Genomic DNA, 57,671 nt, shown 5'->3' with positions numbered 1-57,671 from the left:
TGCATTGGACGCCACTGATAGATTTCATCTTCTGGCTCCGACTCATCTTCATCATTTTGATCTGGCGACACCTGCACTTGCTGTGCTCGCTGCGCAATACGCTCTAGCGCGGATGCAGGAGTAGCAGATGTCGCGTCAGACTTTTTTCCGTCCGCACCTTTGTTTTGTACTTCTTGACGCTTAGAGCGCAACTGATGACGCAACCCCGCCAACGCAGGCATAGTGGTTTGGCTTTGAGCATCTGTATTAGGCGCCGCTGTATCGATAGATGAATTCACCACTCTGGTATCGTCTCGCGCAAGAGTCGAAGTGGCTCTTTCCATCACAGGCTCAGGTATTGCCTGCGATTGTGCCATGACATTTGGCATCATCGATGGCTGTCTTTGAGCCGGTTGCGACCCAGCGGGCGACATCGGTTGCTCCTGTGTGGCAGGAGCTACTTGAGGTGCCGAATGCGCCATCGTCGATGGCATCTCAACTTGTGTATTCGGCAGCGTGATCGCATTAACCAGAGATACACTTGATGGACGAAACGCCATCATACGCAGCATCAGCATTTCAATGCCAATTCGCGCGGTGGGTGACAGCGGCAAATCTTGCCGACCTTTCAACGCAATTTGGTAATAAAGCTGTACATCTTGCGGGGCTAATAGTTTAGCCAACGACTCAATTCTTGCTGCCTCTGGCACTGATTTATCCAAAGTAGCAGGTAATGCCTGATACATGGCAATACGATGCAATTGGGTAGAAAGCTGTTGCAAGAGGCCATCCCACTCCACGCCATTTTGCGCCAGAGTATCAATACACTCCATCACCGCTTGCGGAGTTTGTTGGCTGATGGCTTGCAGCAGATGCAGCGCATGGTCAGTATCTAGCGTACCCAGCATGTGCGCGACGATGTCACTTTTTACTACACCATTGCCCAACGCAATCGCTTGATCTGTCAAACTCAGTGCATCACGCATACTGCCGTCAGCCGCGTGCGCTAACAGATTCAGCGCTTTGCTGTCGCTGGTGATCTGCTCGGCGTGCAGCACTTTATCCAGTTGCTGCTGAATGTTTTCCACATTGATCGGTTTGAGATGGAACTGCAAACAGCGCGACAAAATGGTGACGGGCAGTTTTTGCGGATCAGTCGTCGCCAGCAGAAACTTCACATACTCAGGCGGCTCTTCAAGCGTTTTGAGCAGCGCATTGAAGCTGTGGCGCGAGAGCATGTGCACTTCGTCGATCAGGTAAACTTTGAAGCGTCCACGCGCAGGTTTGTACTGCACGTTATCGAGCAGTTCACGCGTGTCTTCCACTTTGGTGCGCGATGCCGCATCGATCTCAAGCAGATCAACAAAGCGTCCTTGGTCGATTTCTTTACAGGTTGCGCACTCACCACAAGGAGTGGCGGTAATCCCCGTTTCGCAGTTGAGCCCTTTCGCAAACAGACGACCTATAGTGGTCTTCCCCACACCTCGGGTTCCACTAAACAGATACGCATGGTGCAAACGATTTTGCGCCAATGCGTTCTCTAAAGCGGTTAAAACATGGGTTTGTCCAACCACTTCGCTAAACCGTGTCGGACGCCATTTGCGTGCTAAAGCAAGATAACTCATTCCAATATCCGTTGTCGGTTAGTGACCTTCAAATTCACAGATGCTGTAAACCTGCAAGCCTAACCCTTCAAGGCGCTTATCACCACCAATTTCTGGCAGATTGATGACGAAGGCAGCGTGCTCTACCTCACCACCTAGTTGACGGATGAGTTTAGTAGTCGCTTCAATCGTACCGCCTGTTGCGAGTAAGTCGTCAACCACCAACACTTTGTCACCGGTTTTGATCGCATCCACATGAATTTCCAGCGTATCAGTGCCGTATTCCAACTCGTAAGATTGAGCAACAGTTTGACGTGGCAGCTTACCCGGCTTACGCACAGGCACAAAACCTACGCCCAGTTCTAATGCCAGCGGCGCACCAAACAGGAAGCCACGCGCTTCTGTACCAACGACCTTGGTAAAACCCATGTCTTTGTACTTATCCACCAGAAGTTGAATCGTCGCTTGATACGCTTTGGCATCTTCTAGCAAGCTGGTGACATCACGAAACAGAATGCCTTTTTTGGGATAGTCTGGAATGCTTTTGATGCTGGATTTGATCAGATAAAGAGTTTCAGTTGTCATAGTTACTTTAGCTTCAGTTGCTTAATCACCTAAGGTGATTACAGAACAATTCCGGCGCAGGCGATAGCGCGGTATAACCTGCACTGAAAAAACAAAGCCCACTCGAAGAGTGGGCACACTTCCCGCTAATGCTAGTGATTTTCTTGTTGCTTAGCAACCAACTCATGGGTTGGCAGATGGACAAACCAAGTGATCAGAAGCACAAGCCAGATAAACAACCCAACTTTCAACCACAAGAGAGGCACCATCCAAATCGAAAAGGTAAAGCTCAGTAAGATAAAAACGGTGGCGCGTTTTTTCACCGCTTTACTGACCGCACGGTGTTGTTGCCAATTTTGGATAATCGGCCCAAACGTTTCATGCTGATTCAACCAATGGTGGAAACGTGGGCTACCGCGTAAAAAGCAGGCACTAGCGAGTAGGATAAAAGGCGTTGTCGGTAAGAGGGGGAGAAATATGCCCAGTATCCCTAGGCATAGACTCGTCATTCCAATGAAACTGAATAAGAAACGTTGTAGGGATGAACGCATTAAAAGGTGGCGTAACCGTTAAGCACGCGGATCCAAGTTAATGTTGCTGGCAGTGTAGGGATCAGTAAAACCGCGACCACGCCTAGGAAATAATAGATATTAAAAGGTTCTTTAAACTCATGATTTGCCATTGTAATCTTCTCTTTTGGGTGACTTTACATTGGGCCGCTCTACGGCAGCCTCGTTTGTTTTATGCGCTCAGAACTATAACGAAACCTCGCTGCCACAAACACTGACAATATATAAGGTTATTAGCAACTCGATCTAAAGTTCCAACCACACTCACAATTTAGACAGTAAAATCACACCTCACAACCCTGATAGAGATCTAAAGTAAAACTATAAGCGCTCGGCTGGCTCAACGTGATTTGGCAAGCTGAACGAATCGGCAAATCTTTGGTAATAAAATTGCGTAGACTATTGTCACCAAGCTGAACGCCAGAAGTGACACGATGTTGCACATACCCATTTGACCATTGGCAGTTTAGCCCTGCGGGCAAGAGAGATAATGTTCCACCCGCAACGTCGGCAACCCCAAACAATGCGGAGACTTTACCAATACAGTCAGAGCAACAAATCCCCCGCTCAATAATCTCAGCCAAGTCTTTCAATTCAACACTAAAATTACGCAAATTACGCACATAATCATGGAATAAGGCTCGGACTAACAATGTCGATGCGGCCCCACAATCTTCATGGCTTGCCGCATCCACTAAATAGAACACAAACTGCCCATTCATCAGCCAAGCATAATCAAACACCAGTGGCATCAGTTCAGCAGACTGTAACAACCGATAGCTGCACTTCCACCCCCCTAATTGTGAATCCTTTTCAGGTAAGAGTGCATTGAGTAATTCTCTTGCTGCATTAGGGTTGTCTTTTAAATATTGTAAGTGCCAATGCAACTCTTGTTCTTCGGGAATGCCTCCCTGACTATCGGCACCATACCAACAGCTGACAAAATCACGCTGATGCTCATCATTAGCCAATATATTCTCAATAGAACTGGTTAAATGGTCATGGTTAGTGATCGGCTTGGGCAGAAAGTCTTTAATCCCAAAGCGTAATGCCTTAGCAACATCCGCCATTTCTTCGGTTGCAGAAACCACAATCAAAGGTAGGGAGGGATAAGCTAAGCTCACTTCTTCCACAAACTCAATGCCATTCAGTACCGGCATTGATAAGTCACACAGAATCAAATCTGGCTTGCTTTCACGTAACTTGCGCAAACCATCAAGGCCATTTTCAGCCTCTAAGACTTGGTAGCCGTCTTGCTGAAGATAACCTTTCGTCATACGTCGGAAAACAGGGTCATCATCGACGAGCAAAATCAGTTTTTCTGCTACTCGCTGATCTTCTACTTCACTGGTATCCGGGATGTGAGATTTATACATAAACGTCGACCTCACTGATAAACATCAGCGTACAAGTTATCGCTAACTTGCCACGGAAAAATGGATTATTGACTCGTTAAAAAATAGCTCTGAAATAGACTTTACACAAACCATGGTGCCCAAAAATCGTTCTGTCACTAGATGTATGGTTTTCAGCAAATCATCATACAAGTTGACATCACTCAAAATTTAACAGCTTATATATGTATAAATTAGCCATAGTTGCAACATAATGTGTCAGAAACGATGAAACTAGATGACCTAAACCTCTTTCGACTGGTTGTCGAAAATGGAAGCTATACCTCAACTTCAAAAAAAACCATGATTCCGGTGGCCACCATCACTCGGCGTATCCAAGCTTTAGAGGACTCGCTGAATCTTAGGTTACTCAATCGTCACGCACGTAAACTGACGCTAACCGAGGCGGGTGAACGCTTTTATAAAGACTGCTCTCCTCTCCTGGAGCGCCTCGCTTCAATGACGGAAGAGATCACCGATGAATGCCGCGGAGCTTCAGGTCGAATTCGGATCTCAGCGCCATCAAACCTCACCAAACGTATGATGATGCCGATGTTCAACGCGTTTATGGAGAAATACCCCGACATCCATATCGAACTGATGATGAGCAATCAAGCTGATGATCTCGACCCCACCGAATGGGATGTGATTTTCCGCGTTGGGCCACAACGCGATTCAAGCCTGATTGCACGTAAGATTGGAGAAGTGAAAGATATTTTGGTGGCAAGCCCAAACTACTTGGCCAATCACCCGCAACCCACTCACGCAGAAGAGTTGCACCAACATCAACTGCTCAAGGGGTATCCGCTACTTAAATGGCAACTGACTAACAGCCAAGGGGAAACCATCGTCAACACGGATCGGGGCCGTTTTCAAGCCAGTGCGTTGAATGTGGTGCGCAGTGCATGTTCAGAGGGATTAGGCATCACCCTGATGCCGGATGTGATGTTGCGTGAATTCTTGAGTGACGGAAGCTTAGTCCAAGTACTTTCAGACTGGAGCTCTAACCCGCGCGACATCTACATGTTGTATAACCACAAAGATCATCAACCAGAAAAAGTACGCCTGTTTATTGATTTTGTGATTGGCTACCACCTGCAATAAACACTCGTCTTTTTATAAAGCATTTCAATAGAAAAAGGGCTTCGCGCCCTTTTTCTTACTATCAGAATCTCATCTTTAGAGATACTCAACGTACTTGCTGAGTTCACGCTCAGGGACTTTTGTTGCCGAGATTCCTGGAGTGCCAAGGTAAAGAAAACCAACAATCTGGTCTTCACCTTGCACATTGAATGCACTACGGACTACCGGATGGAACATCCAACTCCCAGAACGCCAAATACCCTGAAAACCCTGTGCTACCGCGGCCATTTGCATCGCTTGCACTGCACAACCTGCCGATAAATGCTGTTCAAAAGCTGGGATTTTTTCACTATGCGTCACCTTGGCAATCACCGTGATCACCATAGGCGCTCGAAATGGAGCATTCTTGGCTTTATTAATCACCGCGTCATCACTGCCATTAGCGATTTCGGCTTGCTCTAAAACAGCCGCCAGTTTCGCAAGTCCATCACCGTGAGCCACCACAAAACGCCACGGAGTGAGTGCACCGTGATCGGGGGCACGCAAACCAGCACGTAAGATATTCTCTAACGCTTCACCTTGTGGAGCTGGCGCATCCAGTTTCGCGATTGAACGACGGTTGAGCAATAAATCGAGCGCTTCCATTTTGAATTCCTTGTTAGTTCTTGATTTTATGTTTCATCCTAGCACACATTTTTGAGAATAACTCGCAATAAGAAAGAGGCACTTGGCCTCTTTCTCAATCATGATGATATCTCGAACTTAGGGGTAAAACTTTTCGCCTAAGCCCGCTCTGGTTAACAAACCATCGCACGGAGCAAACCGTTCACCGTATTTCTCGGTATGCTGATTCATCAATTCCACCACTTTGGTCAAACCAAGCGTGTCCATATAACGGAAAGGCCCACCTAAGAATGGAGGGAAGCCAATACCGAAAATCGCGCCCATGTCCCCATCTCGTGCACTACGGATAATGCCTTCATCAAGACAACGTACCGCTTCGTTGAGCATTGGTAGCAGGCAACGCATCGCAATCGCTTTGTCATTGAGCTTTGATTCAGGCGTTAACTTGAGTAGCTTATAAACCGATTTATCAACGTCTTTTTTCTTGCTGCCTTTGTAGATATAAAAACCTTTACCGCTTTTACGCCCTTTACGGTTGTCTTTGAGCAAGACATCAAACACATCCGGGCCTTGGAATCGAGGTCCAAGTTCATTAACCAGAATCGGCATAATCTTCGCGCCAATATCGACCCCAACTTCATCGAGTAAAGTGATGGGGCCGACAGGGAAGCCAAAATCGAGCAAAGCGGTATCGAGATTCTCAATCGGTTCACCGGTCATCAACACTTGCGCAGCTTCATTCATATAGGGAGCAAGGATTCTGTTCACGTAAAAACCGGCACAATCTTTCACCACGATCGGTGTTTTGCCCTGCTTACGGGCAAGAGCAACCACGGTTGCAATAGTTTCATCTGACGTTTTAGCATGCGGGATCACTTCCACCAGCGGCATTTTTTCTACTGGGCTGAAGTAATGTAAACCCACAATATTTTCTGGGCGCTGCGCTTGGCTAGCGATCTGATGGATCGGCAGCGAGGACGTATTGGTCGCAAAAATCGTTGTCGACTTGGCATTCGCTTCAATATCCGCCACCATTTGTTGCTTAAGCTTGAGATCCTCAAACACTGCTTCGATCACCACATCACAGCGATCAAATCCAACAAAACCGGTACCACCAGAAAGTTGCGACATCTGAGCTTGCAACTGTGCCTTGCTCAAAATTTTACGTTGTCTTTGTTTATCAAACAGCTTGTAGTTGTAATTGAGCGCATTCAGCACTCCATCGTTGGCCACATCTTTGATTCGTACTGGCACTTTGGCTTTTGCCACAGAGACATGGCTAATGCCCGCTCCCATCAAGCCACCACCCAAAACACCTACCGCTTTAATCGCTGCAGGTTTCGCGTCCGCACCGAGATCTTTTTTCATCTCTGTCGTGGCAAAGAAAATCGAACGAAGCGCTTTCGATTCTCGCGTCATCACCAGTTCAGCAAACCGCTTCGCTTCATACTCCAAGCCCGCGTGCATCCCTTTTTCAAGGCCGTATTGAATCACCTCTAAAATGGCTTGTGCTGCTGGGTAGTTACCGCGTGTTTTCTGCTGCGTTTTCTTGGCGGCCTGAGCAAAAATCAACTTACGCCCAAAGCCTGTATTGGCAAGCAGTTTTTCTTTGATCGGTAGCGCGGCTTGTACCCGCTTTTTGTGCCCTTTTTCTTCCAACACACGTTTTGCGACATCAAGCAACACAGAATGCGGAACACACGCATCCACAATGCCAAGTTTTTTGGCTTTTTTCGCACGCAGTTGTTTACCCGTCAGGATCAAATCAAGCGCAGGAAGCAGACCAATCAAGCGTGGCAAGCGCTGCGTACCACCTGAACCCGGCAGCAAACCCAGCATCACTTCCGGTAAACCAAGACGAGTGGCGTCATCTTCCGTACAGACTCGATAATCACACGCCAGCGCCAATTCTAAACCACCACCAAGACAGGGTCCGTGAATCGCAGCAACCACGGGGAAAGGTAGATCCGCAAGCTGTTGGAACATCTGCTGACCTTGCGAAGCCAACGCTTGTGCTTCGTGGACAGATTGACAAGCTTCCAACATACGCACATCCGCGCCCGCTATGAAGTTATCCGGCTTAAGAGAGTGGATAATCAGGCCTTTTACTTGCCCTTTCTTTTCATTGAGTGCGGTAAACACCGCTTGCATCTCTTCCGCAAACGCCGCTTGCAAAGTGTTCATTTTCTCGCCGGGGACATCAATCGCTAGCCATGCGTAGTGCTGCTCATCAAACGAGAGTTGAAACGCTTTTTTGTTGTCCATTATTCCACCTCCAGAATCATTGCAGCGCCCAAACCACCTGCTGCACAAGCAGTGTTTAAGCCTAAACCCCCGCCACGGCGTTTCAATTCACGTAACGTTTGAGTGATCATCCGCGCGCCCGTTGCTGCAAATGGATGCCCATACGCTAACGATCCGCCAAGAACATTAAATTTGCTCATATCCACTTCGCCAATGGCTTGCGCACGACCAAGTTGTTCTTGAGCAAATTTATCGCTCGCGAACATCTTCAAGTTCGCCAAGGTTTGCGCCGCAAACGCTTCGTGCATATCAATCAAGGTTAAATCGTTGAGCGTTATCCCTGCACGATCCAGAGCAATCGGAGTGGCATACGATGGCCCCATCAACATATCTTTTTCTACGCCAATCGCCGCAAACGCATAAGAACGAATGTAACCCATGATTTCTAGGCCAAGTTCCTTCGCTTTACCTTCACGCATCAACATGATCGCTGCAGCGCCATCCGTCAGTGGGGTTGAGTTTGCTGCGGTCACGGAGCCGTATTGACGATCAAACGCCGGACGCAACTTGGCATAGCTCTCCAATTTGGAATCAAGACGAATGTTATTGTCGGTATCAATCCACTTTTTATAAGGCTCAGGGAAAGCGGTCATCACTTCATCGCGAATTTTCCCTTCTGCCCATGCCTGAGCAGCTAAAGTATGTGAACGATGCGCTAACGCATCTTGCTCGGCGCGAGAAATGGCATAGCTTTTGGCCATCTGCTCAGCCGTTTGCCCCATGGAAAGCCCAGTAGAATATTCAGCCACCGCGGGAGGAACGGGCATCAAATCTTTGAAAGAGAGGTGACTCAGCAACTTGAGCTTCTGCCCCATCGTTTTGGCTTTGCTCAAGGCTAAGAGTGAGGAAGCGAGCTTTTTGGAAACACCGATCGGTAAAACAGAAGAAGAGTCAGCCCCGCCCGCAATACCAATATCAATCGTTCCCGCCATGATGCTTTCTGCAACATTGACCGCTGCTTGAAAACTGGTTGCACAGGCACGAGTTACGCTGTAGGCGTCCGTGTGAATCGACATACCGGTACCCAACACAATTTCCCGAGCAATATTAGGCGCTTCCGGCATTTGAACCACTTGACCAAATACCACTTGTTCAATCAATTTTGGATCAATGGCCGTGCGTGCCATCATTTCCTGTACCACCATTTTGCCGAGGTCAACCGCCGGCACTTGACCAAACTCGGTACTTTGACGGGCGAAAGGCGTACGTAGCCCCGCCACAATCGCCACTCGTTCTCCAGAACGAGTCCTGACTTCCTGCTTGCCCATGATTTCTCCTTCGAATAAGAGGTCTGACCTGAAGCATTGTAACGAGAATGTTAAACAAATCAAACGAGCGTTTAAATAATCGTGATTTAAACAATCCTTTCTAAAGAAAAATACAGGAGAAACGCAGGATTCGGGATTTTTTGCAAAAAAAAACCACACAGAACTGTGTGGTCGGAATGGGTAAAGCAATTAACTTACGCCAATTGAAAAATCAGTTTCCTGATTAGGAGAAAGTAAAGTCAGCCTTCAAAAGGAAGTGTCATCTTTGCTCAACAATGTCAGTCAAAATGACTAACGAGATGACAGGAGTTACTATAACGGCTTCAGAGTAAGAGATTTTGAATTAGATCAAGTTTAATGTGATTTATTGAACTCAACTCATTGAACATCTGTTCAACACTACTCGTAGAGACCTATTTACCTTTATGATGGCCAAGTACATCACTAAAATCTATTTAACTTGCACGACGCATACAGGGAGTCCTTGGTGTCGATATTGAATCTGTTTGGAAAGAAAGTTTCCCAACGTCCGGTCAATAGTGACATGGACAGACAAAGAAAATACGAAGCTCTAGTGCGAGCTTATCATCGCGATCTTTACCGATACGCCTATTGGTTATGTAAAGATCGCTCGATTGCCGAAGACTTGGTGCAAGAAACCTGCTTAAGAGCGTGGAAATCGCTCGATAGTTTGCTAGATGAAAAAGCAGCCAAAGCGTGGCTCATCACTATTTTACGCAGAGAAAATGCTCGTCGTTTTGAGCGTAAACAGTTTGACTTAGTGGATATTGATGAACACGACTATGACGCGAAATACACCGATGATGAATACCACCAAAATGAGTGGCTACAGAATCAAATTTTAAAACTGGATGTGGAATATCGAGAACCCCTCTTTTTACAAGTCGTCGGGGGATTCAGCGGGGAAGAGATCGCCGATATTCTCTCATTGAATAAAAATACCGTAATGACCCGTTTGTTTAGAGCACGCAACCAACTAAAAGAGATGATGGATGGTTCAGAACACTACCCGGAGCAGCAAAATGGATGAATTAGAATTTCGCCGCAAAGTCATGTCTGACCCTAAACAACGGGACAAAGAGCTGCTTGAGATGATCGCCACCAACGAATCGAGTGCTAAATATGTCGATGATGTACTGCAACTCGATAAACAAATAGCACAGGCCTTCAAAATCGATGTTCCCGATGATTTGGCTGATAAAATTTTATTCCAGCAAAGTACTTTGCTTGAAGATGAGAAGGTGATCCGTCCGCAATTTGTACGTAAAGCGATGGCGATTGCAGCATCCATTGCCTTTACCGCGGGATTATTAGTTGGCCAGGTCCAGTGGGGAAATATTTTAGTTTCTCCCGCACAAGCCAGTTTGTCAGAAATGGCCGTACAGCATGTGATTCATGAAGAGGGCTTTGTCAATCGACTGGATGAACAGGCAGACATGAGCCAAATCAACGCCAAAATGCAACCTTTTGCTTATAAAATGGATGGGAGTTTTCCCTATCACGTCTACTATCTGAACCATTGTGGTTTTGGTAAAGAAAATGCGGTGCATATGGTGTTTCAAGGCGAAAAAGGCAAAGTTACTCTGTTCTTTACCCCTATCGTTAGCAAACAGGCATTGGCATTTAAGCAAGACGGTATGTCTGGCATTGTCGAACCAATAGGAGAAGCCAGTTTGATTCTTGTTGGTGAACAAGGTGAAAATGTCTCTGCTATTGCACAAAAATTAATGCCAATGATTCAGTCATCTATCTAAATTTTACATACTAGGCCAACCATACACCAAGTATGACAAATGCCTAAAATAGAGCGAAAACTCTAACTTTTGGAGTTTTCGCCTAAATTCCTGCCAAATAGCCATCATTTCAGCAATTTTATCGTTAAATTAGACAATGGTCGGATTTCTATCTCCTATACTAGCGACTAGGATCAGCCACCACTGAGCAATTGCTCAAAAAAAGCAACGGCTCATACAACGCCCATCAGAGGCGAAACCAAAAAGGAAAAAGTCTAATGAACAACATGCGTCTGTTTAAAAAATCTCTGCTTGCCGCAACGGTAACGCTAGCCACACAACAAGCGTTTGCAGCGGGTTTCCAGCTTAACGCACAATCTGCGACTGGTCTTGGTCGCGCATTTGCGGGTGATGCCGTTATCGCTGATAACGCATCGGTAATGGCTCGTAACCCTGCAGCGATGGCACTGTTTGATGAAACAGCTTTATCGCTAGGTTTTGAAACCATTACTACGATGATCGATGTTAAAGATGCGAAATACTGCGGTACATATTGTCAGCTTAAACTGCAACCTGAAAAAGACGCCAACTTTGACGATGCAGGGAGCACTTCTATCGCACCAAATATTCACCTAATCGTACCAATTGATGAAAAGTTTGCGGTTGGTTTCAACGCCTATACTAACTTTGGCACTAAGACTGAATTTGAAGATAGTTATGTGGCTAGCGAGTTTGGTGGTTTAACAGATGTTAAAAGTGCCAACTTTGGTGTTGCGGGTTCATACCGCATTAATAGCCAAGTCAGTGTCGGTGCCGGCCTTGATCTTATCTATGGACAAGGAACCATGAAGCGCACTGCGAGTACAAGCGTTCTCGGAGTTGGTGGAAAAGACCTTGTAAACGTTGATGGTGCAGATGGTTGGGCGTTAGGCTTTAACCTAGGGGCTGTCTACGAGATGGATGAAAACAACCGTTTTGGCGCGGCATACCATTACAGCCCTGAATTCAAAGCAAAAGATGATAAAGGCCAAGAGATCACACTACCACTGCCTGATATTTTTGAATTCTCTGGCTACCATAAAATAGAAGATTCAAAATTTGCGGTTCACTATAGCGTACAGTGGATCGGTTGGAATTCGTTCGACCAAATCGAATTCCGTAATCTGCAAGGCTCACCACTGGGCTCAAGCTACGACAAACCCTATAAATGGCAAGATGGTTGGCATTACGCAATCGGTGGTACTTACTTCCTAAACAATGATTGGACACTACGTGCTGGCTACATGTATGACACTAGCGCACAAGATTCGCTAACGTCAATCTCTGTACCGGATTCAGATCGCCAGTGGGTATCAGCTGGTTTCACTTACCACATTGACCAAAAATCAAATATCGACTTTGGTTTTACCTATCTGATGGGTGATGACGTTTCAGTAACAGAAGCAACTCCAAACCCAACAGGCACTACTCCTAAGTACCTATCATCTTTGACAGGCACAACCCACGCAGACGCAATCCTGCTTGGCTTACAATACAGCCGTACGTTTTAATTAAAACATAGGTCATATTGCATCATTAAGGGGCTGATAATTCAGCCCCTTTCTTTTTATACCAACCAAAAATCGCCGATAACAGCGTACACACGTGCGTTCAAATCACCAAGTAAACCTACATTTGTACGCTGAATTTTAAGTAACAGCAAAGTTAAAGTTAGTCGTAAATATCAAAAAAATAACAATAAGCAGTATAAAACTTCAAATAGACCGCACTGAATGATTTGAAGTTTTAAAGCAATTGCTCTAGCCGTAGACTTGCCGCAACAAAAACCAGCAAATTTCAGCGAACAATCCCAATGAAAACTAATAAGACTCTCCTCTCCTGTGCAGTGGCTTTCGGTTTAGCCAGTGTTTCTACTTTTACTCAAGCAGCAGGTTTTCAGCTTGCTGAATATTCAGCAACGGGCCTTGGCCGTGCTTACGCAGGTGAAGCGGCTATCGCAGACAATGCCAGCGCACAATGGCGCAACCCTGCAATGCTGACTTATTTAGAGGGAACTCAAGTCTCCATCGGCGCCATTTATGTCAACCCTAATGTCGATGTGAATGGTACTGTTCAGCACACCTATCTAGGGCAAAGCCAAGCATCTGCAAAAGATTTTGCTCACGATGCGGTCGTTCCTAATCTTTACCTCACTCACCCATTGAGCGAACAAATCGTATTAGGCTTTGCCCTTGGCACTAACTACGGTATGGAAACCGATCTGGGTACTGACTTTGCTGGCTCTCACTTTGGTAACCAAGCCAGCGTGATCAGTAAAGAAGCAAACCTAAATATTGCGTACCAAATTCTGCCTCAGCTGAGCATTGGCGGCGGTATTCGCTACGTAATGGGTGAAGGTCATTTTGGTGCTACCGCTCCTGCGAAAAATATCGTTGGGATTCATCCTGTCACTCATCAGCCGATTTCAGTGCCTCAAGGTACAACCTTGAAATATATGGAAGGTGAAGATAACTCTTGGGGTTGGCAAGTAGGCAGTGCATGGCAAATCAATCAAGATCACCGCGTAGGTTTCGCCTATAAATCGGAAGTGGTGATGGGTTTTGAAGGCCATGCAGAAGGAGTCAGTTACGGTAGTTATAAACCCGGCATGATGTCTGTGACTCTACCGGCGACGGCTGAACTGGCAAGCTTCCACCAACTCAATGACCAATGGGCGATTCACGCTAGCATTAACTGGACAGATTGGAGTTCATTCAAAGAGTTGACGGCTGTGTTCCCAGAAAAATCTGACCTCATCAAATCAGAAAACTGGGAAGACAACTACCGCTTTGCAATCGGCACAACGTATCAATACGACGCAAAACTCGCTCTGCGTGCAGGCGTCGCATACGACACATCAGCGGTAGACGATAAAAACCGCACAGCAACTATCCCAGAAACGGACCGTACTTGGGTAAGCATCGGTGGCAGCTATGTCGCAACACCACAATTGACTCTGGATGCAGGTTTTACTTACATCTTTGCCAAAGACGCAACGGTTAACGAACCACGCGATGCCTCAGATCAAGCAGCAGCGCAAGTTGGTGGGGCATTTAATGCCGATGTGACCGGTAATGTATGGCTCATCGGTGTACAAGCGAACTACCGCTTCTAATCGCATACTCATTTCGCATAGCGCAACGATGGATGCATTTCAAGGCCAGCTTAATGCTGGCCTTGTTGTTTTAGTTTCAGTAAAAATTGCTCTGCCGCGGCTTCCACTAAGTCTAACACCCGCTCAAACCCCTGCTCTCCACCATAATAGGGGTCGGGGATCTCGTCATATCCGCAATCACAGTGGCTAAGCATCAGTGACAACTTGTGTTGGTAAGATTTGGGACAAAGAGCTTTCAGCTCAGCTAAATTTTCTTGGTCTGCGGCTAAAATCCAATCAAATTTCACAAAATCTTCATCGCGGATCTTTCGCGCTTTGATGCCAGAAAATGAGTATCCCCGCTTCTCTCCTGCCGCTTTTGAGCGTGCATCCGGTGGATTCCCTTGGTGATATCCAATCGTGCCTGCGGAATCGATTTCCACATCAACCTTGAGTTGTGCAGCTTTAGCACGCAATACCGCTTCCGCAGTCGGAGAACGGCAAATATTGCCCATGCACACCACGAGTACCTTCTGCATCTTATATCCCTATTTTTGTTTGGTGTTTGCTACTGACGAGTTGGGCTATCATAGCGACAAGTTTCAGATTGAAAAAGGATTTGCCATGTCCGGCGATGAAATCAAACAAGAGCGTCACAAAGCTCGTCAACAAAAAGTCAAAGAGCAAGTGGATGCCAAAATTGCCGCCGCTCAAGAAGAAAAAGGGTTACTGCTGATTATTACTGGCAATGGTAAAGGAAAATCGACCTCAGGTTTTGGCACCATTGCGCGCGCGGTAGGTCACGGTAAACAGTGTGCGGTGGCTCAGTTTATCAAAGGCACTTGGGAGAATGGCGAGCGTAATCTTTTAGAAAAGCTCGGCGTTGAATTTCAAGTCATGTCGACTGGCTTTACTTGGGAAACTCAAAACCGCGACAGCGATACCGCAGCGGCACAAGAAGTATGGCAACACTGCAAACGCATGTTAAAAGATGAATCGCTGGATGTGGTGCTGTTTGATGAACTCACTTATATGGTGAGCTACGGTTATATCGAACTGGAGGAAGTGGTCGAAGCACTCAATCAGCGTCCGAAAATGCAATCGGTGATCATCACTGGGCGTGGTGCACATCGCACTTTGATTGAGATGGCCGATACGGTTTCTGAAGTGAAAAACATCAAGCACGCTTTCGAAGCCGGCGTGAAAGCCCTTAAAGGGGTCGATTGGTAAAACACTCAAAAAAATCAAAAAAATATCCTCCGGCATAGCCGGAGGTTTTTCATATGCGCCTATAAGGCTTTCTTACAAGCAGCACCCTAACAGGCGCATTACGATCTGACATTTGCATATGACGATTAATTACGGCCCGTAAACGGGCTTCCTGCATATGGGATCGACAATTGCTCTCCCATTTTATCCTGCTCCAACTGATGCTTTATGTAGTTCTGTATCTTGGTCGTATTTTTACCAACCGTATCTACATAATACCCTCGGCACCAAAATTCCCGATTCCGATATTTAAATTTCAAATCTCCGAATCGTTCATAAAGCATTAGGCTACTTTTACCTTTCAAGTACCCCATAAAAGCTGAAACGCTCATTTTCGGCGGAATTTCTAAAAGCATGTGGATATGATCCGAACAGCACTCTGCTTCAAGAATGTTCACATTTTTCCATTCACATAGTTTCCTCAATATTTCTCCCACTGCTCTACGTTTTTCTCCGTAGAACACCTGACGTCGATATTTCGGTGCAAAGACTATGTGGTATTTACAGTTCCAGCGCGTGTGCGCTAAGCTCTTTTCGTCCCCCATTGGGACCCCCTTTCAATTTCTGTTTAACTCTCGCAGTTGCCAGACCGCAAGAGTGTTTTAACAAATTGAAAGGGGCTTTATAACTGACTTATAGCTGAAAGCTTTACGGAACCCCAGCCTAGCTGGGGGTTTTCTCTATACAATAAGAAAGGGCTGATATTCAGCCCTTTTTAGTTTCATTAGCGATGCATAACCATCAGTTAAATAGACCTTTTAGCAACCCATCCACTGCTTTTTTGGTGTCTTCATCTTTGATTTTATCGGTCAGTTTTTCCACGCCGCGATCCACTTCTTTCTTGGCTTTTTGTTTGAGTACATCATCAAATACCAAACGGAACTTCGGATCGCTCCACGCACCTGAAATATTGATTGGGATAGTCACATCGCGCAGCTCATCTAAACTCTTACCGCCCTGACCTTCCAAGGTTCCAACAATCGAAGTACGCACCAGAAAATCAACATTTTGCTGTAGGTAATTGGCTTTACCTTCACCATGAATGCGCAGCAATGGCGATTGCATATTAAGATCGTTGGTCGTTACTTCACCTTTATTGAGTTTCAGCGTCGTCGTCATCGCACTAAAGTCGGTTTTCTTTACCGCATCCGCTTCTTCGACATTTTGGCCTTTGATTTTGGCGTAGTTGGTACGAATCAGGTGCGCCACGTTAATCCCTCTTACCGCACCATCGGCAAAGTTAATCGCCACAGTACCAACCAGATTTTTCTGGATGCCGCTTGGTGTTAAGCTCTGGCCTTGCACATTCACATCAATATTGCCTGTGCCTTCTAGCATTTCGTTGTTCAGCACATCTTTCAGTAAAGGCTTAACCTGTACTCCTTTAATCTGCTTTTTCACACTGTAAGTCGCGGGCGTTTTACGTGCATCCACTTGCGCGCTAGCTTGCACAGAGCCTTGATACAGATTCGCCGTAAAAGATTTCAAATCCACCACACCACGATTAACCACAAAGCTGGTTTTGACGTTTTGCAGATGCGCATTGTTAGCTTTGAATTTGTCGATGCTGATCTCGCCTACAACATCCAAGGTTTTCAAAGCCGACAGATCAGGTTCCACTTCTGTTGGTGCATTTACCGCAGATGCAGAAGCGGAAGTTGCAGCCGCGTCCTTGGCAGGCGTAGCTTGTGACTCTTGAGCTTTCGTGCCTAAGAAGGCATCCAAGTCAATCTCAGGGCTGTGCAAGTTGAAACGCACTTTCGGAATATCTGCGAGGGTGACATCCGCTTTGCCATCAAAACTCAGCGCATTGGCCGTCAATTTGTTGAGCAGCACACTGAGATGGTTTTGTGTCAAATCGAAAGCTATTTGTGAGTCTAAACTTAACTTCATCGGTGATTGCGGTAACGCAGCCCCTTCCAGTTCGGCTTGTAGCTTCAGTGCATCCAAGCCGACTTTGCTGATCGCTTGATTGACCATCAATGAGGCTGAACCTTGCGCGTTAAGCTTCATCTCTGCCGCTTTACCCGCCACAGAGAAGGTCAAGGCATTGGCTTTATCAAACTCAAAAGTATCGAGTTGCAACTTCGCAGAATCAATTTGGTTACTTGGATCACTAAAGCTCGCATCGAGATTAATGTTACGCAGCGCATACTGCTTAAAGTCTGCTGATAGGCGCACTTCAGCTTCACCTTGCGCGGCAAACTTCTGCTGATCTTTATCGCCTTTCGCGGCAAAGGTCGCTTTCGTCCAGCTGTATGGCACAAACTCAGCAACGCTCAGTTGAACGTCATACAGCTTAGTATGCGAACCCACTTTTTTATCCGTGATTTCCAAAACGGCATTAGAGACAGAAACACCACCTAATTCAATACTCCACGCCGCCGCAGGCTCGCTTGAACTTGGTTGAGAAGCGGGGACAGGTTCTGTTGTGGCTGGTGTGGACGCCGGCTTGGGTTGCGCTTGTGTCAAGGCATCCAAATTGGAGCGACCATCTTTAAGCGTTTCCAGATGGAATTCTGCACCATCCAAACGGATGTTGCCGATTTTGAGCTGTTTATCGAGCAGTGGCATCACTGAGACATCAATACCCACACTCTCAACTTTAAACAGGTTTGGGCTAGCAAAACCTTGCGGGTTTTTCAGCTCGGTTTTACCTAACTCAAACCCAATAGAAGGGAAAAATTGCCAACCGATATCCCCTTCTATCACCAAATCCAAACCGGTTTGCTTTTTAGCTTGTTCAACGATCAGCGATTTAAATTGGTTGGGGTTAACTAACAAGACTAAGGCAAGCAGTGCACCCACAAAGAGCACTACCAGACCGAGGAGAGAAATAAACAGTTTTTTCATCTGCTTTTCCTTGCTTGACGAGAAAAAGAAAGTGGCACCTAAAGTGCCACTTCTACTGGTAAAAATAAAGCTAACCGATGCAAAGCTCTGGTCAAAATTACGATTTGAGCAATTTTGCGATATGCGCTTTGAGTACATCAATCGCGATACGGTTTTTCCCACCGCGTGGCACGATAATGTCTGCGTACTGTTTTGACGGCTCAATAAATTGCATAAACATAGGGCGCACCGTCTCTTGGTACTGCTTCAGTACAGATTCCATGGTACGACCACGCTCTTGTACATCACGCTTCACACGGCGTAACAAACAGATATCCAGCGGTGTATCCATAAATACCGTTGCGTGCATCAAATCACGTAAACGTGGGTCAGTCAGGAGCAAAATACCTTCCAGAATGATCACTTTTTTCGGGGTCATGGTGGTGGTTTTGTCCGTACGAGTATGCTCAGTATAGCTGTACTCTGGCACTTCAACCGCTTCACCACGCGCCAGCATTTGCAAATGTTGGCACAGTAAATCGTGGTCTAGCGCACTTGGGTGGTCGTAGTTGGTTTTAACACGTTCTTCCATGCTCAGATGACTCTGATCTTTGTAGTAGCAATCTTCCGTAATCACACCGATTTGATGGTCACCCACTTTGGCGCGTAGCTCGTTATAAATCGTGCTCGCAATAAGGCTTTTACCAGAAGCAGAAGCGCCAGCAATACCGACGATGACACATTGATTATTCTCAGACATGGTTATGCACCCGAAACATGGTTGTGAGGAATTAAGGTAAACCGCCTGATTATAGGGAGAATGTGACCGCGATACCAGTTTGCATTGTGCAAAAACAGCCGAAGAAATGTCGGATGGATAAGTTTAAACCAGAGCAAACGATTACATTCACTCTGGCTGTTAGAGCAGGATGCTGCTTTAATTAACCCACTGAATTTGAATGCTCTCCGGTTTGGGTTTTCCTTGCCAAAACAGCGAAGCACACACGCGCTGCGCAAGTTCTAAATAACGTTGGGTATGTTCACTCTTCGGGCGTGCAACAACTGTCGGAATGCCAGCATCCGTATCCTCACGCATTTCGATATGCAGAGGAATTTGTGCCAAGAGTGATAAACCAAATTCCGCGGCAAGAGTTTGTGCTCCGCCCACGCCAAAAATGTGTTCTTTTTCGCCGCAGTGACTACAGATGTGATAGCTCATGTTCTCCACCAGCCCAATCACAGGTACCTCCACTTTAGCAAACATCGCCGCGCCTTTACGGGCATCAGCCAGTGCTAAGTCCTGCGGTGTGGTCACAATCACTGCGCCCGTTACTGGAATTTGTTGTGCGAGAGTGAGCTGAATATCTCCCGTGCCCGGAGGCATGTCGATCACCAGATAATCCAGATCCGGCCACTCGGTTTCATTGAGTAACTGCGCCAGCGCTTTGGATGCCATTGGCCCACGCCAAATCGCAGCATCCGCCTCATCAACCAAATAACCAATCGAATGCGTGGCAATGCCGTGCGCCTCAATTGGCTGCATCCATTTATTGTCACGCACTACTGGTTTAGCTTTGGTTTTACCGAGCATCAGCGGGACTGAGGGGCCATAAATATCGGCGTCTAATAGACCGACTTTGGCACCTGATTTCGCAATTGCGAGTGCAAGATTCACCGCCGTCGTGGATTTACCCACGCCACCTTTACCTGAAGTTACCGCAATAATATTTTTCACCCCTTTGACTGCCGCACTTACGCGAGTTTCCAGCGCTTGAGGTTTAACTTGAATGTCAAAAGTGACAGGCGCAACGGCTCCACTGGCTTGCTGTTTGGCGATCCAGTCACTCAATTCATTAATAAGAGTGTTCGCAGCAAACGGCAGTTGAATCGTGACTTGCTGATTTGCCGTTATCGTCACGACAGACGGTGACATTGCCCAATCTGCAATTAAATCGGGATGCGAAAATTGGCTCAGCCAGCGGCAGAGATCCTGTTTGGATTGAATAGATTGCATAACTTCCCCTTTTTTGCCCATGCTACCACCGCTCAAAGAGCAACTGAACCCCGAAAAAGATAGGGGAATCAACTGTTGCGCGCCTTGGCGTGACTGCGTGCTTAGGGTAGTATTATCGCTTCAATTTGGTCCCTATCTAGAAAAGCGAATATTAAGTATGGCAAACGATCCAAGAAAACTTCTGGTAACTTGTGCCCTGCCTTACGCGAACGGTTCAATCCACCTTGGTCATATGCTTGAGCATATCCAAGCTGACATTTGGGTTCGTTATCAGCGTCTGCGTGGCAATACAGTCAACTTTATCTGTGCGGATGACGCGCACGGCACACCTATCATGCTGAAAGCACAGCAAATGGGTATGTCACCAGAAGCGATGATCGAGATGGTGAGCGAAGAGCACCAACGCGACTTTGCTGGCTTCGATATTAGCTTTGATAACTACCACAGCACGCACAGCGATGAAAACCGCGAGCTGGCTTCGCACATCTATCTGCAACTGAAAAAGAACGGCTTTATTTCAAGCCGCACCATTTCTCAGCTGTTCGATCCTGAAAAAGAGTTGTTCCTGCCGGATCGTTTCGTAAAAGGCACTTGCCCGAAATGTAAATCAGAAGACCAGTACGGTGACAACTGTGACGCGTGTGGTGAGACTTACAGCCCGACTGAGCTGATCAATCCAAAATCCGCCGTCTCTGGTGCGACGCCAGTGATGAAAGATTCTGAGCACTTCTTCTTCGACCTGCCTCAGTTTGAGAGCATGCTCAAAGAGTGGACACGTTCAGGTTCTTTGCAATCAGAAACCGCCAACAAAATGCAAGAGTGGTTTGAAGGCGGCTTGCAGCAGTGGGATATTTCCCGCGATGCACCGTACTTTGGTTTTGAAATCCCGGGCGAGAAAGACAAATTCTTCTACGTATGGCTTGATGCCCCGATTGGTTACATGGGTTCATTCAAAAACCTGTGCGACAAGCGTGGCGATTTGGACTTTAACGAATATTGGAATAAAGACAGCAAAACCGAGCTTTACCATTTCATCGGTAAAGACATCGTTTATTTCCACAGCTTGTTCTGGCCTGCCATGCTCGATGGCTCTGGTTTCCGTAAACCGACCAACGTGTTTGTGCATGGTTATGTGACCGTCAATGGCGCGAAAATGTCTAAGTCGAAAGGTACGTTTGTGAAAGCCAGCACTTACCTGAATCACTTGGATCCAGAGTGTCTGCGTTACTACTACGCGGCAAAACTGAATAACCGCATTGATGATCTCGATTTGAACCTCGAAGACTTCACCCAACGGGTGAATGCTGACGTGGTGAACAAGATCGTTAACCTTGCGTCACGTAATGCAGGTTTCATCACTAAACGTTTTGATGGCAAGCTGTCTGCACACTTTGCGGAGCCTGAGCTGTACGCTGAATTTGCTGGCGCAGCCGATCGTATTGCTGAGCTGTTTGAAGCGCGTGAGTTTGGTCGTGCCATCCGTGAAATTACTGCATTGGCAGATAAAGCCAACCAGTATGTGGATGAAAAAGCCCCTTGGGTTGTCGCGAAACAAGAAGGCCAAGACCAAGCACTGCAAGACATCTGTACGGTAGGCATTAACCTATTCCGCGTACTGATGACTTACCTCAAGCCAGTGATGCCTGCGTTGGCAGAGCGTACTGAAGCTTTCCTTAACCAAGAATTGACTTGGGAAGGCGTGGCAACTCCGCTAACGGATCATGCGGTTACGCCATTCAAAGCGCTGTTCAACCGTATCGATCCGAAACACGTTGAAGCCATGATTGAAGCCTCTAAAGCAGAAGCGGCAGCCGAAAAAGCCGCGGCAGATGCAGCAAAACCAAAGATCGAAGAAACTGAACTGAGCAAAGATCCCCTAGCGGCTGAAATTGAGTTCGATGATTTCGCGAAAGTGGATCTGCGTATTGCCAAGATTCTTTCTTGTGAAGCGGTCGAGAAATCAGACAAGTTACTTAAGTTTGAACTCGACATCGGTGGTGAAACCCGTCAAGTCTTCTCTGGCATCAAATCAGCCTACAAGCCAGAAGATTTGATTGGTAAATACACTGTCGTCGTAGCAAACCTCAAACCGCGTAAGATGAAGTTTGGTATGTCTGAAGGCATGATCCTCGCCGCAGGCCCTGGTGGTAGCGACCTGTGGTTGCTTGAACCACATCAAGGTGCTCAAGCCGGTATGCGCGTGATGTAATTCTCATCTCTCTTCGATTGCCATCGAGTTTGAGAGTATTAGAAGCCTTTGCTATTGCAAAGGCTTTTTCTTATTCCAATCCTGTCATAACAACCCACTCGTAGCCTCCTTTCCCTGAAATAACAGTGCCGCGATGTACGATACAAGCGCTTAAAAATTTAAAGTCGCTCACACTTTTCGCGCATCATGCCCCATAAATGTGCATTAAATCGAAGCTTATTTTCTTAAGGTGTTGATTTTTAATCATTAAATTTCTGGCATTCAAACTGCAATACTCCACACATCCCTTTTCATAAGCTCAGTGCAACACGAAGGGGCGATTTAATACCAACACGGAGGTGGCTATGTTTGTGACGATTTCAATGCTGATATCATTGGCGATTCTTGGCTTCATTTATTCTCTTTCTCAACAAAAGCATTCAACGCAGCAACGTAAATTTGAGTTGCTGATCTGCCTGCGCGAGGTGCTAGCCCTGTGCCGCCAACACCGCAGCCTGACTCATCAAACGCTCAATCACACCGAGGTCAATTCTTGTGAGCCTAGTACACTGGCTGCGCTAGAAAGGCAGCTGCTGGAAAAATCTGAGCAACTGATCCAAATTGCCCATTTTGATAACAAGCCCTCATACCGTATTTTGCAAAACTCATTAAAAACAGTCTTTAACGAGTGGCAGCAAGCCAGTGTAGGCAAAAATCAACGTCTGCATGGCAAGTTGATCCGCCACTGCATGTACTTGATGGATGATGTGGTGTTGGCATGGTTGGCAGAATCTGGACGCGAAGAATTAAGTGATGAGTACCATATGAACTGGCAACAAATTTTCGATGCGATGGAAACACTGACTCAACTGCGTCTGTGCATTGAAGATACTCGCAATGAAACCAATGCGTTACGCTTGAGACACTATTGTGAACTGATGCAACGTAAGCTCAATCAGCTAGCGCTGATTAGCCCTTTGACACTCGGCTCCCCCGTCTGTTCATCCGCAATGCGCCAACTTAACGAAATCACCGATAACAACCAATTCAATTTGGAGAGCAACGAGCTTTATCAATTAAGCAGTGAACTTTCTTCAACGATCGCACAGGTGTATGACCATATGCTGAATGATTTAGTAGAGAGCCTTTATCAGCCTTTACCGCAACTCGTTATTGCTTAAAGAAAGCTAAAAACAGAAAGCGCCACATCAAGTGGCGCTTTTCATTAATCGAGGGAAATGACTGTACGTTATTTCAGCATCTTACGCGCAGCTTCTACCACAACTTTGATAGAACGTGCTTCGGTTTCTTTCAACGTGGCGTGGTCAGGAATCTCTTTCTGAGTACGGTTAATAATTACACCCGCTACACAGCCCGCTTTCAAGCCTGAGCTAGCACACATGGTCAGCAGCGTTGCCGATTCCATTTCAAAGTTCAGAACACCCATTTCTTGCCACTCTTTCATCGAGCCTTGGAAACGGCGCACGACACGACCAGTGAAAGTATCGTAACGCTCTTGTCCTGGATAGAAGGTATCAGAAGAAGCGGTAATACCCATGTGCACCGTTGCACCACTTTCTTGTGCAGCCGCTTTCATCGCTGTCGCCACATCAAAATCCGGTACCGCTGGGAATTCCATCGGTGCGAAGTGCAGACTTGCACCATCCAAACGCACAGAGCCCGTAGTGACAATCATATCGCCCACATTAACATGAGGTTGAATTGCGCCCGTAGTTCCAACACGTAGGAAGCTACGTACGCCCAATTGTGCCAGCTCTTCTACTGCAATCGACGTTGAAGGACCACCAATACCCGTTGAGCAAACGACAACAGACTGGCCATCCAGCTCTGCGCGGTACACGGTATATTCACGATGGCTAGCGAGGAAAACTGGGTTATCCATCAGCTCAGCAATTTTTTGTACACGAGCAGGATCGCCCGGGATAATCGCTAATGTTGCACCGTTTAAATCTGCTTCAGTCACACCAAGGTGGAATACAGTTTTAGTCATAAGGGGGCTCCTTCAATTGCGTCTATTCAGCGCATTAATCATTTGGGGTACCAAACTAATGTACCTGATAGGGCAAACCGATTAAGTGATAGCAATCACACCAAACAAAGCAATAAGCATCAATCTTTCACAATTAATCGATTTGCATCACAAATAACCTGTATCTGTGCTGCAAATACATACAGATCATTGCTCTCTTTCGTCAGCCTCAGCAAAGCATAGTGCAGAATCCGTCATCCTCAAGCGAGTTAGTCACTGCCTACCCCTGCTAGAGGCAGCGATTGCCTCTAGCGAAAGCAGTCCCCTATAGGAAGAGAGATCATGACGACGATCGAGAGCCAAATCGGAGCAAACGTAGCGCATTCAGTGTGACCAATGCTGTCGCACCACTGTCCGCAAGTACAGCGACCCACAGCCCGGTAATGCCAAGTAAGCTCGTAACCAAAAAGACGGCTTTTAGGCCTAATGCTAAAGTAACGTTTTGGCGAATAATCGCCAACGTCGCTCGCGACAGTTCAATCATGCTGGCAAGCTCAACCAACCGGTTGTGGGTTAGCGCCGCATCGGCTGTTTCTAACGCCACATCCGTACCGCCGCCCATGGCAATACCAATACTGGCTTCTTTCATCGCCGGTGCATCGTTAATACCATCGCCAACCATAGCAACACGCTGATTCTGCGCTAACTGCTGGATATATTTAACTTTATCTTGCGGTAGTAACCCCGCACGAAAATCCATATTCAATTGGCGCCCCATGGCGGCAGCACTGCGTTCGTTATCACCCGTTAGCATTAACGCCTTCACACCAATTCTCTGCAGTGCTTCAACAGCTTGGCAAGCGTCTTGTCGCAAGGTATCTTGCCAAGCGATCACGCCTACGGCGCTCTCCCCTTCTAGCATCACCACCACCGTTTTACTTTCTGCTTCGAGCTGTTCTACCTGTTGGCGCACAGTTTCAGGTAAGGCGATTTCAACCCGATTGGGCGCTAAAATTTGGTAAGTGACACCATCGATACTTCCGCTAATACCTCTCCCTACAAGCGCGGTTTTATCTTCCGCATTCGGGATCTCACAACCTGTTGCTTGTGCTTTCGCGACCAGTGATGTAGCCAATGGATGATGTGAACCCATCTCTATCGCGGCCGCTTGAGCCAATAAGCGGTTCTCGCTCCACCCTTGATAGGCAATAAGATCCGTCACTTGTGGCTTACCTTCAGTCAACGTACCGGTTTTATCAAAGGCTATGGTTTCGATTTTACCTAGCTGCTCTAACGCGGCTCCGCCCTTAATCAAAGCGCCACGACGTGCCGCAGAGGCTAAGCCTGAAGTAATAGCCGCAGGCGTTGAAATCACCAGAGCACAAGGACAAGCAATCAACAACAAAGCCAAGCCTCGGTAGATCCACGTTTGCCAATCGGCACCAAACGCCAGCGGCGGAATCGTAATGACCGCAACAGCCACCACCATCATGAGTGGTGTGTACCAACGGCTGAATTTATCTAAGAACCGCTCCAACGGTGCTTTACGTGACTCCGCTTCTTCAATCATGTGCAAAATACGGTCGATCGCGTTTTCACCTTGTTTAGAGGTAATTTCGACCTGCACGATTTTATCCACCACCACACAACCAGCAGAAACTCGCTCTCCTAACCCAAGTTCTACGGGCAGAGATTCCCCAGTCAGTGCGCTGTTATCAAGACTTGCCGCGCCGAGTAAGCGACCATCTGCAGGCAAACGTCCACCGGGTGCCACTTCGATAACATCGCCCGGTTGTAACTGTGCGACTGGCACCGTAATACGCTGACCATTTTCAATCCGTAGTGCATTTTCAGGCACCAAAGCCATTAAGGCTTGCACTCCGCTTCGTGCGCGTGAAGCGGCGTACGCTTCCAAGCGCTCACCAATCAAAAACAGGAGAAGAACCATTGCTGCTTCTATGGTTTCCCCTAAATACAATGCGCCAATCGCCGCAACCGACATCAAGGTTTCAATCGAGAAAGGAGAACCCGATTTGGCCAGACGCCAAGCTTGCTGAATGATCGGTAATAAACCTAACAGACAGGTAATGGTGAAAATCCAACGGCTAATTTCAGCGGAGTTGACGATCACCCCCACCGTCATCAAGGCTGCAATGCCAATAATTCGTGCGTTTTCATTGTGCCAAAACGAAGGTTTCGTGGACTCTACGTCCGAAGCTGCCGCCCCCGTTGAACTTAAGGTGAAACCACCATTCACCACGGCTTTTTCAATGTGTTGTGCCGTTGATTCTTGGTTAAAACCCACGACCAGTTTCTGGGTAGCAAAAGTGACGTGTACCTGAGTGACATCACTCAGTTGTTTGACTGCTTTTTCAATTTTTTGCGCGCAGGAAGGACAATCCATTCCCGCAATGAACCAGCTTTGTTGGAAACGTGATGAGAGCTCTGCGTTTCGACGTCGCTCGGGCTCCTCATCGGAACTTCCGCCGCCCTCAGCGCTACTGCAGCAGCTATCACCGCCACATGAAGCCACAACGTCGGCAGCACGAATTGACGCAATTTTAGGGCTTCCAGCGCAACTTGTTTGGTGGCCAGACATAGGTTTCGTTAATGATTTTGAACGACAAGCATGGTGTTTAGTACACATAGTTTTATCTCCTTTTTGTGGTCTGCCGTCAGCTTACACCTTGGAGTTAACTTCAAGGTCAAGCTTATTGAGCAACAAGTGGCAAAAAGTTTATCGTTCAGTCACCATAACAAGACTTAAACAGGATGTTGGAAACAGCTATTTAATGTTTTACTCAAAGCACGAAGAACATCACGCCGTGTGATCACCCCGACTAGCTTGCCATCTTCTATCACGGGGTACATTTTAGGTTTTCCCACTTTCATCATCGCCGCCATTTCGATAATCGAAGTGTCCGGTGACACCGACAGCACTTCATTATGCATGCAGTCGCTAACGATATGAGTATCTTGGCAGTGATAACTGGCGTGTACCAATTTATCCAACAAATCCTGTTCGGATAAAAATCCAACCACATGGCGCTGTGCATCAATCACAGGGCCCCCCATATTGTCTGACCGCACCACTTTCTCTAACGCGGCAGTCAACGACATTTCCGGGCTAAAAGTAATCGCTTGTGTGGTCATATAATCGCTAACTTTCAGTGAGTTCATCCTGTTCTCCTTATGTTCATACGTTTGTGAATCATCTTAAGTGTTGTACAAAATGAACGATTTATCCTGTCTCATTTCTTAACTCAAGCGCACAATATCAAAACGTTCTCATCCTTTTTTATGAACATTAGGTTTAATTAATAAAAGTCATACATGGCCCATATTCGTTCACGATAAGATCATCTATAAATAAAGTAATACGTAATCACTCAATAGGGATCGAGTCGATGACTTCTATTTTCTCCTCGACGATTATTGCTAACCCTGAAATTCTGCAGTTTATTTTCCAATCACTGCCTGAACCTACCTTTCTGCTCAATAAGCAAGGTGTCTATTTAGAAGCCTGGGGAGGTACTGACAGTGAACGCCACCATAATCCCTCTTACTTGGTGGGTTTAAGCCAATATGATGTACTCCCCGCTGCACAAGCCGCTTGGTTTACCCAAGTGATTGTTGAGTCCATCGAACAAAATTGTGCGAAAGAATTGGAATATGAAGTCGACCCAACCCAGTTACCTTGCTTTCAGCACGTTCCTGGGCCAACCGACAAGCAGTATTTTTCTGCGTTAGTGATCCCGTTACCAGGCACGGAAATGGTGCTATGGACGATACGTAACATTTCAGATTACAAGCACACAGTTGAAAAACTCGCACAGCATCAGTTGGAGTTGGAACACCTAACGCATATGGACCATCTCACCCAAGTGTATAACCGCTATGCGATGGATTCATTACTACCGCAAGCTCTTGATATTGCAAGACTGGATAAGATGAGCGCTGCCATATTGATGATCGATATCGATTGTTTTAAAGAGTACAACGATGGGTATGGTCATATTCAAGGTGATGAAGTTCTGCGTAAAATCAGCCAAACGTTGCGCCGATGGAAATCCAACCTTGAACTCTGCTTTCGTTACGGAGGAGATGAGTTTCTGATTTTTATGACAGGAGCGAATGTCGAACAATGCCAACAACGCGCTGAAGAATTAATGGGGATGATCGCGAATTTGCACATCCCACATCACAGTTCAAGAGTCTCAGATCACGTGACGATCACGATAGGCATTCGTCACTGTGACCTGATAGAACGAGAGATGACGGCCGAGAAACTGGTCTCTGTTGCAGATAAAGCCCTTTTTCATGCTAAACATCAGCAACGTGGCACCATTCATATGTTCAGTAGTACCACTTGGCATGAATAACCGTAACCGTTATTCGCCTTTCTCCCAACGCTGTGCGGCTTGATGATCGCTATCACGTGAATCGATCCAGCGGCTCTCTTCCGTTGTCAGCTCTTTTTTCCAAAATGGCGCGCGAGTTTTCAAGTAATCCATGATGAATTCGCACGCTTCAAAAGCCGCATTACGGTGTGCACTGGTCACGCCAACCAACACAATTTGATCGCCGCTGAGCATATCGCCGACGCGATGGATCACTCGAACACGCTGCAAAGGCCAACGCTCTTCCGCCATATCACAAATCTCTAGCAAAGATTTTTCCGTCATGCCCGGATAGTGTTCAAGGTGTAACCCCACGACATTATCGCCCAAGTTCATATCTCGAACCTTGCCGACAAAAGTCACCACAGCGCCCGCTTGAGTCCCTTGCGCTAAAGCCTCGTATTCTTGCGCAAGCGAAAAATCTTCCGTTTGTACAGAAACGCGATGGTCCATATTAACCTCCCGTCACTGGTGGGAAGAAGGCGACTTCGTCCCCCTCTTGCAATGGCGTATCCAGCGGTACTATCGATTGATTAACTGCGGCCAGCAACTTACCCGGTTCTAGAGCCAAATCCCACTTACCGGCTTGTTGCGCCAAGTGGTGGCGTAGCGCTTCAACCGTCGGAAAAACCTGTTCGACTACCAGACTATCGCACTCCACCAACTCACGCGTTTGGGCAAAAAACAGCACCTTAATCATGTTTCCACCTTAAAGTGTCCTGATTTACCGCCTAACTTTTCTAGCAGTCGTACGTTCTCAATCACGATGTCTTTCTGTACTGCTTTGCACATGTCGTAAATAGTCAGAGCCGCAACCGATGCGGCGGTCAATGCTTCCATCTCAACACCGGTTTTACCGCTGAGTTTACACAGCGATTCAATGCGCACACTGTTTTGCTCCGGCAGCGCTTCTAGCTGTACTTCCACTTTAGAAAGCAGCAGAGGATGGCAAAGCGGTATTAGCTCCCACGTACGTTTCGCGGCTTGAATACCCGCAATACGCGCCGTGGCAAACACATCCCCTTTATGGTGCTGACCAGAGAGAATCAGTTGCAGCGTTGCGGGTGCCATGCGCACATAGGCCTCGGCACGCGCTTCACGAACTGTGTCTGCTTTACTCGACACGTCCACCATATTGGCTTCACCCGAAGCATTAATGTGAGTGAGTTGACTCATCAAACCTCCCTTATACCGTCAGGTGTGGCATAAAGTTACATGGGCGATGAGAAGCATCCAATTGCTGTTTAATGATTTTTGTCCAACCGGTGCGGCATGCGCCCGTTGAGCCTGGCATCGCAAAAATCACCGTGTGGTTAGCGAAACCCGCGACCGCGCGCGACTGAATGGTCGAGGTACCAATCTCTTCAAAAGAGACCATTCGGAACAGCTCGCCAAAGCCTTCCACTTCTTTATCAAACAAAGGCTTCAGCGCTTCAGGTGTGCTGTCACGTGAGGTAAACCCAGTGCCACCGGTGATCAAAATCGCTTGGATGGTTTCATCCGCAATCCATTGTGAAACCACCGCACGGATTTTGTACATATCGTCAATCACGATCTGCTTATCAGCCAGTTTATGACCCGCTTCTTGCAACTGCTCAGCCAAGTAACGACCTGAAGTATCATTTTCTTCGGTACGCGTATCTGACACGGTTAAAACGGCGATGTTTGCTGCTTGAAATTTGCTTTCTGCGTGACCCATTTGTTCACCTTTTAAAAATGGTTAAACCTCGATAGCGAGGTCAAATTATCGGTAGAAACTCAGCCGCCAATAGACGCTAAATGAGGCGTGACACCCGAGTTTCCATCATGCAGGAAGTGGGTTTCCGCCTTGTTTTGCAACTGGGCTTGAATTCGTTCAATCAATGCGTTTTCTTGTTGTTCTTCCTGAAGGAGATCGCGCAAATCTATGCCTTGTTCGCCAAATAAGCACAGATGCAGTTTACCGAGAGCCGACACACGTAGGCGGTTACAACTGCTACAAAAGTTCTTCTCATAAGGCATGATAAGACCGATCTCCCCTTGGTAATCAGGGTGGATAAACACCTGTGCAGGGCCATCGTTATCCGCTCTGGCTTTAAGTAGCCAGCCATTACCAAGCAGGTAGTCACGGATTGACGCGCCAGAGACATGATGGCGAGTAAATAACTCGTCCATTTCTCCGGTCTGCATCAATTCAATAAAACGCAATTGAATGGGGCGAGTTTTTATCCACGCCATAAATTTAGGGAGTTCAAGGTGGTTAAGATTTTTCATCAACACCACGTTGACTTTGACTTGCTCAAAACCGACATCAAAGGCGCGATCGATGCCTGACATCACCTGCTGGAAGCGATTTTCACCGGTGATTTGCGCGAACATACGCGGATCTAAGCTATCCACGCTGACATTCAATTGAGTCAACCCCGCATCACGCCAGTCACCAACATGTTTCGCTAAACGATAGCCATTAGTGGTGGTAGCGACTTTTTGAATGCCGGGAGTTTGCGCGATGGTATGAATGATTTCGCTGAAATCTTTACGCAGCGAGGGTTCGCCACCCGTAATCCGCACTTTTGAGGTGCCGCAATGCGCAAATGCATTCACCACTCGGCGAATCTCATCCACAGTCAAAAATGAGGTAGGACGATCCACCAATGGCTTATAGCCATCAGGTAAACAATAGGTACATTTGAAATTACAAACGTCAGTTATGGATAGACGTAAGTAATAAAACTTACGTTGAAATCTGTCTTCGAATTGTTGCGCCACAGAACACCTTTCCAAATACGGGAGGCAAAATCATTTCCAATCCTGCCCTTGTGACATTATGCCACTGGCTTACAACGCATATTTACAGGTTTAAACTTAGCGCGGTAAGCTCGGAGTTAAGGCCAAGCAGTACGATGTTTCCATCTCTTTAGCTCAGGCTGCTGGTAAAATACTTAATAATTGTATGTGATTCTAGCCTTAACGAGAAAAAAATGATGGCCTTGTGGAAATTAGCCCTAAATAGGTACTCATTGTGAATGAAGTTCGTTAAATTGCTGCGGGTTATGAAAAAATAAGAAGATGCTCATGTCTCTATACGAAAACAAAAAAGTCGTCGCTATCGGCGGCGGCCATGGTTTGGGGCGCATGTTGGCGGCGCTCAAAGTATTTGGCTCCAATGCAACAGGCATAGTCACCACCACAGATAATGGCGGTTCGACAGGACGCATTCGTCACTGCCAAGGGGGGATTGCTTGGGGCGACACCCGTAACTGCATCAACCAACTGATTACCGAACCCTCCATCAGTTCGATGATGTTCGAATACCGCTTTAAAGGCGCTGGAGAGCTCAACGGCCACAACTTGGGCAACCTAATGCTCACCGCTTTGGATAACCTTTCTGTACGTCCGCTGGATGCGATTAATCTTATTCGTAACATGCTTAAGGTTGATGTGAATATTCTGCCGATGTCTGAGCATCCCTCTGATCTTGCTGCTCTTTCAATGGATGGTAAATGGGTAACGGGCGAAACCAGCGTTGACGAGATGACGCAAGATTTGCGAAGACTTGATCTTGCTCCTGAAGTCCCCGCCACCAAAGAAGCAATCACTGCGATTCAAGAAGCGGACTGCGTGATCCTCGGCCCCGGCAGTTTCTTAACTAGCATTATGCCGCCGCTGCTGTTACCAGAATTGGGTAAAGCGATTGCGCGCAATCAAACCGCTAAAGTGATTTTTGTCGAGAACCTCTCTCCAGAGTATGGGCCGGCGGGAAGAATGAGCTTAGCGCAGAAACTAGAGTGGTGTGAAAGAGCGTGTCAGGGACGCAAAATTGATGTGGTGCTAGGTCATCACCCTCATCCGGATCTGCAAGGACAATGGAATTTTGTTACCCGAGATTTGGCCTCTGCCAACCGTGACTGGCGTCATGACCGGCAGAAGCTGAGACAAGCGATTGAAGAGCAGTTATGCAACAAGATTTGAGTAACACTGATGCGTCTGTTTCAGCAAATCGAGCATCTGTGTGACTTCTAGCGAGATGTCTAGCATCTCGCCAGATTTGGCTCGGCTATCCAATTCAATCGCTTTGGCACACAAGCGGTCTGCGCCAAAACTGGCCGCGCTACTTTTTAGTGCGTGGCTGATCTCTTTGAGATAGCCCAATTTATCCACCACCTGTTCACTGACGAGCTTAGATTGGTAGTCACCAAGTTCACCGAGAAAGATGTTGACCAAAATCGGCACATTTTCTTCGCCTATCTCTTTGGCAAGCAAATCAATTTTACTTTGATTGATCCATTCTCTCATCGCTTACCGCTCCTTCTCTTTTTCTTTCACTTTTTCATTCCAAGTTTGCAGCTTGCGATAGATGGTTGAAGGACTGACATCCAGATAGGTTGCGGCACGGGGAATGTTACCATCACACGCTTCAATAGCTTGCTCGATGGCCTGTTTTTCCGTCATCCACAATGGGAAAATTTCATGCACTGACACTTTGTTTTCATGGGCGAGCGGTAAAGCTCGATTGATCGGAGTTGGCATTTGGTTTAGTGGTGGCGGGAGCATATCTAACGTGATTTCACGGCCTTCATTCAGTACCACGACATTACGTAAAACGTTTTGTAATTGACGCACGTTACCCGGCCACTCGTAGTGACGGAAGCGCTCGACCACTTCGGCCGACAAGCGTACAAAATCTTTCCCTTCTTCCTTGGACATAAAGCCAAGCAGCGAGTAGGCAATCTCTATCACATCATCACCACGCTCGCGCAATGGTGGTAAGTGCAGTGGGATCACATACAAGCGGTAGTACAAGTCTTCACGAAAACGCCCTTCTTGCACTTCTTTCCAGGGGTCACGGTTGGTCGCACACACAAAGCGCACATCCACGCTTTTCATTTTCGATGAGCCAACTTTTTGGAATGTTCCGGTTTGGATAAAGCGCAGCAGTTTGGTTTGTAAATCCAAATCCATTTCGCACAACTCATCCAAAAATAGCGTGCCACCATCAGCGGCTTCCGCAGCACCTTGGCGTTCAGTCGCCGCACCGGTAAAAGCCCCTTTTACGTGGCCGAACAACTCACTTTCAATCAGATCTTTCGGGATAGCAGCACAGTTAATGGCAATAAACGGTTTATCGCCACGTTTACTCGCAGCGTGAATCGCTTCGGCACACACCTCTTTACCTGTACCACTTTCACCGGTAATGAAAATACTCGCTTTACTGCTCGCCGCTGAGTCTATTGTGCGATAGACCGCTTGCATGGTTTGGCTACTACCGATAAAGCCTTGATAGTTCTGATTTTTATTATCGACATCATTTTTGAGTTTCGATGCTTTACGGATCGCGTTATTCACCGTGACCCGCAAGCGATCCGCCTCACAAGGCTTAATCAAAAAGTCTTGAGCACCATGGCGCATCGCTTCAACCGCGGTATCAATTGAACCGTGCGCCGTCATGAATACAATGGGCACATCTGGTGATTTTTCTTTTACTGCATGCAGGACATCCATCCCCGTCATATCCGGTAAACGTAAATCAAGCAGGATCAGATCCGGCTCACGACGACTGATGCTTTCAATTGCATCGCGTCCTGTACCGACGATATTAATATCAATATCCAGCGGGGTGAGATAGGAGCGATACAACGCCGCCACCGACGCTGTATCTTCTACCATGAGTAAGTATTTCGCTTTCTGCAAAGATTGATGTTGTTGCATAGCCTAGCCATTATTGTTTTGCATTTTGCTGTAATAATTGCATTTGGAATTGCATTTTGCAAATTGGAATCGAAAATTTATCCTCGATAGCGCCAATGCTCACAAATATTGACCGCTTTTCGTTGGCACGATATGTGCTTCACTACTATTGACCCGCAAGGGTCACCTAGCCAACTGACGTTGTTAGTGAATAAAAATGTTCACAAATAACAGCCAATAGACTCATTCTATTGGCTATTTTTTTATCTGCGTGTTTGAAATACGCATTCACCGATTAGCTGTTGGCGATAAACTGCTGACGCAACTGATGAATCTCATCACGTTTTTGCGCCGCTAACTCAAACTCTAAGTTCTGCGCATGTTGGTACATCGCCGCTTCTAGTTTGCTGATCTCTTTTTCCAATTGTTGTGGTGTAAGAGCTTGATATACAGCCGATTCTTCCGCCACTTTGGCCAAAGGCACTACTTTGCTGTTCTTTGGCTTACGGGATTTCGCAATATCACCCAGCTCCATAATGTCCTTCACGCTGCGTTTTAATGGCTGCGGAGTAATACCAAGCTGCTCGTTGTAAGCATGCTGCTTCTCACGGCGGCGCTCGGTTTCATCCATCGCTTTACGCATCGATTTAGTGATCGAGTCGGCGTACAAAATCGCTTTACCATTGATGTTACGAGCAGCACGGCCGATGGTCTGAATTAGTGAACGTTCAGAACGCAAAAAGCCTTCTTTATCTGCATCAAGGATAGCCACCAAAGCCACTTCCGGCATATCCAAACCTTCACGCAGTAAGTTAATCCCGACCAAAACATCGAAAACACCTAGCCGCAAGTCTCGAATAATCTCCACTCGTTCAACGGTATCAATATCCGAATGCAGATAACGTACTTTCACCCCATGCTCATGCAGATATTCGGTTAAGTCTTCGGCCATGCGTTTGGTTAGGGTAGTCACCAAGATCCGCTCATCATTGGCAGCACGCACACGCGCTTCTGAAAGCAAATCATCCACCTGAGTGGCTACTGGGCGCACTTCGATGATCGGATCCAGCAAACCCGTTGGACGAACCACTTGATCCGCCACTTCACCACCGGATTTGGTTAACTCATACTCACCTGGTGTTGCAGACACAAAAATGGTTTGCGGAGCCAGTGCTTCAAATTCATCAAATTTAAGCGGGCGGTTATCCAGAGCAGAAGGTAAGCGGAATCCAAACTCCACCAAGGTTTCTTTACGTGAACGGTCACCTTTAAACATGGCGCCAATTTGTGGCACGGTGACGTGCGATTCATCGATGATCAGCAGACCATCGTGAGGTAAGTAGTCAAATAAGGTTGGAGGTGGCTCCCCCTCGGAGCGCCCACTGAGGTACCGCGAGTAGTTTTCTATCCCAGAGCAAAATCCCAGTTCGTTCATCATCTCAATATCAAACTGAGTTCGTTGAGAAATCCTCTGTTCTTCGAGCAATTTATTGTTATCCAAGAGATATTGCCGACGGATTTGCAACTCATACTTGATCTGCTCTATCGCCTCAAGGATCCGTTCACGCGGCGTTACATAGTGCGTTTTAGGGTAAACCGTGAAACGCGCTAAATCACGTGACGTCACAACCCCTGTTAATGGGTCAAAAAGACTGATGCATTCCACTTCATCATCAAACATCTCTACCCGAACGGCTTCTTGATCCGATTCCGCAGGAAAAATGTCAATCACTTCGCCTCGAACGCGGAATTGACCTCGTTCAAACGCCATGTCATTACGCGAATATTGCAACTCAGCTAACCGACGCAGCATATCGCGTTGGTTGATAACGTCCCCTCGGCGTAAATGCAGCATCATTTTCAAATAAGAATCGGGGTCGCCCAAACCGTAGATCGCAGAAACCGAAGCGACAATCACCGCATCTTTGCGCTCTAATAATGCTTTGGTCGCAGATAAACGCATCTGCTCAATATGCGCATTAACCGAAGAGTCTTTCTCAATAAAAGTATCGGTGCTTGGAACGTAAGCTTCAGGCTGGTAGTAGTCATAGTAAGAAACGAAATACTCCACCGCATTGTTGGGGAAAAAGGCTTTCATTTCACCGTACAGCTGCGCTGCAAGGGTTTTATTTGGCGCAAGTAAAATTGTAGGACGCTGAGCGATAGCAATCACGTTGGCTAAGGTAAACGTTTTACCCGACCCCGTAACCCCAAGCAGAGTTTGGTGAGCTAATCCTGAATCCAACCCCTCTAGTAATTGCTTAATCGCGGTAGGTTGGTCACCGGCAGGTTGATAATCCGAAACCAATTCAAATGCTTTACTCATTGCATCCTCGTTGTACACTTTTTCGAACGCTATTGTTGCTGTATGCGTAGCGGATGATCAAGCACTTAATTCCACCACCTTTTATCACGTACGCTGTGGTGTAAATGAATTTCCGCATCCATGTGCGAAGGATCTTCATTTTACTGAAAATAATCCTAGCTTCACGATATGAGGTTTGCTAACATCCTCAGCCCTACTCAGGCTTACCGCCCACTCTCTTCACAAAAATAATCCACCTGTTTTCCCCAGATTTTCCTCTGAACCTGTTTTAGTGCCTAAAATTCATCAATTCACATCACACTAAGAAACTTGTGGAAAAGAAAAAATAATCCTTACAAAACAATAATTAAAATCAAAAATTATCTTTATGCGAAACTGAGCTTTTACTCAAAAAACGCCCCTAGCCAAACTAACTCAAGATTCATCAACACACTTATCCACAAATTTAGTGGATAAGTGAATGCAGCTCAATAGCCGTAAGGGATACGAGAAAGTAAACCCTTAACCACATAAAAAAGCGACATTTTTTCAGCGAAAAACATTGACACGAAAAAACCAGATCGCTAACATCCGCTCCGAAACTATTCCTCCTTAGTTCAGTCGGTAGAACGGCGGACTGTTAATCCGTATGTCGCAGGTTCGAGTCCCGCAGGAGGAGCCAAATTTAAAGCCCAGTCGCTAGCGACTGGGCTTTTTTATTGCCGATTTCCCGAACAAAATTCCCCACACGATCTCTTATGTTTCTCTACCGTTCGCCTCTTATTTGCCACTTATTGCGTATAATTTATGTTCATGTATCTAAAACCTTAGCTTTCCTTGGTTGTTATTGCTTTGGCAAAGCAGGATAATACTGGGATCGGAAGCAAACATTTATATAACTATGACCGAATATATTTTGTTGTTAATTGGCACTGTGCTGGTGAACAATTTTGTACTGGTGAAGTTCTTAGGCTTATGTCCTTTCATGGGCGTATCGAAAAAACTAGAGACCGCAATTGGCATGGGGTTGGCAACCACCTTCGTCCTGACATTGGCCTCCGTTTGCGCCTATCTGGTAGAAAGCTACGTGTTACGCCCACTAGGCATTGAGTATCTGCGCACCATGAGCTTTATTTTGGTGATCGCTGTCGTGGTACAGTTCACCGAAATGGTCGTGCACAAAACCAGCCCGACACTCTATCGCTTGCTAGGGATTTTCCTGCCGCTGATCACCACCAACTGTGCGGTGTTAGGTGTTGCGCTGCTCAACATCAACGAAAATCACAACTTCATTCAATCGATTATTTATGGCTTTGGCGCTGCGGTAGGCTTCTCTCTGGTGTTGATCCTGTTCGCTTCAATGCGTGAACGGATCCATGTCGCCGATGTCCCCGCTCCCTTCAAAGGCGCGTCCATTGCGATGATCACCGCAGGTCTCATGTCTTTGGCCTTTATGGGCTTTACCGGGTTGGTGAAACTGTAATGAGTACCATAGTCATCGCTATTCTTGCTCTGGCGGCATTGGCCGCCGTGTTTGGAGCCATACTGGGTTTTGCTTCGATCCGCTTTAAGGTTGAGGCAGACCCCATCGTTGATCAAATTGACTCCATCTTGCCGCAAACCCAATGTGGCCAATGCGGCTACCCCGGATGTCGCCCTTACGCCGAAGCCATTGCCAATGGCGATGCGATTAACAAGTGCCCTCCTGGTGGTCAAGCGACCATTGAAAAACTCGCTGACCTAATGGGTGTCGAAGTACAAGACTCCGCTCATGATCTGGACAACAAAGTCAAAATGGTCGCCTTTATCCATGAAGACATGTGTATCGGTTGTACCAAGTGTATTCAGGCTTGCCCGGTCGATGCGATTGTGGGCGGTAACAAAGCGCTGCACACGGTGATCAAAAATGAGTGTACGGGTTGTGACCTGTGCGTTGCGCCCTGCCCGACAGACTGTATTGAAATGATCCCGGTACAAACCACCCCAGAGAGCTGGAAGTGGCAACTCAATGCCATCCCTGTGGTCAATGTGACCGATTCTGCGCCTGCTGCGCAGAAAAGTGCGAATTAAGGATGGGTATGTTGTCATTAATCGAACAAATCAAATCAGGTAAGCTTTGGGACTTCCCCGGCGGCATTCATCCGTTTGAAAATAAACACCAATCCAACCGTCAGCCGATTATCAATGCGAGCATTCCGAATGAGCTGGTACTACCGCTCAAGCAGCACATTGGTAAGGCAGGCGATCTACTGGTGAAAGTGGGCGATCGCGTTTTAAAAGGCCAGCCGCTGACGCAATATACGTCGACCTTCATGTTGCCGATTCATGCGCCGACTTCTGGCGTCATTAGCGCTATTGAGCCGCGCACTGTCGCTCACCCTTCCGGTTTGAGCGAGCTGTGTATTGTTCTGACACCAGACCAACAAGAAGAGTGGTTTGATTTACAGCCGCAGCCCGATTATCAACAGTTGTCCCCTGAAACACTCTTGGAGCTGATCCGTCAGGCAGGTATTTCAGGTATGGGTGGCGCAGGTTTCCCAACTGCGAAGAAACTGCAATCTGGGCTTTCGCGCACCGAAATCTTGATCATTAACGCCGCCGAGTGTGAGCCTTATATCACCGCAGATGATGTGTTAATGCGTCAATATGCCCATGAAATTATTCAGGGGATCGAGATTGTTGAACACATTCTAAAGCCAAAACTTACCATCATCGGGATTGAAGATAACAAACCGGAAGCCGTTGCAGCGCTGCAACAAGCCGCGCAAGACAAACCGATGGTGATCCGCGTTATCCCAACCAAATACCCGTCTGGTGGTGAGAAACAACTCATCAAAATCCTGACTAACTTGGAAGTTCCGAAAGGTGGTATTCCTGCCGATATCAGTTTGATGGTGCAAAATGTCGGCTCATTGCAGGCGATTGCGCGCGCGATTGTGCATGGTGAACCGCTGATCCGCCGTGTAGTGACACTCACCGGTGATTGTTTCCGTAAACCACGTAACGTTTGGGCATTGCTCGGCACGCCTGTCCAAGCGCTGCTCAATGAGTTTGGCTACAAAGCCGATAAAAAGCTGCCGCGTCTCATCATGGGCGGCCCGATGATGGGCTTCACTCTGCCCCATGCGCAAGTGCCGATCACTAAAACCGCTAACTGTATTCTTGCGCCTACACGCAATGAGTTAACCAGTAGTGATAATGAGATGGCGTGTATCCGCTGCGGTCAATGCGCCGAAGCCTGTCCGGTATCGCTATTACCACAGCAGTTACAGTGGCACGCGAAAGCCGAAGAATTTGATAAGTGCGAAGAGCTCAATCTAAAAGACTGTATTGAATGCGGCGCTTGTGCTTATGTCTGCCCGAGTGAAATTCCGTTGGTGCAGTACTATCGCCAAGCCAAAGCAGAAATTCGTACCCGCAGCTTAGAAGCGGAAGCCGCTGAACGTGCTAAAGCACGCTTTGAAGAGAAAAAAGCGCGGATGGATCGCGATAAGGCCGAGCGCGAAAATCGCTTCAAGCAAGCGGCGGAAGATCGCCGTAAAGAGATGCAGCAGCAAGGTGGCTCCGATGCCATTGCCGCTGCGATTGAACGCGTTAAAGCGCAAAAAGCGCAGCTTGAGCCAGCCGATAACAGCGTAAAACCTGCGATTGCGGCGGCGATTGCACGCGCCAAAGCCAAACAGGCAGAAGCGGCACAAAGTGGCGCAAGTGAGCCAGATAATAGTGAAATGGCGAAACTGCGTGAAGAACGCAAACGCCAAGCTCGGGAACGCAAGGCACAAAAAGGTGAAGTGACTGAAGCATCAACCAGTGATGATGCGGACGATAAGAAATCGGCTGTCGCTGCGGCCATTGCTCGCGCTAAAGCGCGTAAAGCAGAGCAGCAGGAAACCGAAAGCGCAGCTCAGCCAGCACAAGCCACGCCAAGCAGTGACGACACTGACCCGAAAAAAGCTGCGGTCGCTGCCGCCATTGCTCGCGCTAAAGCACGTAAAGCGGAGCAGTTGGAAACAGAAAGCACAGCTCAGCCAGAACAAGCCACGCCAAGCAGTGACGATGCTGACCCGAAAAAAGCTGCGGTCGCCGCCGCCATTGCTCGTGCTAAAGCGCGCAAAGCAGAGCAGCAGGAAACCGAAAGCACAGCTCAGCCAGAACAAGCCACGCCAAGCAGTGACGACGCTGACCCGAAAAAAGCTGCGGTCGCCGCCGCCATTGCTCGTGCTAAAGCTCTCAAAGCAGAGCAGCAGGAAACCGAAAGTACAGCTCAGCCAGAACAAGCCACGCCAAGCAGTGACGACGCTGACCCGAAAAAAGCTGCGGTCGCTGCCGCCATTGCTCGCGCTAAAGCACGTAAAGCAGAGCAGCAGGAAACAGAAAGCACAGCTCAGCCAGAACAAGCCACGCCAAGCAGTGACGACGCTGACCCGAAAAAAGCTGCGGTCGCTGCGGCCATTGCTCGCGCTAAAGCGCGTAAAGCAGAGCAGCAGGAAACCGAAAGCGCAGCTCAGCCAACTCAAGCTACGCCAAGCAGTGACGATGCAGACCCGAAAAAAGCTGCGGTGGCCGCCGCGATTGCTCGCGCCAAAGCACGGAAAGCCGCCCAACAATCATCATCTAATTTAAACGCTGAGGAGAAAGACTAGTGGCCTTCTTTATTGCTAGCTCCCCACATTTACGCAGTAAGCGCAGCACGGCTGACGTTATGCGTTGGGTATTAGCCTGCGCACTGCCCGGCCTGATAGCCCAAACCTACTTTTTTGGCTATGGCACACTGGTTCAACTCCTATTAGCCATCTCCGTTGCGGTGGCATTGGAAGCGGGTATCATGCTACTGCGTAAACGCTCGCCCATTTCCGCACTACGCGACTACAGCGCAGTGGTGACGGCACTGTTATTGGCCGTTGCCATTCCGCCGCTTTCACCGTGGTGGATTGTGGTGATTGGTTTGATCTTTGCGATCGTGATAGCCAAACATCTTTACGGTGGGCTTGGGCAAAACCCCTTTAACCCCGCCATGATTGCTTACGTGGTACTGCTCATCTCCTTCCCGGTACAGATGACCAGCTGGATTGCGCCAACCGAGTTGAATGCCGAACCCAGTTCGCTGGTCGATTCGGTATCACTGATTTTCGGTGGCTTTAACAGTGACGGGCTGTCGTTACAGCAAATCCGCACCGGTATTGATGGCGTAACCATGGCAACCCCACTGGATGCCATCAAAACCTCGCTCAAAGCGGGCCATACCATGAGTGAAACCTTAACTCAGCCTCAGTTTAGCGGTTTTGCGGGCATCGGTTGGGAATGGGTCAATATTGCCTATCTGCTCGGCGGCCTGATGCTGCTGAAACTGCGTATCATACGTTGGCATATTCCGGTGGCAATGTTGGTAGGTTTAATCATCACATCGCTACTCGCTCAGCTCTTTGCTCCGGGAACCACGGCTTCGCCAGTTATCCATCTTTTATCAGGCGCGACCATGCTCGGCGCATTTTTTATCGCAACCGATCCAGTCAGTGCCAGCACCACCGACAAGGGACGCCTGATTTACGGTTTCTTCATCGGTGCTATGGTGTTTATCATTCGTAGCTGGGGTGGCTACCCTGATGGTGTTGCGTTTGCGGTATTACTCGCCAATCTCTGCGTACCACTGATTGATTACTACACCAAACCCAGAACTTACGGACACTAAGAGCGCGACTTATGCTGACAGCAATTCGAAAAAATGGCCTGATTCTCGCCATCTTTGCCTGTGTTTCAACGGGTTTGGTGGCGCTGACTTACGCCCTCACCGCAGAGCAAATTCAACAACAAGAGCAAAAGCAGCTACTGCAGGTTCTCAACCAAGTGATCCCACATAAGTATCACGATAACCCTCTGGCGCAAGCCTGTACTTTAGTCAATGATGACAAACTCGGCACAGCCAAAACCATGCATGCTTATCTGGCGCAACGTGACGGCCAGCCCACAGCCATTGCGATTGAGACCATTGCCCCCGATGGTTATAACGGTGAAATAAAATTGATCGTCGGGATCGCTAATAACGGCACCGTGCTTGGTGTGCGTGTACTTGCCCACCAAGAAACACCGGGGCTAGGTGATAAGATTGATTTACGCATCAGTAATTGGGTATTAGGCTTTAACGGCCAACAAGTCACCGCCGATAATCAGGATGACTGGAAAGTACGTAAAGATGGCGGTCAGTTTGACCAATTTACGGGTGCAACCATTACTCCTCGCGCTGTCGTACTGGCGGTCAAAAAAGCCGTGGAGTATGTCAACCAACATCAACAACAGCTGCACAATCAGCCGAATCCGTGTGAGGGTCAATAACATGAGTGAAAACCGAACTCTGATGTTAAATGGCATGTGGAACAACAACCCAGCCTTAGTGCAATTACTGGGATTGTGTCCGCTGCTCGCCGTTTCCTCCACCGTGACCAATGCCCTCGGATTAGGCATCGCTACGCTTCTTGTTCTCGTCGGCTCGAATGTCACCGTCTCTCTCGTGCGTGATTATGTGCCGAAAGAAGTCCGAATTCCGGTGTTCGTGATGATCATCGCTTCGCTGGTGACTTGCGTACAGTTACTGATGAACGCCTACGCTTACGGGCTTTATCTCTCGCTCGGCATTTTTATTCCGCTGATTGTGACCAACTGCATCATCATAGGTCGTGCCGAAGCGTTTGCTTCAAAAAATGATGTGCTCCCAGCCGCGTTAGACGGATTTTGGATGGGATTGGGGATGACCTCAGTACTGGTTGTGCTCGGATCACTGCGCGAAATCATCGGCAATGGCACGCTGTTCGATGGCGCGGACCTGCTACTCGGAGAATGGGCTAAAGTTCTACGCATCGAAGTGTTTCACTTTGACAGCGCCTTTTTGCTGGCACTGCTGCCCCCCGGTGCCTTCATCGGCGTTGGCTTTTTGATCGCCGCCAAAAGCGTGATTGATAAACAGATTGCCGCTCGCCAACCAAAACAACAAAAGCAAGCCATAGAGCGTGCACGCGTGACCAATGTCTAACCTGATCAAGGAAACCAACCCGTCTAATGAATAACGCGAAACGGATTGAAATTTTAGAACGGCTGAGGGCTAACAACCCAAAACCTGAAACCGAATTAAACTGGAACTCCCCCTTTGAGTTGCTGATTGCGGTGCTGCTCTCCGCGCAAGCGACCGATGTCAGCGTCAACAAAGCCACCGATAAACTGTATGCAGTGGCTAATACGCCACAAGCCATGCTTGATCTGGGTGTTGATGGCGTCAAAGAGTACATAAAAACCATTGGTTTATTTAACTCTAAAGCCGAAAACGTCATCAAAACTTGCCGTATTTTGCTTGAAAAGCATCAAGGTGAAGTGCCGGAAGATCGTGAAGCATTAGAAGCGCTGCCTGGCGTTGGGCGTAAAACCGCCAATGTGGTGTTGAATACAGCCTTTGGCTGGCCGACTATTGCGGTCGATACGCACATCTTTCGCGTCTCCAATCGCACCAAATTTGCGGTCGGCAAAAACGTCGACGAAGTAGAGCACAAGCTACTCAAAGTCGTACCTAATGAGTTTAAACTCGATGTGCACCACTGGTTGATTCTGCATGGCCGTTACACCTGTGTCGCGCGCAAACCACGTTGTGGCAGTTGCATTATCGAAGATCTTTGTGAATTCAAAGATAAAGTGTACCCAGAAAGCTAATTTCCCAAAAAACCGTTATCCGGAAAGTAAGGAGCTCTTAATGTCCAACCATCGTATTTTGCACACCATGCTACGCGTCGGCGATTTGGATAAATCGATCGAATTCTATACTCAAGTAATGGGTATGAGCCTGCTGCGCAAAAATGAGAATACTGAGTACAAATACACCCTCGCCTTCTTAGGTTATGGTGATGAATCCCAAGGTGCGGTCATTGAGCTGACCTACAACTGGGGCGTGGCGGACTATGAGAAAGGCAACGCATACGGCCATATCGCGATTGGGGTTGATGATATTTATGCGACTTGCGATACCATCAAAGCGGTGGGAGGCATTGTAACCCGTGAACCAGGCCCAGTGAAAGGCGGGACAACTCACATCGCTTTCGTGAAAGACCCTGATGGTTACATGATTGAGCTTATCCAAAACAAGCAAGCCCATGCTGGTCTTGAAGGCTAATCGCCGATTCTGATGCATGATGCCGTCTTATGGACGGCATTTTTTTGCACGCTGTTCTTTCACCCTTTCTCTGCAATGCGTAATTCCCACACAATTCCTGTCATTTACATGATAATAATTATCAATTAATCTGAAGCAACAGATAATCAAGGAGAAGGTGTGATGAATATAAAAGAGTGGGAAAGGCATACCCTATTAGCCGATATCGCTATGCAGGAGTCAGACCACCTGCGCAGCATTCTTCACTATCAACAAGCGCTCACCGTCAGCCAACAGTTGGATGAAAGTGAAGAGATTGACATGGAAGATCGCATGATGATCTCGGTTATCTCTTGCCACAACATGGCCAAGTTTTGGCGCACCATGGGCGATAACCAATACGAGCTTAAATACCTACAACTGGCCTCAGAGCGCGTCCTCACGCTGATCCCTCAGTGCCATAAACCGGGTTGTGAAGCTTTTGTTGACTCTTTAGGCTGCTGCCGTAAAGCGCTGCTCGATTTTATGAAGCGCCACCCTAATCCAGAGATCGCACGCATGGTGCAACATATAGATACCGCCTCAAAATGCGAGATTATTGCTCAGTTTCGCCTCAATTAACGGTATCACCCAACCAATGCGCTCTCCCAATTCAGGTGTGATTCGCTATCACACCTGAGTGCGGCCTAGTGAAATCACCACGCGGCGGTTTTTGTCTTTACCAATCGGCGAAGCGTTATCGGCAATCGGCCGACGTTTGCCATAGCCCTGCACTTGAATGCGATCTTCCGGCAACCCGATCGATTTAAAGTATTCGCGCAGCACCTCAGCCCGTTGTTCCGATAGATTTTGGCTATTGTTATTGGTGTCTGTTGAATCGGTATAGGTGGAAACCAGCACTAAATCAATATCTTGGTTATAGCGTACATATTCAGCGATCTGTGCCAAACGCTTTTGTGACGCTTTATTCAGCTCAACGCTATCACCTTGATCATAATGCAAAATCGTGAATGAAATATCTTCAAAACTGTAAGGCAGCAGCTTGGAAATGCAGTCACTAAATTCGTTGTAAGGTTGCTGGAAGAGCACCGCAGACAGCGCTACTTCGATGCGTTGATCGCGACTTTGCCAATCTTGATAGCTGAAGGTTGGGTAGCGGCCTTTTTCAAGCTCACTCAACAGTGACCAAGCCGTTTGCCCGCCAATATAACCATCAAATTGTTTGAAGAATTGTAGATTGGTAATGCGATCTGCCGCCTCACCCGGTCGCCAAATGGGTGGCATAGACACTAAGCTAACGTTACGAGTATCGCCCATCGGACGGCGCATTTTCAGTTCAAAATCGAGGTTGATTTTTTTACCAGCACGAGAAGAAAACTCGGCATCCCCATAGTTCGGGATCGGGTGCACAAGGCGGCATTCCAACGGCGTGTTGGTTTGCATTTGCCACGTAGATTGCTGTGGCGTTGCCACATAACGCACCTCCAACGCCAAAGCAGCTGGCGCTGACAACGAGCTCAAGGCAAACAAACTTGTGATAACCCATTTATTCATAAATACTTTTTCTCACTACTGGTACTGCATGCTCAGACGGAGGTTTGCCGCCTGCGAGACTTGATGGATTAGATGCAAAAATCTAGCCAGCGCGATAATAACATGGATAACCGTCCACAAGGTGAACATACTCCTGCGAATCTGGCATCACACCCTTCAAACATTATCGCTTCCCGTTATTGAACAATTAATTGCCTTGATTTAAGTAGGCTAGGTTTTTCTCCCGCGCAGAATCTGCAATAATGCCAGCCTTATCACACAATTTAGAACCCGCATGACTGATAAAAATGACGCGCAGACCCTGAGAAAACGCTTTCGCGGCTATTTTCCTGTGGTTATCGATGTAGAAACCGCAGGATTCAATGCCCAGACGGATGCCCTTCTTGAAATTTGTGCCGTTACTTTGAGTATGGATGAGAATGGAGATTTGCACCCAGCGAGCACGATTCATTTTCATGTCGAGCCTTTTGAAGGCGCTAACCTTGAAAAAGCCGCATTGGAATTTACTGGGATTTATGACCCATTCAGTCCACTGCGTGGCGCCGTCACAGAAGATCATGCTTTAAAAGAAATTTACAAACTGGTTCGCAAAGAACAAAAAGCCGCAGACTGCAGCCGCGCCATCATTGTGGCGCATAACGCGCATTTTGATCATAGTTTTGTGATGGCGGCAAGCGAACGTTGTAAATTAAAACGTGTTCCATTCCATCCTTTTGCCACCTTTGACACTGCGGCTCTGAGTGGTCTTGCTTTCGGGCAGACCGTACTTGCCAAAGCGTGTAAAACCGCAGGGATGGAATTCGACAATCGCGAGGCGCATTCTGCCTTGTACGATACCCAAAAAACTGCAGAGCTGTTCTGCACCATTGTCAACCGATGGAAAGCTTTAGGTGGCTGGCCATTGGTCAATGATGATGAGGACAATAACAATGATGCCGACTTAGACTGAAACTCGCAGCTGTGTATTGGCAAGTTCAGCAGGTAAGGCAAATCCCCAAACTACTTGTTTTTTCAGGTAGCCAGGGGAAACACACAACATCCCGAGAAAAAATATGAATCCAGTAGTCATTTCCGTTTGTGTCATGCTGCTGCTAGCCCTAATGCGGGTGAACGTCGTGGTTGCTTTGACGTTCAGTGCCATCGTTGGTGGTCTAGTTGCAGGTATGAGTTTAAATGATACCGTCGCCGCTTTTGAAAGCGGTTTGGGTGGCGGAGCCACTATCGCCTTAAGTTACGCTATGCTTGGCACTTTTGCCGTCGCAATTTCTAGATCGGGTATTACCGATTTACTTGCGCAAAGTGTAATTCGTCGCATTCATGGCCAAGAAAACCATGTAGCGTCTACCGGTCTAAAATACGTTGTGCTGATCTCTTTACTGCTGATGGCCATGGCGTCACAAAACGTCATTCCCGTGCACATCGCGTTCATCCCGATTTTGATCCCACCTCTATTGGCCGTGTTTGCCAAGCTTAAGCTCGATCGTCGTTTGGTCGCCTGTGTGCTCACTTTTGGTTTAATCACACCTTACATGGTATTACCGGTTGGCTTTGGTGGCATTTTCCTCAACAACATTCTGCTGAAAAATCTGCATGACAATGGATTGGAAGCCATCACCGCCAGCCAAGTGCCAACCGCGATGATTCTGCCTGCAATCGGCATGATCTTTGGTCTACTGATAGCGGTATTCTTCAGCTATCGCAAACCTCGTCAATACCAAGAGACTGAGTTGACAGTGGTTCAGCAAGACAATTTTGCGATCAATAGCAAGCACATCGCTATCGCAGGTATGGGAATTGCTGCCGCATTGGCCGTACAGTTGTTTACGGGCTCAATGATTATTGGTGCACTGGCCGGCTTCATGGTGTTCACTTTTGGTGGCGTGATTGCGTGGAAAGAGACACATGACGTGTTCACCAAAGGCGTACACATGATGGCGATGATTGGTTTTATCATGATTTCTGCCGCCGGTTTTGCCGCGGTAATGAAAGCCACTGGCGGCGTTGAGACGTTAGTCGCTTCACTCTCCACCAGCATTGGCGACAACAAAGCTTTGGCTGCCCTACTGATGTTAGTGGTAGGTCTGTTAGTGACCATGGGAATTGGTTCTTCTTTCTCAACCATTCCAATCATTGCCACTATTTATGTACCGCTCTGCCTCTCATTTGGTTTCTCACCTATGGCAACCGTGGCTCTCGTGGGTACCGCTGCTGCGTTAGGTGATGCAGGTTCTCCAGCTTCAGACTCAACGCTAGGCCCAACCTCTGGCCTGAATGCCGATGGTCAGCACGAGCATATTTGGGAAACCGTGGTACCAACCTTTATCCACTACAATCTGCCGCTCATTATCTTTGGTTGGATTGCGGCTATGGTGCTGTAACGGCCGTTTCTGTAACGACGGTTTAGTGAATAATAACAGCAACGAAAAAGGCTTCCCGAGGGAAGCCTTTTTGTTACTCAATCATGACACTCTGATAGCGCTTATGCGCCTTCGTTGTGTAGCTCAAGGTTCGCCAGATCTTGCTGAATTTCACGTTGATATTTTGCATCATCACAACGCATGGATTCGAGGAAATCCAAGTACTGCTGGTCAATATCACCCGTCACGTATTCACCGTTGAAAACCGAGGCTTCAAACTTCACGATATCTGGGTTACCACAGCGTACCGCGGCCACCAAATCATCAATGGTTTGGAAAATCAGTGCATCCGCACCGATTTGCTTACAGATCGCGTCATTGTCACGGCCGTGCGCAATCAGTTCATTGGCACTTGGCATATCGATGCCATACACATTCGGGAAACGGATCTCAGGCGCAGCAGAAACGATGTACACCTTCTTCGCACCGGAATCGCGAGCCATTTCGATGATCTGCTCCGATGTCGTGCCACGCACGATTGAGTCATCCACCAACAGTACATTCTTATCTTTAAACTCTGAGCGAATCGCGTTGAGTTTACGACGTACGGATTTCTTACGTTGTTGCTGACCCGGCATGATAAAGGTACGGCCGACATAACGGTTTTTCACAAAGCCTTGACGGTATGGTTTATCAATTGCCTGAGCGATTTGCAGAGCGATATCGCACGACGTTTCCGGGATTGGAATCACTACATCAATGTCGAGGTCGTTGTACTCATTTTTAATGCGATCCCCCAAACGGTTACCCATTTCTACCCGCGCGCTGTAGACCGAAATTTTGTCGATGAAGGAATCTGGACGCGCAAAGTAAACAAATTCAAAGATACATGGGTTCAGGGCTGGGTTATCCGCACACTGCTTGGTGTAAAGCTCACCATCAAAAGTGACATAAATCGCCTCACCCGGTGCCACATCACGCACAAAATCAAAACCCACGGCATCCAGAGCCACCGATTCTGAAGCTACCATGTATTCGTGCTGACCATTGGTTTCACGCTTACCTAAACACAAAGGGCGAATACCGTGTGGGTCACGGAACGCAATCATACCGTGACCAATGATCATCGCCGCCACCGCGTAAGCACCACGAATGGTACGGTGAACATTGCTGATCGCGCGGAACACATCCTCTGCGGTCACGTTGCCTTTTACCGTATCGATTTCATGCGCCAGTACATTGAGCAGCACTTCTGAATCCGAGGTGGTATTCACATGACGGCGATCTTTTTCGAATAATTTCTGGCGCACTTGGTTAGCATTAGTCAAGTTACCATTGTGAGCAAGGGTGATACCGAAGGGAGAGTTAACATAAAAAGGTTGAGCTTCTGAGGCGCTAGAACTACCTGCAGTAGGGTAACGCACATGGCCGATCCCGACATTGCCTTGCAGGCGTTGCATGTGTTTCGCTTCAAAGACATCCCTGACTAATCCGTTTGCCTTACGCAGACGAAAACGATTGCTTTCTATGGTACAAATACCCGCGGCATCTTGGCCACGATGCTGCAACACAGTCAAAGCGTCATAAATTGACTGGTTTACAGGCGTTGTTCCCACGATTCCAACAATACCACACATGTCCTAATCCTCGATTTCAACCGTCTCCGGCGCTAAATCGCGCCAGAGAGAAAACTTGATGTTGCTTTTAGGTGTTCAAAGAACGGAGCAATAACGCGACTGAATTCAGGCACTAACTGCGAACTCTTCCACCACTCTGTGTTTGGAAATGCGGTAAACGCATCCATGAAGAACAGACCTGCTGCGACAATCAATACACCACGTAATGCACCAAACACCACGCCGAGAATTCTGTCGGTTCCTGATAGTCCTGTTTTTTCGACCAATTGGGCAATCACGTAGTTAACGATAGCACCCACCACTAAAGTCGCCACAAACAGAGCCGCGATGGCTGCTCCGTTGCGAAACATATCGTCTTTAATGTTGGTGAAGTACACCGCCAGTTTGGCGTAGTACTCAGAAGCGATGTAAAACGCTCCAAACCAAATCACTAAAGACAAGGCTTCTTTAGCAAAGCCGCGAACAAGACTGATCAGCGCAGACAGGCCGATCACACTTAAAATGACAATATCTAACCAGTTCATGAGTTCTTACATCTTAAGTTGGCGCGCATTTTAACAGAAAAAAACGCGACGCAAACGTTTTCTTATGGGTTTAACGGTTTAAATTTGAGCAATTGACCTTTTGCACCGGTAATTTTTTCTAATTCCAGCAACTGAGTTTCTAGCTTAGATTTCGAAACATCCGGACCAATAATCACTCGGGTAAAATCATTCTCTTGTTTGACATGCGCTTGATAGCCACGCTTTTGCAGATCCGCGACCACACTGCGTGCATTGTCTGCGTTCTTTAATGCCATGAGCTGAATGATCCAAGCTGAATCTTGATAATCATTGGTTTCTGGCACTTCCGTCACCGTAACTGGCACCTGCTCCACCACTTTTGCAGGTGGTGGATTTTTGGGTACAGAAGCCGTGTTTACCACTACAGGCGGATTTTCAGTACCTGTTTGAGTAACGGACACCGGCGCTTCGGGTAGTGCAATGGTATCTTGCACTGGATCCTGTACCTCAAATTTTTCTACTTCACCCTCTAACTGCGGTTTAATTGGGATGCTGGCAATCTCTTCTTTAAAGTGCGTTTTCTTACCATCAAGCACATCGGGTAACACGATGACGCCGATCGCCACCAACACGATGGTGCCAACTAAACGGCTTTGAAATTTACTGGCCATTTACTCTCCTCTCTTCTGCCAATGCTCAAGCACTTCACCCACGGTATGGAAAGAGCCTGCTACCACAATGACATCTTGCGCTGAAGCTTGTGTCAACGCGGCTTCAAATGCCGCTACCGGATTAGCATATTGAATATTGCCTACGGGTAAATACTGGCAAAGCTGCTCCGCCGTTGCAGCGCGGGGACCAGACAGAGAAGCAGGATACCAATGTGTTACCACTGGATTCAGTTCCATCACTGTCGAAGCGATGTCTTTATCGTGCAACATACCCAGCACCAAATGAATCGTTTGTTGCGGATAACGCTGCTTGAGCTGCTCCACTAAATAGTGTGCAGAATGTGGGTTATGCGCCACATCTAGCACGATCGTCGGCTCACGGCCAATCAACTGCATACGTCCGGCTAATTGGGCATTACGTAACCCCTCAACAATATCAAGATCACTGATTTCTAGCCCTGAACAGCCAAGCGCCATCAGTGCCGTCGCGGCATTAGGTAAAGGCAGTGACGGGATGGGCAAGTCCGTTAACTCAAAGCGCCCACTGCGCCAATGCCAAGTCGTTTCTGAGGTTTTTTCATAACTGAATTGGATTTCAACTTGGTGCAGCTTGGCGCCAATATCATCAGCATGCGCCGCAACCGTCGCAGGCGGTTTAGGTTGCCCGCAAATCGCAGGTTTACCTGAGCGGAAGATCCCAGCTTTTTCATAACCAATGACAGCAATATCATTACCAAGCCAATCGGTATGGTCCAACGCTAAGCTGGTGATCACACTGACATCATGATCGACAACATTGGTGGCATCGAGGCGCCCACCAAGCCCCACTTCGAGCAGCAATACATCGACTTTCCGCTGCTCAAAAAGGTAAAGCGCGGCCAGTGTGCCAAATTCAAACAGACTTAGACTCACCTCTCCACGCTGTTGCTCAATATGCGCAAACGCTTGGGTGTGCATCTCATCAGGCAGATCTTGCCCGTTGATGCGTACCCGCTCGTTATAACGAATCAGATGAGGCGAGCTGTAAACGCCAACGGAATAGCCAGCTTGCAGCAGAATGGCTTCCATTAATGCACAGGTGGAACCTTTACCATTGGTACCCGCCACTGTGATGACGGTGGGGGCTGGCTTGGTGAGTTTGGCTTTTTGGGCAACGGCTTGAACGCGCTCTAAGCCGAGATCAATTGCTGAGGTGTGTATGTGGGCTAAATAATCAAGCCACACCGCGAGTGGAGATGTGGCTTGAGGAACAGGCTTTTGAGTCATCTAACGTACAACCATAGAATCCGTTGGTTTAGTTAGCGCTTACTTTACCCTTTTTTGTTGGCTTCTGGTACCGCATAAGGCGCTTCATTTGGCGCGTCGTTCACAGAAACCACTAGCGGAGAGGCTTGGCCGGTCATTTTAGCCAGTAGGCTAGAAACGCGTTGGCGCATATCACGGCGATCAACAATCATATCGATCGCGCCATGCTCAAGCAGAAACTCGCTGCGTTGGAAACCTTCTGGCAGATCTTCACGTACCGTTTGTTCAATAACACGACGACCAGCAAAACCGATCAGCGCCTTAGGTTCACCAATATTGATATCCCCAAGCATCGCCAAGCTAGCTGAAACACCACCCATGGTCGGATCGGTCATCACGGAAATAAACGGCAGGCCTTTATCAGACAAGCGTTCTAACGCCGCACTGGTTTTTGCCATCTGCATCAGAGACATCAACGCCTCTTGCATACGTGCACCACCGCTGGCGGAGAAACAGATCAAACCACAATTGTGTTCCATCGCGGCTTCAACTGCACGCACAAAGCGAGCGCCAACTACGGAGCCCATTGATCCTCCCATGAAGGAGAATTCAAACGCACAAGCCACCACAGGAACGCCAAGTACCGCCCCTTTCATGACAACCAGTGCATCTTTTTCGCCACTGGCTTTCTGCGCAGCAACGATACGCTCTTTGTAGCGTTTAGAATCTTTAAACTTCAGTTTGTCTTGTGGCTCTAGCTCTTCACCCAACTCAAAACGTTCACCTTGATCGAGGAACGTTTCCAAGCGGCGGCGCGCTTTCATGCGCATATGGTGATTACACTTAGGACAAACTTCTAGGTTACGCTCTAATTCGGCGTAATAAAGCACCTGTTCACACGACGTACATTTAGTCCAAACACCTTCTGGGATAGAGGCTTTGCGTGAACTACCAATGTTGCTTTTCTCTAAAATTTTTTCGAGCCAACTCATGGAAGACCTTTTACTCTCAATCTCCCGCCATTAGCAGGAGAGATAAATTCGACAAAAACGCGTGTGGATTAAAGCACAGAAAATGCCAACTGTAGACAAAAAACTGGTTGTACCTATTTCTGCCCTTCGGCCACAGCACAATATTGTTTATTTTTGAGTCAATTACTAGCCGTTAGTTCAAATTATCCGGTAAGAAAAGTGGCCCAATTGGCATTTCTGGTAATCCAAAATGCGCCGGATAATCCACTTCCACTAAATAAAGCCCTTCCGCTTTTGCCGTCGCAGCAGCCAAAGTCCGATTTTTTTGCTCAAGTAACCATTGAATCCATTCTGGCTTCTGCTCACCACGCCCCACCGCAATCAAACTACCGGTGATATTGCGCACCATATGATGCACGAACGCATTGGCTTTGATGTCAATCACCACATAGCGGCCGTGACGAGTGACATTTAAATGCATCAGATTGCGCCAAGGGCTACGTGATTGACAATGTACCGCGCGGAATGAGGTGAAGTCGTTTTCGCCGAGCAAATATTGCCCAGCTTGCTGCATTTTTTCGACATCCAGTTCACCGTGATAATGGCTGACACCAGAATTCAAAATGCCGGGGCGGTAGACATGGTTGTAGATGACATAGCGATAACGTCTTGCTGTAGCACTGAATCGTGCATGAAAGTCGTCTGGTACTGAGCTGGCCCAACGCACTGCAATATCTTTGGGCAAATTAGCATTGGCTCCCATCGTCCATGCCACCATCTGCCGCTCGGCAGTGGTATCAAAATGTACCACTTGCCCAGTGCCATGCACGCCGGCATCCGTTCGACCCGCACATTGTACTTCAACCGGATGATTGGCAATTTTGCTCAGCGCTTTTTCTAGCGCTTCTTGAACACTTTTGACTTCTCTTTGTCGCTGCCAACCATAGTAGTGAGTCCCGTCATACTCAATACCTAACGCAATTCTCATGCTACTTGTCTCAATAAAAATGGGGCGGGAAGTATAAACAGTTTGCTCATAAATTTCTAATCACCAGAAAAGTAAAAGGCAGCTAAGCTGCCTTTTAAAGAGTGGTTATACTCGCCCATTCAGAACATCAATTAGCCGTTTAGCTTGCTGACGAATTTCATCATCACCGTCAACAATCGCCTCTTCGAGTAATTTGATAGCACCTTTCTCATCGTTCATTTCGATGTAAATTTTCGCAAGGTCCAACTTACCCGCAGCTTCTGCGCCGCTATCCACATCGATATCTCGAATGTCCCCGATCACGTCGGGGAACTCGTCCAGACCCACATCAAGCTTCAACTCTTCTTCATCTGGGTTTAGGTTTTGTTCTTCCGATTCAACTTGTGCCATTAATTCATCAATCGTCATGTAACCATCACGCTGCGGATCGAAATCCAGCAGATCCTCTTGCGAACCCCAATTCTCAGGTTTTGCTTGTGGCTCTGGCGTTTCACTTGCCCAAATTGCTTGCTCGTCTTCCGGCACGTCATCTGGTAACAGTGCTTGCTGATCTGGCGTTAAGTGGAAACCGTTCCAATCTTCCCCTCCCATCTGCAACATGGCATCAATGTCCATGCCTGCACTGTCGATCGTTTTCGCATCGAGCGGACGATCAAAACTGAATGGTTTTTCGTTTTCCGGTCTTTCGCTCAACCAATCATGTAATGCATCTTCATCGTAGCCTTGTTGAGAAGCTGGGCTCAAGGTCTCGGTTGGTGTTTCAGACGCCATCTCAAGCGCTGCTGCGGGAGCTTGTTCTAATTCTGGCTCAAGGCTAGCTTCGAGTTCCGGCTCTGCGGGAGTTTGCAACGTTTCGGCGAGTGCCTCTTCTTCGGTAAACTCTGGCAGATCCAGCTCATCCAGTGCTACGAATTCCTCCTCGGCATCTGGCTCAAGGGCAGCTTCAAGTTCCGGCTCTGCAGGAGTTTGCAACGCTTCGGCGAGTGCCTCTTCTTCAGTAAACTCTGGCAGATCCAGTTCATCCAGTGCTACAAACTCTTGCTCTACTTCTGGATCAAGACTGGCTTCAAGTTCCGGCTCTACGGGAGTTTGCAACGCTTCGGCAAGTGCATCTTCTTCAGTGAACTCCGGCAGCTCTAGCTCATCCAGTACAGTGAACTCCTCCTCTGCTTCTGGCTCAAGGCTTACTTCAAGCTCAGGCTCCTCGGCAGATGCTTGCAACGCTTCGGCGAGTGCCTCTTCTTCGGTAAACTCTGGCAGCTCTAGCTCATCCAGTGCAGTGAACTCGTCCTCTGCTTCTGGCTCAAGGCTTACTTCAAGCTCAGGCTCCTCGGCAGATGCTTGCAACGTTTCGGCGAGTGCATCTTCTTCAGTAAACTCTGGCAGCTCTAGCTCATCCAGTACAGTGAACTCGTCCTCTGCTTCTGGCTCAAGGCTTACTTCAAGCTCAGGCTCCTCGGCAGATGCTTGCAACGTTTCGGCGAGTGCCTCTTCTTCAGTGAACTCTGGTAGCTCCAGTTCATCCAGTGCAATGAACTCGTCCTCTGCTTCTCGCTCAAGGGTGGCTTCAAGTTCCGGCTCTGCAGGAGTTTTCAACGCTTCGGCGAGTGCCTCTTCTTCAGTGAACTCTGGCAGATCTAGCTCATCCAGTGCTACAAACTCTTGCTCTACTTCTGGATCAAGACTGGCTTCAAGTTCCGGCTCTGCAGGAGTTTTCAACGCTTCGGCGAGTGCCTCTTCTTCGGAAAACTCTGGCAGCTCCAGCTCATCCAGTGCAATGAACTCGTCCTCTGCTTCTGGCTCAAGGCTTACTTCAAGCTCAGGCTCCTCGGCAGATGCTTGCAACGCTTCGGCGAGTGCCTCTTCTTCAGTGAACTCTGGTAGCTCCAGTTCATCCAGTGCAATGAACTCGTCCTCTGCTTCTGGCTCAAGGCTTACTTCAAGCTCTGGCTCCTCGGCAGATGCTTGCAACGCTTCGGCGAGTGCCTCTTCTTCGGTAAACTCTGGCAGCTCCAGCTCATCCAGTGCTACAAACTCTTGCTCTACTTCTGGTTCAAGGCTAAGTTCAGGCGCCGGTTCAACAGCAGCTTGTTCGCTACTCAATTCAGGTGCGAAATCATCCAATAAATCATCATCGATGATACTAGTCGCTATGCCTTGTTCTGTATCACTCGCATCAGCAGCAAGTGGCTCTGGTTGAGGAGCCATGTCAAGTTCAGAGACATCAGTCATATCCTGTTGAGCTAATGTACTGAAAGCCTGCTCTTCCGTTTCCTCAGGCAACACCAAATCATTGAGGGTCAGTAACTCATCTTGTTGATCTTCTTTTGTCTCATGGCCATCCGTAGTGTCGGACAAGTCATTGATAGTGCTTAGTGACGGCGTATCTAGGTTATCAGACTCATGCGAAGAGATTTCCTCTTCAAAGACCCAATCATCGTCTTGCGGAATACCAAACTCATTCGCTGGAAGTGTGCTTTGAGGTAAAGGCGCCGACTCCTCTTCGGTACTACCTTCAATTTCCGGGTTGAAATCAAAATCATCGGCTTGCGCAATCGACTCTAATTCATCACGTTGAGGCTCAAGTAAAGGATCGGTGGCGGGCGCAGAATTGAGCAAATCATCAATGAAAGTATCGCTGTTAAATTCATCATCAATTGCGGGATCAACTTGTTC

Annotated in this window: 53 protein-coding genes, 1 tRNA gene and 1 riboswitch (2 of these 55 running past the window's edge); of the genes, 22 read left to right on the top strand and 32 right to left on the bottom strand. The window is 47.7% G+C overall.

What is annotated here, in order from left to right; genetic code table 11:
- The 5 genes from dnaX to MKA69_RS09000 form a co-directional block, all read right to left on the bottom strand.
- A protein-coding gene (dnaX, locus tag MKA69_RS09020; protein ID WP_305847875.1) for a DNA polymerase III subunit gamma/tau crosses the window boundary here: on the bottom strand, window positions 1–1,604 show its 5' portion. It extends 481 nt beyond the left edge of the window; 1,604 of the gene's 2,085 nt are visible here — the first part of the coding sequence; its start codon is at window positions 1,602–1,604; the stop codon falls past the left edge of the window.
- Window positions 1,605–1,622: 18 nt separating this feature from the next.
- Entirely contained in the window at window positions 1,623–2,168 is a 546-nt protein-coding gene (apt, locus tag MKA69_RS09015) for an adenine phosphoribosyltransferase (RefSeq protein ID WP_305847874.1), read from the bottom strand.
- Window positions 2,169–2,299: 131 nt separating this feature from the next.
- A complete protein-coding gene (locus MKA69_RS09010; protein ID WP_032470083.1) occupies window positions 2,300–2,698 on the bottom strand; it encodes a YbaN family protein in 399 nt (132 codons plus the stop codon).
- Window positions 2,698–2,829 (bottom strand): hypothetical protein, encoded by a 132-nt coding sequence (locus MKA69_RS09005; RefSeq protein WP_001273570.1) that lies wholly within the window; start codon window positions 2,827–2,829, stop codon window positions 2,698–2,700. The genes MKA69_RS09010 and MKA69_RS09005 overlap by 1 nt, the downstream gene beginning before the upstream one ends.
- A gap of 171 nt (window positions 2,830–3,000) precedes the next feature.
- On the bottom strand, window positions 3,001–4,092 hold the full coding sequence (locus MKA69_RS09000) for a response regulator (protein WP_000278294.1): 1,092 nt from the start codon (window positions 4,090–4,092) through the stop codon (window positions 3,001–3,003).
- Window positions 4,093–4,338: 246 nt separating this feature from the next.
- On the opposite strand from MKA69_RS09000, the gene MKA69_RS08995 reads away from it, so the two are divergent.
- Window positions 4,339–5,214 carry a LysR family transcriptional regulator gene (locus MKA69_RS08995; protein WP_000762359.1) on the top strand — a complete coding sequence of 292 codons (876 nt, stop codon included), beginning with the start codon at window positions 4,339–4,341 and terminating at the stop codon, window positions 5,212–5,214.
- Window positions 5,215–5,289: 75 nt separating this feature from the next.
- On the opposite strand, the gene MKA69_RS08990 is transcribed toward MKA69_RS08995, so the two are convergent.
- From MKA69_RS08990 to fadI, 3 genes are all read right to left on the bottom strand, one after another.
- Window positions 5,290–5,838 carry an NAD(P)H nitroreductase gene (locus tag MKA69_RS08990; protein ID WP_000387677.1) on the bottom strand — a complete coding sequence of 183 codons (549 nt, stop codon included), beginning with the start codon at window positions 5,836–5,838 and terminating at the stop codon, window positions 5,290–5,292.
- A gap of 117 nt (window positions 5,839–5,955) precedes the next feature.
- A complete protein-coding gene (gene fadJ, locus MKA69_RS08985; protein WP_305847873.1) occupies window positions 5,956–8,082 on the bottom strand; it encodes a fatty acid oxidation complex subunit alpha FadJ in 2,127 nt (708 codons plus the stop codon).
- Window positions 8,082–9,389 (bottom strand): acetyl-CoA C-acyltransferase FadI, encoded by a 1,308-nt coding sequence (gene fadI / locus MKA69_RS08980; RefSeq protein ID WP_305847872.1) that lies wholly within the window; start codon window positions 9,387–9,389, stop codon window positions 8,082–8,084. Before fadI ends, fadJ begins: the two co-directional genes overlap by 1 nt.
- Window positions 9,390–9,933: 544 nt before the next feature.
- Here fadI and MKA69_RS08975 point away from each other — a divergent pair.
- From MKA69_RS08975 to MKA69_RS08960, 4 genes are all read left to right on the top strand, one after another.
- Complete coding sequence (locus tag MKA69_RS08975) at window positions 9,934–10,440, top strand: sigma-70 family RNA polymerase sigma factor (RefSeq protein WP_233358176.1); 507 nt, start codon at window positions 9,934–9,936, stop codon at window positions 10,438–10,440.
- Window positions 10,433–11,164, top strand: a complete 732-nt coding sequence (locus MKA69_RS08970) for a DUF3379 domain-containing protein (RefSeq protein WP_305847871.1) — start codon at window positions 10,433–10,435, stop codon at window positions 11,162–11,164. The genes MKA69_RS08975 and MKA69_RS08970 overlap by 8 nt, the downstream gene beginning before the upstream one ends.
- 257 nt (window positions 11,165–11,421) lie before the next feature.
- Window positions 11,422–12,693 carry an outer membrane protein transport protein gene (locus MKA69_RS08965; protein ID WP_305847870.1) on the top strand — a complete coding sequence of 424 codons (1,272 nt, stop codon included), beginning with the start codon at window positions 11,422–11,424 and terminating at the stop codon, window positions 12,691–12,693.
- A gap of 302 nt (window positions 12,694–12,995) precedes the next feature.
- Window positions 12,996–14,297: an outer membrane protein transport protein gene (locus MKA69_RS08960; RefSeq protein ID WP_305847869.1), complete on the top strand. Its 1,302-nt coding sequence runs from the start codon at window positions 12,996–12,998 to the stop codon at window positions 14,295–14,297.
- A gap of 50 nt (window positions 14,298–14,347) precedes the next feature.
- On the opposite strand, the gene MKA69_RS08955 is transcribed toward MKA69_RS08960, so the two are convergent.
- The gene (locus MKA69_RS08955; protein WP_176470622.1) at window positions 14,348–14,791 is read right to left on the bottom strand and encodes a low molecular weight protein-tyrosine-phosphatase; all 444 of its coding nucleotides are present in this window, start codon (window positions 14,789–14,791) and stop codon (window positions 14,348–14,350) included.
- On the opposite strand from MKA69_RS08955, the gene cobO reads away from it, so the two are divergent.
- Entirely contained in the window at window positions 14,790–15,506 is a 717-nt protein-coding gene (gene cobO / locus MKA69_RS08950) for a cob(I)yrinic acid a,c-diamide adenosyltransferase (protein ID WP_371131835.1), read from the top strand. The two genes, MKA69_RS08955 and cobO, sit on opposite strands and share 2 nt — an antisense overlap.
- Before the next feature lie 125 nt (window positions 15,507–15,631).
- Here cobO and tnpA read toward each other — a convergent pair whose 3' ends face one another.
- The 4 genes from tnpA to apbC all read right to left on the bottom strand — a co-directional run bounded on the left by tnpA (window position 15,632) and on the right by apbC (window position 20,391).
- Window positions 15,632–16,090, bottom strand: a complete 459-nt coding sequence (gene tnpA / locus MKA69_RS08945; protein ID WP_055027481.1) for an IS200/IS605 family transposase — start codon at window positions 16,088–16,090, stop codon at window positions 15,632–15,634.
- A gap of 196 nt (window positions 16,091–16,286) precedes the next feature.
- Window positions 16,287–18,398 carry an AsmA family protein gene (locus MKA69_RS08940; protein ID WP_305847867.1) on the bottom strand — a complete coding sequence of 704 codons (2,112 nt, stop codon included), beginning with the start codon at window positions 18,396–18,398 and terminating at the stop codon, window positions 16,287–16,289.
- Between the two features lie 97 nt (window positions 18,399–18,495).
- A complete protein-coding gene (udk, locus tag MKA69_RS08935) occupies window positions 18,496–19,137 on the bottom strand; it encodes a uridine kinase (protein WP_001293735.1) in 642 nt (213 codons plus the stop codon).
- Between the two features lie 177 nt (window positions 19,138–19,314).
- The gene (gene apbC / locus MKA69_RS08930) at window positions 19,315–20,391 is read right to left on the bottom strand and encodes an iron-sulfur cluster carrier protein ApbC (protein ID WP_305847866.1); all 1,077 of its coding nucleotides are present in this window, start codon (window positions 20,389–20,391) and stop codon (window positions 19,315–19,317) included.
- 157 nt (window positions 20,392–20,548) lie between these two features.
- Between apbC and metG the strand changes: the two genes are divergently transcribed.
- A complete protein-coding gene (gene metG, locus MKA69_RS08925; RefSeq protein ID WP_305847865.1) occupies window positions 20,549–22,600 on the top strand; it encodes a methionine--tRNA ligase in 2,052 nt (683 codons plus the stop codon).
- Window positions 22,601–22,944: 344 nt separating this feature from the next.
- Window positions 22,945–23,760, top strand: coding sequence for a hypothetical protein (locus MKA69_RS08920; protein ID WP_305847864.1), 816 nt, complete (start codon window positions 22,945–22,947; stop codon window positions 23,758–23,760).
- A 68-nt stretch (window positions 23,761–23,828) separates the two neighbouring features.
- Here MKA69_RS08920 and udp read toward each other — a convergent pair whose 3' ends face one another.
- The 3 genes from udp to MKA69_RS08905 all read right to left on the bottom strand — a co-directional run bounded on the left by udp (window position 23,829) and on the right by MKA69_RS08905 (window position 27,749).
- Window positions 23,829–24,590 (bottom strand): uridine phosphorylase, encoded by a 762-nt coding sequence (udp, locus tag MKA69_RS08915; RefSeq protein ID WP_000169472.1) that lies wholly within the window; start codon window positions 24,588–24,590, stop codon window positions 23,829–23,831.
- A 319-nt stretch (window positions 24,591–24,909) separates the two neighbouring features.
- Window positions 24,910–27,216: a zinc/cadmium/mercury/lead-transporting ATPase gene (locus MKA69_RS08910; protein ID WP_305847863.1), complete on the bottom strand. Its 2,307-nt coding sequence runs from the start codon at window positions 27,214–27,216 to the stop codon at window positions 24,910–24,912.
- 116 nt (window positions 27,217–27,332) lie between these two features.
- The gene (locus tag MKA69_RS08905) at window positions 27,333–27,749 is read right to left on the bottom strand and encodes a CBS domain-containing protein (protein WP_001086715.1); all 417 of its coding nucleotides are present in this window, start codon (window positions 27,747–27,749) and stop codon (window positions 27,333–27,335) included.
- A gap of 227 nt (window positions 27,750–27,976) precedes the next feature.
- Between MKA69_RS08905 and MKA69_RS08900 the strand changes: the two genes are divergently transcribed.
- Window positions 27,977–28,951, top strand: coding sequence for a GGDEF domain-containing protein (locus tag MKA69_RS08900; protein WP_000200636.1), 975 nt, complete (start codon window positions 27,977–27,979; stop codon window positions 28,949–28,951).
- A gap of 9 nt (window positions 28,952–28,960) precedes the next feature.
- Here the strand turns inward: MKA69_RS08900 and moaE are convergent, their stop codons facing one another.
- The 5 genes from moaE to moaA all read right to left on the bottom strand — a co-directional run bounded on the left by moaE (window position 28,961) and on the right by moaA (window position 31,717).
- Window positions 28,961–29,422: a molybdopterin synthase catalytic subunit MoaE gene (gene moaE, locus MKA69_RS08895; protein ID WP_000350085.1), complete on the bottom strand. Its 462-nt coding sequence runs from the start codon at window positions 29,420–29,422 to the stop codon at window positions 28,961–28,963.
- A 1-nt stretch (window position 29,423) separates the two neighbouring features.
- The gene (gene moaD, locus MKA69_RS08890) at window positions 29,424–29,669 is read right to left on the bottom strand and encodes a molybdopterin synthase sulfur carrier subunit (RefSeq protein ID WP_055027251.1); all 246 of its coding nucleotides are present in this window, start codon (window positions 29,667–29,669) and stop codon (window positions 29,424–29,426) included.
- Window positions 29,666–30,145, bottom strand: a complete 480-nt coding sequence (gene moaC / locus MKA69_RS08885) for a cyclic pyranopterin monophosphate synthase MoaC (RefSeq protein ID WP_000080922.1) — start codon at window positions 30,143–30,145, stop codon at window positions 29,666–29,668. The genes moaD and moaC overlap by 4 nt, the downstream gene beginning before the upstream one ends.
- A gap of 10 nt (window positions 30,146–30,155) precedes the next feature.
- Entirely contained in the window at window positions 30,156–30,668 is a 513-nt protein-coding gene (gene moaB, locus MKA69_RS08880; protein ID WP_000509704.1) for a molybdenum cofactor biosynthesis protein B, read from the bottom strand.
- 59 nt (window positions 30,669–30,727) lie between these two features.
- A complete protein-coding gene (moaA, locus tag MKA69_RS08875; protein ID WP_055031977.1) occupies window positions 30,728–31,717 on the bottom strand; it encodes a GTP 3',8-cyclase MoaA in 990 nt (329 codons plus the stop codon).
- Window positions 31,706–31,845: riboswitch (molybdenum cofactor riboswitch) on the bottom strand. It overlaps the preceding gene by 12 nt.
- Window positions 31,846–32,023: 178 nt before the next feature.
- On the opposite strand from moaA, the gene MKA69_RS08870 reads away from it, so the two are divergent.
- Complete coding sequence (locus MKA69_RS08870; RefSeq protein WP_000061074.1) at window positions 32,024–32,920, top strand: YvcK family protein; 897 nt, start codon at window positions 32,024–32,026, stop codon at window positions 32,918–32,920.
- Here MKA69_RS08870 and luxU read toward each other — a convergent pair.
- The 3 genes from luxU to uvrB all read right to left on the bottom strand — a co-directional run bounded on the left by luxU (window position 32,903) and on the right by uvrB (window position 36,962).
- Entirely contained in the window at window positions 32,903–33,244 is a 342-nt protein-coding gene (luxU, locus tag MKA69_RS08865; RefSeq protein WP_055033311.1) for a quorum-sensing phosphorelay protein LuxU, read from the bottom strand. The two genes, MKA69_RS08870 and luxU, sit on opposite strands and share 18 nt — an antisense overlap.
- A gap of 3 nt (window positions 33,245–33,247) precedes the next feature.
- A complete protein-coding gene (luxO, locus tag MKA69_RS08860; RefSeq protein WP_081022286.1) occupies window positions 33,248–34,615 on the bottom strand; it encodes a quorum-sensing sigma-54 dependent transcriptional regulator LuxO in 1,368 nt (455 codons plus the stop codon).
- A 316-nt stretch (window positions 34,616–34,931) separates the two neighbouring features.
- Window positions 34,932–36,962, bottom strand: coding sequence for an excinuclease ABC subunit UvrB (gene uvrB / locus MKA69_RS08855; protein ID WP_305847862.1), 2,031 nt, complete (start codon window positions 36,960–36,962; stop codon window positions 34,932–34,934).
- 585 nt (window positions 36,963–37,547) lie between these two features.
- Here uvrB and MKA69_RS08850 point away from each other — a divergent pair.
- The 10 genes from MKA69_RS08850 to MKA69_RS08805 all read left to right on the top strand — a co-directional run bounded on the left by MKA69_RS08850 (window position 37,548) and on the right by MKA69_RS08805 (window position 45,690).
- Window positions 37,548–37,623: transfer RNA gene (locus tag MKA69_RS08850), tRNA-Asn, on the top strand.
- 219 nt (window positions 37,624–37,842) lie between these two features.
- Window positions 37,843–38,424, top strand: a complete 582-nt coding sequence (gene rsxA, locus MKA69_RS08845) for an electron transport complex subunit RsxA (protein ID WP_000141446.1) — start codon at window positions 37,843–37,845, stop codon at window positions 38,422–38,424.
- Window positions 38,424–39,011, top strand: coding sequence for an electron transport complex subunit RsxB (gene rsxB, locus MKA69_RS08840; protein WP_158120481.1), 588 nt, complete (start codon window positions 38,424–38,426; stop codon window positions 39,009–39,011). The genes rsxA and rsxB overlap by 1 nt, the downstream gene beginning before the upstream one ends.
- An 8-nt stretch (window positions 39,012–39,019) precedes the next feature.
- Complete coding sequence (gene rsxC / locus MKA69_RS08835; protein ID WP_305847861.1) at window positions 39,020–41,584, top strand: electron transport complex subunit RsxC; 2,565 nt, start codon at window positions 39,020–39,022, stop codon at window positions 41,582–41,584.
- Window positions 41,584–42,630, top strand: a complete 1,047-nt coding sequence (rsxD, locus tag MKA69_RS08830) for an electron transport complex subunit RsxD (protein WP_305847860.1) — start codon at window positions 41,584–41,586, stop codon at window positions 42,628–42,630. The genes rsxC and rsxD overlap by 1 nt, the downstream gene beginning before the upstream one ends.
- Before the next feature lie 11 nt (window positions 42,631–42,641).
- The gene (gene rsxG / locus MKA69_RS08825) at window positions 42,642–43,271 is read left to right on the top strand and encodes an electron transport complex subunit RsxG (RefSeq protein WP_069647877.1); all 630 of its coding nucleotides are present in this window, start codon (window positions 42,642–42,644) and stop codon (window positions 43,269–43,271) included.
- Between the two features lies 1 nt (window position 43,272).
- Window positions 43,273–43,965: an electron transport complex subunit E gene (locus MKA69_RS08820; protein WP_001293888.1), complete on the top strand. Its 693-nt coding sequence runs from the start codon at window positions 43,273–43,275 to the stop codon at window positions 43,963–43,965.
- A gap of 26 nt (window positions 43,966–43,991) precedes the next feature.
- Complete coding sequence (gene nth / locus MKA69_RS08815) at window positions 43,992–44,633, top strand: endonuclease III (RefSeq protein WP_001057745.1); 642 nt, start codon at window positions 43,992–43,994, stop codon at window positions 44,631–44,633.
- Between the two features lie 40 nt (window positions 44,634–44,673).
- Window positions 44,674–45,090, top strand: coding sequence for a lactoylglutathione lyase (gloA, locus tag MKA69_RS08810; protein ID WP_044127126.1), 417 nt, complete (start codon window positions 44,674–44,676; stop codon window positions 45,088–45,090).
- A 162-nt stretch (window positions 45,091–45,252) separates the two neighbouring features.
- On the top strand, window positions 45,253–45,690 hold the full coding sequence (locus MKA69_RS08805; protein ID WP_001021927.1) for a DUF2753 domain-containing protein: 438 nt from the start codon (window positions 45,253–45,255) through the stop codon (window positions 45,688–45,690).
- 48 nt (window positions 45,691–45,738) lie between these two features.
- Here the strand turns inward: MKA69_RS08805 and MKA69_RS08800 are convergent, their stop codons facing one another.
- Window positions 45,739–46,623: an OmpA family protein gene (locus tag MKA69_RS08800; protein ID WP_305847859.1), complete on the bottom strand. Its 885-nt coding sequence runs from the start codon at window positions 46,621–46,623 to the stop codon at window positions 45,739–45,741.
- A 274-nt stretch (window positions 46,624–46,897) separates the two neighbouring features.
- On the opposite strand from MKA69_RS08800, the gene rnt reads away from it, so the two are divergent.
- Window positions 46,898–47,572 carry a ribonuclease T gene (gene rnt / locus MKA69_RS08795; protein WP_000130234.1) on the top strand — a complete coding sequence of 225 codons (675 nt, stop codon included), beginning with the start codon at window positions 46,898–46,900 and terminating at the stop codon, window positions 47,570–47,572.
- A 103-nt stretch (window positions 47,573–47,675) separates the two neighbouring features.
- Window positions 47,676–49,001 carry a Na+/H+ antiporter family protein gene (locus MKA69_RS08790; protein ID WP_055028706.1) on the top strand — a complete coding sequence of 442 codons (1,326 nt, stop codon included), beginning with the start codon at window positions 47,676–47,678 and terminating at the stop codon, window positions 48,999–49,001.
- A gap of 101 nt (window positions 49,002–49,102) precedes the next feature.
- On the opposite strand, the gene purF is transcribed toward MKA69_RS08790, so the two are convergent.
- From purF to MKA69_RS08755, 7 genes are all read right to left on the bottom strand, one after another.
- Entirely contained in the window at window positions 49,103–50,617 is a 1,515-nt protein-coding gene (purF, locus tag MKA69_RS08785) for an amidophosphoribosyltransferase (RefSeq protein ID WP_055028707.1), read from the bottom strand.
- 32 nt (window positions 50,618–50,649) lie between these two features.
- Complete coding sequence (locus MKA69_RS08780) at window positions 50,650–51,141, bottom strand: CvpA family protein (protein ID WP_001104253.1); 492 nt, start codon at window positions 51,139–51,141, stop codon at window positions 50,650–50,652.
- A gap of 62 nt (window positions 51,142–51,203) precedes the next feature.
- Window positions 51,204–51,791 (bottom strand): SPOR domain-containing protein, encoded by a 588-nt coding sequence (locus MKA69_RS08775; protein WP_000157047.1) that lies wholly within the window; start codon window positions 51,789–51,791, stop codon window positions 51,204–51,206.
- Entirely contained in the window at window positions 51,792–53,057 is a 1,266-nt protein-coding gene (gene folC / locus MKA69_RS08770) for a bifunctional tetrahydrofolate synthase/dihydrofolate synthase (RefSeq protein ID WP_305847858.1), read from the bottom strand. It abuts the gene before it with no gap.
- A 44-nt stretch (window positions 53,058–53,101) separates the two neighbouring features.
- A complete protein-coding gene (gene accD / locus MKA69_RS08765) occupies window positions 53,102–54,028 on the bottom strand; it encodes an acetyl-CoA carboxylase, carboxyltransferase subunit beta (RefSeq protein WP_000118589.1) in 927 nt (308 codons plus the stop codon).
- Window positions 54,029–54,200: 172 nt separating this feature from the next.
- Window positions 54,201–54,995, bottom strand: a complete 795-nt coding sequence (gene truA, locus MKA69_RS08760; protein WP_055028711.1) for a tRNA pseudouridine(38-40) synthase TruA — start codon at window positions 54,993–54,995, stop codon at window positions 54,201–54,203.
- 105 nt (window positions 54,996–55,100) lie between these two features.
- A protein-coding gene (locus tag MKA69_RS08755; protein ID WP_305847857.1) for a FimV/HubP family polar landmark protein crosses the window boundary here: on the bottom strand, window positions 55,101–57,671 show its 3' portion. The gene runs 2,037 nt beyond the window's last position; only the last 2,571 of its 4,608 coding nucleotides appear in the window; its start codon lies beyond the right edge, outside the window; its stop codon occupies window positions 55,101–55,103.

This window comes from Vibrio sp. AH4, assembly GCF_030710545.1.
Taxonomy (GTDB): domain Bacteria; phylum Pseudomonadota; class Gammaproteobacteria; order Enterobacterales; family Vibrionaceae; genus Vibrio; species Vibrio metoecus.
The sequence above is the reverse complement of the archived record's forward strand: the minus strand, read 5'-3'. Positions and strand labels throughout refer to the sequence as shown.

Excerpts from the sequence above, each read along its gene's own strand:
- apt (WP_305847874.1), bottom strand. The coding sequence starts at position 2,168 with ATGACAACTGAAACTCTTTATCTGATCAAATCCAGCATCAAAAGCATT.
- MKA69_RS09010 (WP_032470083.1), bottom strand. The coding sequence starts at position 2,698 with ATGCGTTCATCCCTACAACGTTTCTTATTCAGTTTCATTGGAATGACG.
- MKA69_RS09005 (WP_001273570.1), bottom strand. The coding sequence starts at position 2,829 with ATGGCAAATCATGAGTTTAAAGAACCTTTTAATATCTATTATTTCCTA.
- MKA69_RS09000 (WP_000278294.1), bottom strand. The coding sequence starts at position 4,092 with ATGTATAAATCTCACATCCCGGATACCAGTGAAGTAGAAGATCAGCGA.
- MKA69_RS08995 (WP_000762359.1), top strand. The coding sequence starts at position 4,339 with ATGAAACTAGATGACCTAAACCTCTTTCGACTGGTTGTCGAAAATGGA.
- MKA69_RS08990 (WP_000387677.1), bottom strand. The coding sequence starts at position 5,838 with ATGGAAGCGCTCGATTTATTGCTCAACCGTCGTTCAATCGCGAAACTG.
- fadJ (WP_305847873.1), bottom strand. The coding sequence starts at position 8,082 with ATGGACAACAAAAAAGCGTTTCAACTCTCGTTTGATGAGCAGCACTAC.
- fadI (WP_305847872.1), bottom strand. The coding sequence starts at position 9,389 with ATGGGCAAGCAGGAAGTCAGGACTCGTTCTGGAGAACGAGTGGCGATT.
- MKA69_RS08975 (WP_233358176.1), top strand. The coding sequence starts at position 9,934 with ATGGACAGACAAAGAAAATACGAAGCTCTAGTGCGAGCTTATCATCGC.
- MKA69_RS08970 (WP_305847871.1), top strand. The coding sequence starts at position 10,433 with ATGGATGAATTAGAATTTCGCCGCAAAGTCATGTCTGACCCTAAACAA.
- MKA69_RS08965 (WP_305847870.1), top strand. The coding sequence starts at position 11,422 with ATGAACAACATGCGTCTGTTTAAAAAATCTCTGCTTGCCGCAACGGTA.
- MKA69_RS08960 (WP_305847869.1), top strand. The coding sequence starts at position 12,996 with ATGAAAACTAATAAGACTCTCCTCTCCTGTGCAGTGGCTTTCGGTTTA.
- cobO (WP_371131835.1), top strand. The coding sequence starts at position 14,790 with ATGCACACCACGAGTACCTTCTGCATCTTATATCCCTATTTTTGTTTG.
- MKA69_RS08955 (WP_176470622.1), bottom strand. The coding sequence starts at position 14,791 with ATGGGCAATATTTGCCGTTCTCCGACTGCGGAAGCGGTATTGCGTGCT.
- tnpA (WP_055027481.1), bottom strand. The coding sequence starts at position 16,090 with ATGGGGGACGAAAAGAGCTTAGCGCACACGCGCTGGAACTGTAAATAC.
- MKA69_RS08940 (WP_305847867.1), bottom strand. The coding sequence starts at position 18,398 with ATGAAAAAACTGTTTATTTCTCTCCTCGGTCTGGTAGTGCTCTTTGTG.
- udk (WP_001293735.1), bottom strand. The coding sequence starts at position 19,137 with ATGTCTGAGAATAATCAATGTGTCATCGTCGGTATTGCTGGCGCTTCT.
- apbC (WP_305847866.1), bottom strand. The coding sequence starts at position 20,391 with ATGCAATCTATTCAATCCAAACAGGATCTCTGCCGCTGGCTGAGCCAA.
- metG (WP_305847865.1), top strand. The coding sequence starts at position 20,549 with ATGGCAAACGATCCAAGAAAACTTCTGGTAACTTGTGCCCTGCCTTAC.
- MKA69_RS08920 (WP_305847864.1), top strand. The coding sequence starts at position 22,945 with ATGTTTGTGACGATTTCAATGCTGATATCATTGGCGATTCTTGGCTTC.
- udp (WP_000169472.1), bottom strand. The coding sequence starts at position 24,590 with ATGACTAAAACTGTATTCCACCTTGGTGTGACTGAAGCAGATTTAAAC.
- MKA69_RS08910 (WP_305847863.1), bottom strand. The coding sequence starts at position 27,216 with ATGTGTACTAAACACCATGCTTGTCGTTCAAAATCATTAACGAAACCT.
- MKA69_RS08905 (WP_001086715.1), bottom strand. The coding sequence starts at position 27,749 with ATGAACTCACTGAAAGTTAGCGATTATATGACCACACAAGCGATTACT.
- MKA69_RS08900 (WP_000200636.1), top strand. The coding sequence starts at position 27,977 with ATGACTTCTATTTTCTCCTCGACGATTATTGCTAACCCTGAAATTCTG.
- moaE (WP_000350085.1), bottom strand. The coding sequence starts at position 29,422 with ATGGACCATCGCGTTTCTGTACAAACGGAAGATTTTTCGCTTGCGCAA.
- moaD (WP_055027251.1), bottom strand. The coding sequence starts at position 29,669 with ATGATTAAGGTGCTGTTTTTTGCCCAAACGCGTGAGTTGGTGGAGTGC.
- moaC (WP_000080922.1), bottom strand. The coding sequence starts at position 30,145 with ATGAGTCAACTCACTCACATTAATGCTTCGGGTGAAGCCAATATGGTG.
- moaB (WP_000509704.1), bottom strand. The coding sequence starts at position 30,668 with ATGGGTCACGCAGAAAGCAAATTTCAAGCAGCAAACATCGCCGTTTTA.
- MKA69_RS08870 (WP_000061074.1), top strand. The coding sequence starts at position 32,024 with ATGTCTCTATACGAAAACAAAAAAGTCGTCGCTATCGGCGGCGGCCAT.
- luxU (WP_055033311.1), bottom strand. The coding sequence starts at position 33,244 with ATGAGAGAATGGATCAATCAAAGTAAAATTGATTTGCTTGCCAAAGAG.
- luxO (WP_081022286.1), bottom strand. The coding sequence starts at position 34,615 with ATGGTAGAAGATACAGCGTCGGTGGCGGCGTTGTATCGCTCCTATCTC.
- uvrB (WP_305847862.1), bottom strand. The coding sequence starts at position 36,962 with ATGAGTAAAGCATTTGAATTGGTTTCGGATTATCAACCTGCCGGTGAC.
- rsxA (WP_000141446.1), top strand. The coding sequence starts at position 37,843 with ATGACCGAATATATTTTGTTGTTAATTGGCACTGTGCTGGTGAACAAT.
- rsxB (WP_158120481.1), top strand. The coding sequence starts at position 38,424 with ATGAGTACCATAGTCATCGCTATTCTTGCTCTGGCGGCATTGGCCGCC.
- rsxC (WP_305847861.1), top strand. The coding sequence starts at position 39,020 with ATGTTGTCATTAATCGAACAAATCAAATCAGGTAAGCTTTGGGACTTC.
- rsxG (WP_069647877.1), top strand. The coding sequence starts at position 42,642 with ATGCTGACAGCAATTCGAAAAAATGGCCTGATTCTCGCCATCTTTGCC.
- MKA69_RS08820 (WP_001293888.1), top strand. The coding sequence starts at position 43,273 with ATGAGTGAAAACCGAACTCTGATGTTAAATGGCATGTGGAACAACAAC.
- nth (WP_001057745.1), top strand. The coding sequence starts at position 43,992 with ATGAATAACGCGAAACGGATTGAAATTTTAGAACGGCTGAGGGCTAAC.
- gloA (WP_044127126.1), top strand. The coding sequence starts at position 44,674 with ATGTCCAACCATCGTATTTTGCACACCATGCTACGCGTCGGCGATTTG.
- MKA69_RS08805 (WP_001021927.1), top strand. The coding sequence starts at position 45,253 with ATGAATATAAAAGAGTGGGAAAGGCATACCCTATTAGCCGATATCGCT.
- MKA69_RS08800 (WP_305847859.1), bottom strand. The coding sequence starts at position 46,623 with ATGAATAAATGGGTTATCACAAGTTTGTTTGCCTTGAGCTCGTTGTCA.
- rnt (WP_000130234.1), top strand. The coding sequence starts at position 46,898 with ATGACTGATAAAAATGACGCGCAGACCCTGAGAAAACGCTTTCGCGGC.
- MKA69_RS08790 (WP_055028706.1), top strand. The coding sequence starts at position 47,676 with ATGAATCCAGTAGTCATTTCCGTTTGTGTCATGCTGCTGCTAGCCCTA.
- purF (WP_055028707.1), bottom strand. The coding sequence starts at position 50,617 with ATGTGTGGTATTGTTGGAATCGTGGGAACAACGCCTGTAAACCAGTCA.
- MKA69_RS08780 (WP_001104253.1), bottom strand. The coding sequence starts at position 51,141 with ATGAACTGGTTAGATATTGTCATTTTAAGTGTGATCGGCCTGTCTGCG.
- MKA69_RS08775 (WP_000157047.1), bottom strand. The coding sequence starts at position 51,791 with ATGGCCAGTAAATTTCAAAGCCGTTTAGTTGGCACCATCGTGTTGGTG.
- folC (WP_305847858.1), bottom strand. The coding sequence starts at position 53,057 with ATGACTCAAAAGCCTGTTCCTCAAGCCACATCTCCACTCGCGGTGTGG.
- accD (WP_000118589.1), bottom strand. The coding sequence starts at position 54,028 with ATGAGTTGGCTCGAAAAAATTTTAGAGAAAAGCAACATTGGTAGTTCA.
- truA (WP_055028711.1), bottom strand. The coding sequence starts at position 54,995 with ATGAGAATTGCGTTAGGTATTGAGTATGACGGGACTCACTACTATGGT.